Genomic DNA, 57009 nt, shown 5'->3' on the forward strand with positions numbered 1-57009 from the left:
TTTTTTACCCCCCCCCCGGGGCGGGCGCGTCCCCCCCCGGGGGCGCCCCCGGGGCGGCCCCCCCCCCCCGGGGGCCCCCCCCTCTCGGCTGTTCGGCCTGCGGCCGGACCGGGAGTGGTCCGGTCAGTTGTGGCCGAAGCGCCGCTGGTGCTTACGGGCAACATCTGCGGGGCTGCCCTGAGGCTGCGACTGGGGGGCGCTCTGTGCCTCGAACGACGAGGACTTCGCGTCCTGCGCACTGCGCTCCGCGGCGGACGCGGAACGATCCTGCTGGCTGCCCTGCTTGCGGTTCTTGTTCTTGGCCATGGTGTTCCTCCTATGGGGACTCTCGGGGCCAGGACCGCTGTCAGATTCACATAGCGCCGCAAACACCGCATTTTGGATCATTACCGTGCGTAGTGAAGGGCTGTGTCACCCCGTTTTCCCGATCCGCCACGCCGATGATCGAGTTCCGGACGTTAACCCCCGCGTGGTCGGGCAGACTCCAAGGAAACCCTGAGTGAGCAGGCCCAACCCCCCACGACCGGGCCCGCCGAAAACCGTTCCCGAATTCTTGGAAGAGGGTGGAACGCGTGGACCGTTGCGTCGTCCTGGTGGACGCCGGATATTTGCTGGGCGCAGCCGCGAGTCTGCTGGCCGGGGAGCCCGCCCGTTCCCGCATCACCGTCGACCACGCGGCCCTGATCCAGGGTCTGCGCGAACGCGCGGAGGCGGACACCCAGCAGCCCCTGCTCCGGATCTACTGGTTCGACGGCGCCCCTGACCGCGTACCGCAGCCGGAACACCGCAGACTCCGGGTGATGTCCCGCGTGACCGTTCGGCTGGGGGCCCTCACCCGCAGTGACGGACGCTGGGCGCAGAAGGGGGTCGACGCGGCGATGCACGCCGAGCTCACCGAGCTTGCCAGGAACCGCGCCTGCTCCGACGTGGTGCTCGTGACCGGCGACGGCGACCTGCTGCCGGGGCTGATGTCGGCGAAGGAGCACGGGGTGGCGGTCCACCTCTGGGCCGTCCAGGCCGCCGACGGCGACTACAACCAGTCCGAGGACCTGGTCGCGGAGGCCGACGAACGGCGGGTGCTGGACCGGGTCTGGATCACCAAGGCCGTACGGGCCAAGGAGATCGGCGGGATCTGCGCGCCGCCCCCCGTCCCGCGCCCGGAGATCGCCGCGATCCTCTCCGCGCCCCTCCCGGAGGCCGCGCTGGCAGCCTCCGCGGAACGGGCATCCGAGGCCCAGGCCGCCGCCGCGCGCGACGGCGCCGCCGCACCGGCCGACCAGGACACCGGTGCCCCGTCCGGCCCCGGCCACCGCGGCGTCCCCACGCCCAAGGACCTGGCGAGCCTGCGGGGCCCCGGCAGCCAGGCCGCGCAGCACCCCGCGCCGCCCCCTCCCGCCAACGCCACCCTCCGCTGGTCGTCCGACAAGGGCTGGGTCGAGCGCGGCGGGCCGCTCGGCGAACCGGCCGAGACGGCCTCGCTGCCGACGCTCGCCCAGCTCACCAGCGCGGAGCAGCGCTGGGCGGACCGGGAGGAGGACATCACGACCGTCGGCGGCGATCCGTTCGAGGTCGGCCAGGTCTTCGCCCGCCGGTGGATGGAGCGGCTGCCGGAGACCGTCCACCTCCAGAAGCTGTCGACCATGTACCCGCGCATCCCGCACCGGATCGACGGCGAGCTCCTGCGGTACGCGGCGCGGTTCGGTCTGCTCGCCCACAAGGACGACCAGATCGACGAACACGACCGCTACGCGATCCGGGCGGGCTTCTGGCGCGAGATCGACGTACGGGCCGCCGCGGAGCACGCGCCCGTCGCGGAATAGCGGCCGGTGGGGGACCGGGGCGGGGGCCCCGTGCCGCCCGAGTGCCCGGTCCGTACGGGCCGCCCGGCGTGCCGGCCGTGTCCGCGCCGGTGTGACCCCGGGCGCAATCCGGGGCATCCGACCCCGTACCCTCGTACCTCGTGAGTACGGGCACAGCACAGGCGCAGACCGGGACCGGGACCGTGTGCGCGGTGCGTGATCTGGTCAAGACCTATCCCGCCGTCCGTGGCCGCCGCGGCGCGGCAGCCACCCCCGAGGTGCGCGCCACCGACGGGATCAGCCTCGATGTCCGGCAGGGCGAGATCTTCGGCCTGCTCGGCCCCAACGGCGCGGGCAAATCCACGCTGGTGCGCCAGCTCACCGGACTGATGCGGCCCGACTCCGGCAGCGTGCAGGTGCTGGGCCACGACCTCGTGCGCCATCCCGAACGTGCCTCCCGGCTGATCGGCTACCTCGGGCAGGAATCCACCGCCCTCGACGAGCTGACCGTCTCGCTGGCCGCCGAGACGACCGGGCGGCTGCGCGGCCTGCCGGTCCGCGAGGCGCGTGCCGCGCGGGACGACGTTCTCGAGGAGCTGGGGCTCACCGAACTCGCCGGGCGCCCGCTGAAGAAGCTGTCCGGCGGTCAGCGGCGGCTCGCCTGTTTCGCCGCGACGCTGGTCGGGGAACGTCCCGTCCTCGTGCTGGACGAACCCACGACCGGTATGGACCCCGTCGCCCGGCGCGCCGTCTGGGCCGCCGTCGACCGGCGCAGGGCCGAGCGGGGCGCCACGGTGCTGCTCGTCACCCACAACGTGATCGAGGCCGAGACGGTGCTCGACCGGGTCGCCGTACTGGAACGGGGCAAGGTCATCGCCTGCGACACCCCCCACGGGCTCAAGGAGCAGGTGGCGGGAGAGGTCCGCGTCGAGCTGGTCTGGCGCGAGCGTGCCCCCCTGGACGTCCCCGAGGTGGCGGCGCTGCGCGCCTCCGCGCAGGAGTCCGGGCGGCGCTGGGTGCTGCGGCTGGCACCCGACGAGGCACGGGCGGCCGTGGCCGCCGTTACCGGTGGCGCGGCGTTCGCCGCACTAGACGACTTCACGCTGGCCACGCCCAGCCTGGAGGACGTCTACCTGGCACTCGGCGGGGACGCGGTCAGGGCGACCGAGGGACTGGTGAAGGCGTGAACGTGCACGTGTCGAAGGGGAGCTGCGCCAGGTGACGAGCATTGTTCGCGCGGAGGCGGCGACGGAGAAGGGGGCGGAAGCGGGGGCGGTGTCCGGACCGTCCCGGACCGCGGCGGGTCCGCCCGGCGCCTGGGCCGCGGCGCCCGCGCCGCTGGCCCCGCGGGCCGGGCTGCTGCCCGCGCTCGCCGCCGTGTACCGGGCCCAGTTGTCGCGGGCGCGGGTCGCACGGATTCCGCTGCTGTTCGTGGCGACCTTCCAGTCCATCGGGATCATGGTCCTGATGCGCGGGGTCGTGGACGGCGGGGCAGAGGCGAGGGCCGTCGTCGCCGGGTCCAGCGTGCTGGTCGTGGCGTTCGTCGCGCTGAACCTGCTCGCCCAGTATTTCGGCCAGCTCCGAGCCGGCGGCGGACTCGACCACTACGCCACGTTGCCCGTGCCGCCGGCCTCGGTGGTGCTGGGGGCGGCGGGGGCGTACGCGTCCTTCACCGTGCCCGGCACGATCGTCACGGCCGTGACCGGCAGCGTGCTCTTCCAGCTGCCGATGGCCCATCTGTGGGTGCTCGTCGCCGTGGTGCCGCTCTCCGGGGCGGCGCTGGCCGGTCTGGGGGCGGCGCTGGGGCTGCTGGCGCCGCGCCCGGAACTCGCGACGCTGCTCGGGCAGCTGGGCATGTCCGCGGCGCTGCTGCTGGGCGTGCTGCCGGCCGACCGGCTGCCGCAGCCGGTCGGGTGGGCGCGCGACCTGCTGCCCTCGACGTACGGGGTGGAGGCGCTCGCGCGGTCCTTCGACGCGCACCCGGACTGGCCGGTCATCGCTCTGGATCTCGCGGTGTGCGCGGCGGTGGGGGTGCTGTCGCTGGCGCTGGCGACGTGGGCGTACCGGCGGGCGGCCGTCCGCTAGCGGGTGGCGGGCAGCGGGAGATCGGTCCGGTGAGGCGCGGCACGGGGCCACCTGGCACGATGGCACGGTGACCGCACCTCTGACGCCGCCGCACCAGCCCTCGTCCAACGATCCGTGGCAGACGCCGCCGTCGGGTGCCTCTCCCGTGCCCGGCCACGAGCCGTCGCACGGCAAGGAAGCGGCGACGGAGCTGAGGCAGGCGGCGGTGATCACCGCCCTGCTGACGGCCGCGGGTGTGCTGCTCGGGCTGCTGTGGCTGTGGCTGGCGCCCCGTGTCCCGCTGATCTCCGACGACACGGCGGTCTTCCTCAAGGACAGTGAGGGCGAGGAGGCCGTGGCGGCGGACGGCACGTTCGTGCTGCTGGCGCTCGCATTCGGGGTCGTGGCCGCCTTCGCGGTGTTCTTCTACCGGCGCCGCGGGGGCATTCTGCTGGTGGCCGGGCTGGCGCTCGGCGGTCTGCTCGGGTCGCTGCTGGCCTGGGGGATCGGTGTCTGGTTCGGACCTTCGTCGGATGTGGTCGCGCGGGCGCGGGAGGCCGGCAAGGGTGTCACCTTCGACGCGCCGCTGGAGCTGCACGCTGCGGGGGTGGTGCTGGCGTGGCCGATCGCGGCGATGCTGGTGCACTTGGGGCTGACGGCGTTGTTCACTCCGCGGGACCCTGAGCCGGAGTGGGCGCCGGAGGCGTCCTGGGGGGCCGGGGGGCCGGGCTCTGGGGCTCCAGGGGCTCCGGAGGCTCCTGGCGATTCCGGGGCGGGGGCCGGGGAGTCGGTGCGGCCCTAGCCGTGCGGGTGTCCTGGCCGTGAGGGCGGGCGGGGCCGGGGCTTACTCGCGGGCGATCGGGGCGAACACCGCGCTCGTCAGCGTCGCCAGGTCCGCGGCCGTCAGTTCCACTTCCAGTCCCCGGCGGCCGGCCGAGACGCAGATCGTGGGGTGGGACCGGGCCGAGGCGTCCAGGACCGTGCGCAGGCGCTTGCGTTGGCCCAGGGGGGAGATGCCGCCTCGTACGTAGCCCGTCGTGCGTTCCGCCGCCGTCGGGTCCGCCATCGTGGCCCGTTTGCCGCCCACCGCCGATGCCAGGGCCTTCAGGTCCAGGGAGCCGGCCACCGGGACGACCGCCACGGTCAGCTCGCCGTCCACGTCGGCCACCAGGGTCTTGAACACCCGGTCCGGGGAGACGCCGAGGGCCTCTGCCGCCTCTTCGCCGTAGGACGGGGACGACGGGTCGTGCTCGTAGGAGTGGACGGTGAAGGCGGCGCCCGCCGCGGTCAGGGCGACCGTGGCCGGGGTGCCGCCCTGCTGCTTCTTCGGCTTCTTCGCCACGGGGCAGGGTCCTCGGGGTCAGTTGGGGTGCGTGGGAGCCCGGGTCAGTTCCACCGCGGGCAGCGACGGCAGATGCCGGATGACCGCGGTCTCCCGGCGCAGGAGGGTCAGTTCCTCACGCAGCCGGGTCGCCGTGTCGGGGGCCTGGAGCAGACGCTGCTTCGACGGGATGTCGAGTACGGCCGCGGCGGCCACCAGGTACGAGATCACCGACGGGTCGTCGGGGAGGTCCGCTCCCGTGGTCAGGGAGCGTTCGCTGGCCCCGGCGAGCCGCTTCTGGTAGCTGCGGAAGGCCCGCAGGACGCCCTCGGCGAGTGCGGCGGCCTCCTCGGCCCCGTTCGTCCCGCCGGTCTCCTCGTCGCCCGGCTCCTCGGTCAGCTCTTCGACCTCGGCCGTCAGGTAGGGGCCGCTCGCGTCGACGGAGAGCAGCTTGACCCTGACCGTGCCGGTGGCCAGGATCTCGAAGCTCCCGTCCGCGCGCTCACGGATCTTCGCGGCGTCCGCGACGCAGCCGACCCGGTGGAAGGACTGGATCGGGTCGGGTCCGAAGCCGTCGGCCGGTGCGCGGTCGACGGGGACGGCGGCGAGGCTGTCCGGCATCCCGGTGGCCGTCGGAGCGGCTTCGCGGCCGTCACGGATCGCGACCACGACGAAGCGGCGCGCATCGTCCTCGTCGGTCTGCAGCAGCGCGCGCATCATGGCGCGATAACGCTCCTCGAAGACGTTGAGCGGCAGCACGAGGCCGGGAAACAGCACCGCGTTGAGCGGGAAGAGGGGGAGGCGAGCGGTGGTCACAACGGTCAAGCGTAATGGCCACGCGCCCGACTGCGGCCGTCCCGGTTGCGTAAGGGGGTCAGGGAGGCCACCTGGAGCCGCGCGCCGTCCCTCGCGTCGAGGAACTGGCCCAGCGGATCGTCGGACACCGAGGACCACGGGAACGAGGTCGCCTGCGGTCCGATCAGCCGGAATTGTTCAAGAGCCTCGTCCCAGCGTCCGCGCACCACGAGCACGTACGCCAGGAGGTTGCGCGTCTCGGCCGGCCAGAGATCTCCGGGCCGGTACGCGGCGGAGAGCCTGATCGCGATATCGGCGGCGGCATCGATCCGTTCCACCTGCACCGGGCTGGTCCGCGAGGCGGGCTTCGTGTCGAGCAGCAGGGCGAAGGCCGCCCGCACCGGCAACGCCTGCACCAGCGAGTCGGGCAGCGCGTCCTCGGCCGCCTGCTCGGCGAAGTCGAAGCACTCGCGGTGCGAGCCGTACCAGGCGGCGGAGAGGTACTGCAGGGCCGCGACATGGCAGCCGTAGTGGTGCGGGGAGCGCCGTATGGCCTGCTCCCACAGGGCCTCGAACGAGGTGTGGGTGGCGTGCGTACCGCGCGCGTGGTCCAGGGCCAGCCGCCAGGGCACCGGGTCGCCCGGCTGGGCCTCGGCCGCAGCCGAGATGAGCGGGCCCACTTCGCGCAGCCGCTCGGCGCGGGCGGGCGAGTCCCAGGCGCGGCGGACGGCCAGCCCTGCCTTGACCAGGAGTGCGTCCGGGTTGCGGGGGTCGGCGGTCAGCCAGTCGGCGAGCCAGCCGTCGCGGCTGTGCGCGAAGGTGACCAGGCGGGTGAGGCAGCGGTCGCGGGTCTCCCACTCGGCGCCCTCCCGGGTGGCGGCGAGCAGTTCGGCGGCGGGTTCGTACGTGCCGAGGGCGGCTGCCACCAGCGCGGGGGACAGCCGCTCGTCGGGGGCGTCGAGCAGCACAGCGTCGTCCACGGGCAGTCCGGCGGACAGCTCGGGGCTATGCCGGATCATGCGCGTGGTGCTGAGCAGAGCGCGAAGGAATGACATGGTGCAGACCATTGAAAAGCGCTGGTGAGGGGCGCGCCAGAGGGGCGAGGTGAAGCTTCTGTGCCGAGTGGGAGGGTTGCCCTGGAGCGGGTCAAGAAAGGGCAAAGGAAATGCCGGATTCTGGCTCGGACACGCCCCGTCGGTCACATGTTCCCGACCTGGCGCCACACGCGTACGGCCGTGCCCCCACCGGCCGTTGGGGCATCCGGTGGGTAGCCGGATCAGCCTCGGCGCAGCAGTCGCGAGGCCCCCGCGGCGACCGTCGTGGCCAGTATCCAGCCCAGCAGGATGAGAGCCGCTCCCACCCACTGCCAGCCGCCCTCCAGCCGCCAGTAACCGTCCTGCCCGAGGTTGATCACCGGCACCAGCAGATCGAGCGCGTACAGCGCGGCGTTCCACTGCGGATGCTCGTCCTTCTTGATCGCCGCCGGGTCGTAGTGCGAGAACGCCACCGTGCCCGCCGCCCACAGCACCGCCATCCACACCGCCGCCCGCCCCGGCCGGTAGCCGTACGCCACCGTCCAGTCCTGGAGATGACCCCACAGCCTGGCCGCGGGCGGCAGCGTCTCACGGCGCCGCCGCTGCTTGGCGAGCAGTACCTCCCGGGCGTCGGCGTCCTCGCCGCAGCTGCGCAGGACGGTGGCGAGCCGCTCGTACGGCTCCGGGACGTACTCCGGGGTCGCCGCCAGCACCCACTCCAGCCGCCGGGAGAGCGGGAAGTGCCCGTACGGGACGAGGTTCTCGTAGAAGAAACCGCCCATCGCCAGCCCGCCGGGGCCCGGCCAGCTGGTCGACACGTCGATCAGGGTGACGACCCTCGCGCCGTTCAGGACGACCCGGCCCTCCTCCGGACGTTCCGCGTTGAAGCGCAGCTCGGGCGTGACGATCCTGCGCAGCGACAGTTCCTCGTGCCGGGCCAGCACGAACCGCGCCTTGTGCAGATCCACCGCGTCCCCGAACCTGCCGTCGTCCAGCCGCACCCCGCCCCGGCACTCGAAGACCTGGGAGCGGGTGCCGCGCGCGGGGGTCCCCGTCGACCGGGTGATGCCGTACGGGGGAGTCGTGCCCTGGTTCCCCGTGTCGACGCTCACCCACGCCTCGGTCATGTACAGCGTGCGTTCGACGGTCAGCTGCGGGGCGTTCAGTGCCCGCCGCCCCTCCGTGCCCCGCAGTCTGCTGCCGCGCAGGCTCAGCGAACCGCCGACCTTCGCGCCGCGCAGGCTCAGCTCCCCGCGCGTCTCGACCATCTCGGCCTGCAGATCCTGCGCCACCGCGAGACCGTCGGCGGTGAGGGCGCGGCCGCGCCGGTCGGGGCCGACGCTGATCTGGTTGATCAGCAGGTCCGTACCGATCTGGGCGTCCGTGAGCCGGATACCGCCCTCGATCCGGCAGCGCGGCAGATGCAGATCGCCCTCCGTGTGCAGCCGGGCCGCCTCAAGACGCGGAATGGCGCAGCCGACCATCCGCAGGGTCGTGAAGTGGCACTCGGGCAGCACCACCTCCTGTTCGAACCGGCAGCCCGTCAGCTCGACGTACGGCGAGACGCGCCCGCCCGCCAGATCCAGCCTCCCCGTGATCCGTACGCCCCTGAGCTTCAGCGCGGCCACCCGGCCGTGCCGTGCCACGGGCCCGCTCAGCAGCAGCCTGGCCACTGTCCGGGCGCCGACACTCCGCTCGGGTCCCCAGATGTGCGCCGCGAACGGATCGTCGCGCACCGGGTCATGGGTGCGCAGGTCGTAGGTGGTGCCGTTCCGGAAGGACTGCCACATACCCAGCTCCGCTGCGCTGAGGCCGTCCGGGATATCGCCATCGTGCGGCTCGGTCACTGCCGTCCCCTCTGTGCAGATGCCGTACGTCTGTTCTTCCCCCTGCGTGACGGCATGACGCGAGGCCCTGCCGTCCGGGTCGGACCCCGCTCCCTGATCCGTCCTGATCCAAACGGCAGACCCTAGTAGTCAGCGGTGGCAGCCGGGGCATGTATCAGCCAGTGATACGGAGGTCCGGGCGCCGGAAGCGGTCTGCGAGAATTGGGGTGTGATCTCTCGAATCGATCTGCGCGGCAATGCCCTCCCCGAGGGCGGCGACCTGCGCGACCTGCTGCCCCGTGCCGAGTTCGACGTGGAAGCCGCCCTGGAAACGGTGCGGCCCATCTGCGAGGACGTACGCCATCGTGGCTCCGCGGCAGTGATCGAGTGGGGGGAGAAACTCGACGGCGTACGGATCGAATCGATCCGGGTCCCGGCCGCGGCCCTCGCCGAGGCGCTGGAGCGGCTCGACCCCGCTGTACGCGCCGCGCTGGAGGAGTCGATCCGCCGCGCCCGGCTCGTCCACCGCGAGCAGCGCCGCACCACGCACACCACCCAGGTCGTCCCCGGCGGCACGGTCACCGAGAAGTGGGTGCCCGTCGAGCGCGTCGGGCTCTACGTACCGGGTGGGCGCTCCGTCTACCCCTCGTCCGTCGTCATGAACGTCGTACCGGCCCAGGAGGCGGGCGTCGAAGGCATCGCCGTCTCCTCGCCGCCGCAGAAGGAGTTCGACGGACTCCCGCACCCCACCATCCTGGCCGCCTGCGCCCTGCTCGGCGTCGACGAGGTGTACGCGGCGGGCGGCTCCCAGGCCATCGCGATGTTCGCTTACGGCACCGAGGACTGCCTGCCCGTGAACCTGGTCACCGGCCCCGGCAACATCTACGTAGCCGCGGCCAAGCGCCTCCTCAAGGGCCGCATCGGCATCGACGCCGAAGCCGGCCCGACCGAGATCGCGATCCTCGCCGACGCGACCGCCGACCCGGTCCACGTCGCCGCCGACCTGATCAGCCAGGCCGAGCACGACCCCATGGCCGCCGCCGTCCTCGTCACCGACTCGGAGGAGCTCGCCGCGGCCACCGAGGCCGAGCTGGCACCGCAGATCGCGGCCACCAAGCACGTCACGGACCGCATCGAGCCCGCCCTGGCCGGCCGCCAGTCCGCGATCGTCCTGGTCAACGACCTGGAGGACGGCCTCAAGGTCGTCGACGCGTACGCCGCCGAGCACCTGGAGATCCAGACCGCGGACGCCGCCGCCGTGGCGGACCGCGTCCGCAACGCCGGAGCGGTCTTCGTCGGCCCGTGGTCGCCGGTCTCCCTCGGGGACTACTGCGCGGGCTCCAACCACGTGCTGCCCACCGGCGGCTGCGCCTGCCACTCCTCGGGCCTGTCCGTGCAGTCCTTCCTGCGCGGCATCCACATCGTCGACTACACGCGCGACGCCCTCGCCGAGGTCACGCACCACGTCGTGACCCTCGCCGAGGCCGAGGACCTCCCGGCGCACGGCGCCGCGCTCAAGGCACGGTTCGGCTGGAAGGTTCCGCAGGCGTGACGAACAGCAGCACCACCCGCAACCCCTGGGACGCGCTCCCCATCCGCGAGGAGCTCCGCGGCCAGTCCCCCTACGGCGCGCCGCAGCTCGACGTACCCGTACGCCTGAACACCAACGAGAATCCGTACCCGCTCCCCGAGGCGCTGGTCGACCGGATCGCCGAGCGGGTCCGCGAGGCCGCCCGCGACCTCAACCGCTACCCCGACCGGGACGCCGTCGAGCTCCGTACCGAACTCGCCCGCTACCTCACCCGCACCGCCGGGCACGAGGTCGGCCTCGCCAACGTCTGGGCGGCCAACGGCTCCAACGAGGTGCTCCAGCAGCTGCTCCAGACCTTCGGCGGCCCGGGGCGCACGGCGATCGGTTTCGAACCCTCGTACTCGATGCACGCGCTCATCTCGCGCGGCACCGGCACGGGATGGATCTCCGGACCGCGCAACGAGGACTTCACCATCGACGTGGAGGCCGCCCGCGCGGCCATCGCCGAGCACCGGCCGGACGTCGTGTTCATCACCTCGCCCAACAACCCCACCGGCACCGCCGTCGAGGCGAAGACCGTCCTCGACCTGTACGAGGCGGCGCAGGCGGCCAAGCCGTCGATGGTCGTCGTCGACGAGGCGTACGGCGAGTTCAGCCACCACCCCTCGCTGCTCCCGCTCATCGAGCGCCGCCCGCACCTGGTGCTCTCCCGCACCATGTCCAAGGCGTTCGGCGCCGCCGGACTGCGCCTCGGCTACCTCGCCGCGGACCCGGCCGTGGTCGACGCCGTACAGCTGGTGCGGCTGCCGTACCACCTGTCCTCCATCACCCAGGCCACCGCGCTCGCCGCCCTGGAACACACCGATACGCTGCTGGGGTACGTCGCGCAGCTCAAGAGCGAGCGCGACCGGATCGTCGACGAGCTGCGCGCCCTCGGCTTCGACGTGACCGACTCGGACGCCAACTTCGTCCAGTTCGGCCGCTTCGCCGACAGCCGCACCGCCTGGCAGCACCTCCTCGACCGGGGCGTCCTGGTCCGGGACAACGGCGTACCGGGATGGCTGCGGGTCTCCGCGGGCACCCCGGCCGAGAACGACGCGTTCCTCGATGCGGCGCGCACGCTTATCACTGAGAACGCCAAGAAGGAGCACGAGGCATGAACCCCCGCGTAGGCCGCGTGGAACGCACCACGAAGGAAACGTCCGTGCTCGTCGAGATCAACCTCGACGGCACCGGCAAAGTCGATGTGTCGACGGGGGTCGGCTTCTACGACCACATGCTCGACCAGCTCGGCCGTCACGGGCTCTTCGACCTCACGGTCAAGACCGACGGCGACCTGCACATCGACTCGCACCACACCATCGAGGACACCGCCCTCGCGCTCGGCGCCGCCTTCAAGCAGGCGCTCGGCGACAAGGTCGGCATCTACCGCTTCGGCAACTGCACCGTCCCGCTCGACGAGTCGCTCGCCCAGGTCACCGTCGACCTCTCGGGCCGCCCGTACCTGGTGCACACCGAGCCCGAGAAGATGGCGCCGATGATCGGCGAGTACGACACGACGATGACCCGGCACATCCTGGAGTCCTTCGTCGCCCAGGCGCAGATCGCCCTGCACGTCCACGTGCCGTACGGGCGCAACGCCCACCACATCGTGGAGTGCCAGTTCAAGGCGCTCGCCCGTGCCCTGCGGTACGCCTCCGAGCGCGACCCGCGCGCAGCCGGAATCCTTCCGTCCACGAAGGGCGCGCTGTGACCGGGCTCAACACGATTCTGATCGTCGTCGGCCTCTTCCTGGCCGGCGGCGTCTACTCCTTCGCGAAGCAGGACATGCCCAAGGGCCTCGTCGTCCTGCTCGGGATCGGCTCCGTGATGTGCCTGCTGGCAGGCATTCTGCGGATTCAGGGACTCTGGGACTGAGGGACGTCTGTGAGTGACAAGAAGAAGGTCGTCGTCTTCGACTACGGCTTCGGCAACGTACGTTCCGCCGAGCGGGCCCTCGCCCACGTCGGCGCGGACGTCGAGATCACCCGCGACTTCGACACGGCGATGAACGCCGACGGGCTGCTGGTGCCCGGCGTCGGAGCGTTCTCCGCCTGCATGGAGGGCCTGAAGAAGGCCCGCGGCGAATGGGTCATCGGCCGCAGGCTGGCCGGCGGACGCCCCGTCATGGGCATCTGCGTCGGCATGCAGATCCTGTTCGAGCGCGGCATCGAGCACGGTGTGGAGACGGAGGGGCTGGACGAGTGGCCCGGCACCGTCGGCCCGCTGAAGGCCGACGTCGTCCCGCACATGGGCTGGAACACCGTCCAGGCCCCCGAGGACTCCCAGCTCTTCGCCGGTCTTGACGCCGAGGCACGGTACTACTTCGTGCACTCCTACGCGGCGCACGACTGGTCCCTCGAAGTCACCAACGCCAAGATCCGTGCCCCCAGGGTCACCTGGTCCACGCACGGTGAGCGCTTCGTGGCGGCCGTCGAGAACGGCGCGCTGTGGGCCACCCAGTTCCACCCCGAGAAGTCCGGCGATGCCGGCGCCCAGCTGCTGACCAACTGGATCGAGACGCTGTAATGCCGAAGCTTGAACTGCTCCCCGCCGTCGATGTCCGCGATGGCCAGGCCGTCCGCCTCGTCCACGGCGAGTCCGGCTCCGAGACCTCGTACGGCGACCCCCTGCAGGCCGCCCTCACGTGGCAGCGGGCGGGCGCCGAGTGGCTGCACCTCGTCGACCTGGACGCCGCCTTCGGCACCGGAGACAACCGGGCGCAGATCGCCGAGGTCGCCCGCTCCATGGACATCAAGGTGGAGCTCTCCGGCGGCATCCGCGACGACGCCTCGCTCGCCGCGGCCCTCGCCACCGGCTGCACCCGCGTCAACCTCGGCACCGCCGCCCTGGAGACCCCGGAGTGGGTCGCCAAGGTGATCGCCGAGCACGGCGACAAGATCGCCGTGGGCCTCGACGTCCGCGGCACCACCCTGCGCGGCCGCGGCTGGACCCGCGACGGCGGAGACCTCTACGAGACGCTGGCCCGCCTCGACTCCGAGGGCTGCGCCCGCTACGTCGTCACCGACATCGCCAAGGACGGCACGCTCCAGGGCCCCAACCTGGAGCTGCTCAAGAACGTCTGCGCCGCCACGGACAAGCCCGTCGTCGCCTCCGGCGGCGTCTCCTCGCTGGACGACCTGCGGGCGATCTCCTCGCTCGTCGCGGAGGGCGTCGAGGGCGCGATCGTCGGCAAGGCGCTGTACGCGAAGGCGTTCACCCTGGAAGAGGCACTGAAGGCGGTCTCCGCATGACGGACTCCGTACGCCGCGTCTCCACCGGTGCCCCCTGGGAGGAGAGGTTCGGCTACTCCCGCGCCGTGGAGCTGCCCGGCGGGCTCGTCCTGGTCTCCGGCTGCACGTCGGTGGTCAAGGGCGAGATCTCGGCGGGCAGTCCGTACGAGCAGACCAGGACCTCCTTCGACGTCGCCTTCGAGGCACTGAAGGAGCTCGGCCTCGGCCGCGAGGACGTCGTCCGTACCCGGATGTACATCACGCACGCCCGGGACGTCGACGAGGTGGGCCGCGCCCACAGGGAACTGTTCGACGACGTCCGGCCCGCCGCGTCGATGATCATCGTGTCCGGATTCGTCGAGCCGAGCCTGGTCGTCGAGGTCGAGGTCGAAGCATTCAGGGCAGGTACGAAGTGAGCCTCGCGGTACGAGTCATTCCCTGCCTGGACGTGGACAACGGCCGGGTCGTCAAGGGCGTCAACTTCCAGAACCTGCGCGACGCCGGTGACCCCGTCGAGATGGCGAAGCTGTACGACGCCGAGGGCGCCGACGAGCTGACCTTCCTCGACATCACCGCGTCCAGCGGCGACCGGGAGACCACGTACGACGTGGTGCGCCGCACCGCCGAGCAGGTCTTCATCCCGCTCACGGTCGGCGGCGGCGTCCGCACCACCGACGACGTCGACAAGCTGCTGCGCGCCGGGGCCGACAAGGTCGGCGTCAACACCGCGGCCATCGCCCGCCCCGAGCTGATCCGCGAGATCGCCGAACGCTTCGGGCGCCAGGTGCTCGTGCTCTCGGTCGACGCCCGGCGCACCCCGGCGGGAACGTTCGAGGTGACGACGCACGGTGGCCGCAAGGGCACCGGCATCGACGCCGTCGAGTGGGCGCACCGGGCCGCCGAGCTCGGCGCGGGCGAGATCCTGCTCAACTCGATGGACGCCGACGGCACGAAGGACGGCTACGACACCGAGATGATCGCGGCCGTGCGCAAGCACGTCACGGTTCCCGTCATCGCCTCCGGCGGTGCGGGCAGGCTCGGGGACTTCGCGCCGGCGATCGAGGCGGGCGCCGACGCGGTGCTCGCCGCGTCGGTCTTCCACTTCGGTGACCTGCGGATCTCCGAGGTCAAGGGCGCTCTGCGGGAAGCCGGCCACCCGGTCCGCTGAGGGCCGCTCCACGGCATGAGGCCCCGAGGGGCAGGCGGGCCCGGTCGCGAAGACCGGTGATCTCGCCGATGTGCGCACCCGGGGTGCACCGCGAAAGTGGCGACCGCCAACGAACAACGGCGGCAGCCACGCGGTGCACCCCGAAGCCTTGGGCGAGGTTCTCGGGTCCCCGAGCACGGTGTGGCTGCGCCACAACCGTTCTCGGGTCCCCGAGCACGGTGTGGCTGCGCCACAACCGAGAGGACCCCCCTCGTGCACCAGCTCCTCCCCTCCGGCGGCACCTCCCCGCGCCGTCACCGGACGTCCTCGGGCCGCACCCGCACGTATCGGAACCTGCTGGTCACCGCCGCGGCCACCGCCGCCCTTTTCACGGCGCTGATCCCCGCCGGCGCCCAGGCCGCCGACAACCCCTACCAGCGCGGTCCCGCGCCGACCGTGTCGAGCATCGAGGCGAGCCGCGGCTCGTACGCCGTCTCGGAGACCTCGGTCTCCTCACTGGTGAGCGGCTTCGGCGGCGGCACCATCTACTACCCGACGTCCACCGCCGACGGCACCTTCGGCGCGGTCGCCATCGCGCCCGGCTTCACCGCCTACCAGTCCAGCATGGCCTGGCTCGGACCGCGGCTCGCCTCCCAGGGCTTCGTCGTCTTCACCATCGACACCAACTCCACGGCGGACCAGCCCGCCAGCCGTGGCGACCAACTCCTGGCCGCACTGGACTACCTGACGCAGCAGAGCTCGGTCCGCACCCGGATCGACAGCTCCCGGCTCGGGGTGATGGGCCACTCCATGGGCGGTGGCGGCACCCTGGAGGCCGCCAAGGACCGGCCCTCCCTTCAGGCGGCGATCCCGCTGACCGGCTGGAACACCGACAAGACGTGGCCGGAGGTGCGGACGCCCACCCTGGTCGTCGGCGCGGACGGTGACACCGTGGCATCGGTCGGCTCGCACTCCGAGCCGTTCTACAACTCCCTGCCCAGCACGCTCGACAAGGCGTACCTGGAGCTGCGCGGCGCCTCGCACTTCACGCCGAACTCCTCCAACACCACGATCGCGAAGTACAGCATTTCGTGGCTGAAGCGGTTCATCGACAACGACACCCGGTACGAGCAGTTCCTCTGCCCGCTGCCGCAGGCGAGCCTGACGATCGCCGAGTACCGGGGCACGTGCCCGCACACCTCCTAGCGCATGAGGGAGGGCCGGACCGGTGCACCCCGGTCCGGCCCTTTCGTGTGCCGCCACCCGATCGGTGCTGCGCCGCCACCCTGCCGGTGCTGTGCCGCCGCACAGCGTCCGGCGCCTTCCGTTGGGAGACTGCCCCGCACCGGGCCGTCCCCGCGGAACATCCGGACCGGCACCTTCCGAGGTTGTTTACGCAGAAGTAACGTGACGGTCGTGACCTCATCCACGACCGTGCACAGTCCGCTCCGGCTGTACGGCCGCAGCGGTGAACTCGCCATTCTGGACAGCCTGTTGGGGCGCCTACGGGCGGGTGACGGCGGTGCGCTCGTACTGACATCGCCGCCCGGCCTCGGCCGTACCGCACTCCTGGGACGGACCGCCGCCGCCCATCGCGCGCGCGGCGAGGGGCCGGTGCTGTACGCGACGGGGGCGCCCGCCGAGCAACGGCTGCCCTACAGCGGACTGCACGCCCTGCTCTGCTCGGCGCCCGGCGTCCTGCCCGCCGAGGCCGACCGGGTACTCCGCTCCGGCATCACCCCGGGCGGCCTGCTCGACCTGCTGAGAGGACTCGGCGCCGAACGGCCGCTCCTGGTCTGCGTCGACGACGCCCATGCCTGGGACCCCGACTCGCGGGCCGCGCTCGGCTTCGCGGCCCGCAGGCTCGGTGCGGGCAGCAGGGTCGCCGTGGTCCTCGGCGCCGAGGACGAGACCAGTTTCGCCGGGCTGCCCGCGCTCCGGCTCGGCCCGCTCGACGACGACGCGACCGCCGCGCTGCTGGACCGGCTCACCGAGGAGTCCGGAGGTGTCGACCCGGTCGTACGGAGCGAGCTGCTGCGGGAGGCCACCGGGAACCCGCGCCTGCTCGCCGGACTCGTCGGCCGCCTCACGCCCGACCAGCTCGCCGGGCGCACCGCCCTGCCGTACCCGCTGCCCGGCGGCGAGGGAGTCCTCGACGCGCACGCCGCCCACCTCGACGCCCTCGCGCCGGACGCCCGAACCCTCCTCCTGCTGGCCGCCGCGGCGGAGGAACACGAACCGGACGGCGCGGGGACCGACGCCGCGCTGCTCATGCGGGCGGGTGCGGGGGCCGGGCTCGCCCCCGGTTTTCTCGACCACGTACTCCTCGGCTCCGCCGGAATCACGGGCATTCTCCAACGGACGGGCAGCCGACTGCACTTCAGTCATCCGCTGCTGCGCCGGGCCGTCCTGCACCGTGCGCCGCCGGCCAGACGACGGGCCGTGCACGAACTGCTCGCCACCCTGCTGGCCGGGCCCGGCGCACCGCCCCTGCCCTCCCTCGTCCAGCGGGCCTGCGCCGCGCCCGGCCCCGACGCGGCGCTCGCCGGACAGCTGGCGGCCGCGGCCGTCGCCCCCCGCCCGCACGCCGAACGGTCCGCCGCACTCGCCCGGTCCGCCACGCTCTCCACCGACGACGCGCTGCGCGCCGCACGGTTCGCCGCCGCGGCCGAACACGCCAGGCTCGCGGGCGACGCGGCCCGCTCCCGCGCCCTGCTGGCCCGCACCGGCGCGCCACCCGCGGCCCGCGGCCCCTCCTCGTACGGCACGGCCCGCGCCGGCGGCACCCTCACCGCCGGTGGTCTCGCCGCCTACGTACGCGGCATGCTCGCCCTGCGCGACGGACCGGCAGCCGATGCCAGGGAGGCCCTCATCGCCGCGGCGGCGCTGCTCGCCGCGCACGATCCGCGCCGCACCCTCGACGCCCTGCTCGGCGCGGCCGAGGCCGCCTGGGCGATGGGGGACGCCCTCGCCTACCTCGACGCGATGAACCGGATTCCCGGCTCCCCGCCGGACCGGGCCCTGGCGCACTACCGCGCAGGGATGTGCGCCATGCTCGGCGGGCGTACCGGCGAGGGCCACGCCCTGCTGCGAGGCTGCCTCGACTCCGCCGACGCCGCCGAGGACCCGGTCGCGCTGCTGCGGGCCGGGGCATCGGCGCTGGTACTGGGCGAGGTCGAGGACGCGTGCCGGGCCGGTGCCCGGGCCCTCGCCGCCGTCCGTACGCGCGGGCCCGAAGCGCTGCTGCCGCAGGCGCTGGAACACCTCGCCTACGCGGAACTGCGCGCCGGCCGCCACGCCAGGGCCCGCGCGCACGCCCTGGAGGGGCTGCACGCGGCCCGCCGTACCGGCCAGCCCAACTCCTCCGCCCATCTGCACGCCGTGCTGGCGCTCGCCGCTTCGGTGGAGGGCCCTGCCGAGGCGTGCGCCGCCCACTGCGACGCCGCCCTGGCCGGTGCGGGGCCCCACGGCCTCGTCCAGGCGGCGACCCTCGCGACCTGGGCCGTGGCCCGCGCCGACCTGGCGGCCGGACGGCCGGGCGAGGCGGCGGCCAGGCTGGCGCCGCTGGTCGGCCCTGGCCCCAGGCGCGGCCACTTCGCCACCCGGCTGCTCGCCATACCGTGCTACATCGAGGCCGCGGTGCTCTCGGGCCGCGCGGACGAGTCGCCGGACGGCCTGGCGGCGGCCGTCGAGGAGTTCGCCGCATGGTCCGAGCGCACCACCGACCCGCAGGTCCCCGCCCAACTGGCCCGCTGCCGGGCCCTGCTGGCGCCCCCGGAGGAGGCCGCCGTCCGGTACGGGGAGGCCATGGCCCACCACGACCGGGCGGGCGGCGACTTCGAGCGCGCCCGCACCCAGCTCCTCCACGGGCAGTGGCTGCGGCGCCGCCGGCAGACCCGCGCGGCCCGGGGCCCCCTGCGTGACGCCCTGGTCGCCTTCGAACGCTGCTCGGCCCGCGCCTGGGCCGACCGCGCCGCCGGAGAGCTCCGCGCGGCCGGGGAGGCGGTGGACGTGCCGGAGGCCACCGGACCGGCGCCGCTCGCCGGGCTCACGCCGCAGCAGCAGCGGATCGCCCGGTACGTCGCCGAGGGCGCCACCAACCGGGAAGTGGCGGTACGTCTTTCCGTCAGCCCCCGGACGGTCGATCACCATCTGCGCAACGTCTTCGCCACCCTGGGCATCAGGTCCCGGACCGAGCTCGCCAGGGTGCTGGGCCGCCCGTAGGGCGCGACGTTCCGGGGCCCGGGGACGCGCATGTGTCCAGGAGGTTGCAGGACCGTGATGATAAGAACGCCGCAGACCCCTAGGTACCGACTGGGCGGTATGCCATTCTGCGGGCGTCAGGATCATTCGGTGTGCTCGTGCCCAAGGCCGGTCCGGGTGCACCGGAGCCGGTCTGCCCACGAGCCGGCCGATTCCCGGTGGAGGCCGCCATGCCACAGGTCGTACGTTCACGGATCAGGGCGCTGCACGGACCGCCCCCCGTAGCGCCGTTGCCGCACCGCTTCCGGTCGCTGGCCGACCGCGAGGCCATCGCCGTACTGCACCGGGCCGCCCGGGTGCTGATCGCGGGCCTCCCCGAGCTCACGGACCGGCTCGTCGAGGCGCTGCGGGAGCAGGAACCGGGGTACCGCACCGCCATCGAGAACGAACCGGCCGAGGTGTGGCAGGAGGTGCACCACTCCCTGCGGCACAACGTCGGTTCCCTCATCCAGCCCCGCGAGTTCCGGGAGGCCGCCCACCGGACCTCCCGGTGGATCGGCGAGGCCCGCGCCAAGCAGGGTGTGCCCCTCGACGCGGTGCTGCACGCCTTCCGGATGGGCGGCGCGATGGTCTGGCAGGACCTGGTCGACGAGACCGCGCGCCGCCATCCCGAGGACGTCCGGCTCCTCGTCCATGTCGCCGCCGACGTCTGGAACTTCGTCGACGAGCACTGCGCCGTGGTGGCGGACGCCTACCGGCAGGCCGAACGCCGGCTGGTCTGGCGGCGCGAGAACCAGCAGCGTCTGATGACGGCGGCCCTGCTCGACGGCACGGCCCGGATCGCGGACCTGCCGGATGCCGCGGCGATGCTGGGGCTTCCGGTGGACGGCCGGTACGCGGTGCTCGCGGTCGCCGCCGCGCGCCGCGCCCCGCACGGCGCGGGTGAGCAGCCGCTGACGCTGCCCGCCGGCACGGACGCCCTCTGGCACCCGGGCCAGGAAGCGGAGTTCGCGATCCTGGCACTGGCGCCCGAGGTTGTCGCTCCCGAGGCCGGGGCGCACGGCCGGTCGGAGGGGGAGGGCGCCGCCCCGCCCGGCCAAGAGGAACTCGCCTCGGTCGCCGCGGAGCTGACCGCGGCGCCGGGGACCCGGGTCGGCATCAGCTCCGTGGTCAGCGGGCTCGCCGCACTCGGTGACGCCCGCCGACTCGCCGAGACCGCACTGCGGTCCTGCCCCTCGTCGGGCGGTGTCGTCCTGCTCGACGAGCACCTGCCGACCGCGCTCGTCGTCTCGTCCCCGGGCCTCGGCAAGGCGCTGGCCGCCCGGGTACTGGGGCCGCTCGACCGCCTCGATCCAGCGGACCGCGACGTCCTCATCGAGACGCTCACCGCGTGGCTCGACTCCGACGGTTCGGCGCAGCGGGCGGGGGCCCGGCTGTACTGCCACCGCAACACGGTGCTCAACCGTCTGCGGCGCTTCGAGCAGCTGACGGGCCGGTGCCTGACCCGTCCGTCCGACGCGGTGGAGGTGTCGCTGGCGCTGGCGGCCCGCCGCCTGCTCGGCGCCTAGGGCCCCATCGGGCGTCGCCCCGGCCCGGGTCCGCCGACGGGGGCACAGGCGGGCGCGCACCCGCGCCGCGCGCCCGCCTGTGCCCCCGCACAGACCTCCTCCCGGCACCCTGTCCCCACGCCCCCACCCGGCTCCGGCCGCTGTACCCCGTCCCGGCCGGCTGGTGCCGTGACCGGCATGTCTTCCTCCACACCATCCACGCCTCCGGCACCGGAGCCCCACCGATGAGCGGCGCGTTCGACGCGCGGTCCCTCGCGGTCGTCATCTTCCTGGGGTTCGTCGCCGTGTCCCTGCTCCTGTGCGGTCTGGCCGCCGCCGACCAGGACGACCCCGAGCACTTCTACGCGGGCGGCGGTGCGGCCCTGGGCCCCGTGGGCGGGGGGCTCGCCATCGCCGGGGACTACATCTCCGCCGCCACCCTGCTCTCCACCACCGGCTCGGTCGCGCTGGCCGGATTCGACGGAGTGCTGTTCGCCCTCGCGACGGTCGCCTCGCTGGTCCTCGTGATGCGCGTACTCGCCGAACGGATGCGCAGCAAGGGCGTGTTCACCCTCGGCGACTTCCTGGCCGACCGGCTCGGCGACCGCTCCGTGCGCCGGGCGCTCGGCGTCACCACCCTCGTCGTCCTCGTGCCCCTCCTGCTGGTGCAGCTCACCACCGCGGGACACGTCATGACCGCGATGTTCGGGCTGCCGGACGGTGCGCTCACCGGCTGCACCGTCGCCAGCGGCGCCCTGATGATCTGCTACTCGGCGTTCGGCGGCATGCGCGGGACCGGCTACATCCAGATCCTCAAGGTCGGCGTCGTCCTGGCCGCCGTCACCCTGCTCGCGGGGCTCGTACTCGCCCGGTACGGCTGGTCCCCGTTCGCCCTCTTCGAGGCCGCGCGGAACGGCAGCGGCCAGGGCGGGGCCTACGCGCTCCCCGGGCTCCAGTTCGGCCACGGGTTCGCCGGCGGCCTCGACCTCGTCGGCTTCCAGTGCACGCTCGTCCTCGGCGCCGCCTGCATGCCGCACATCATGATGCGGCTGTATCCGCTGCGGGACGCCTACACCGCGCGCCGCGCCGCCGTCTGGTCCGTGGGCCCGGTCGCCCTCCTGTGCGCCGGGATCGTCGTCGTCGGACTCGGCGCATCGGCCCTGCTCGGCCACGGCGTCCTGCGCGCCGCCGACCCGGCGGGCAACACCGCCCTGCTCCTGGTCACCGGCGCCCTCGACCCGGGCGCCGACGGACCCAGGCACAGCCCGCTCTTCGCCCTCGTCGCCTGTGCCGCCTTCGCCACCACCCTGGCCGCCGTCGCGGGCATCACCCTGGCAGCCGCCTCGTCGCTCGCCCGCGACTTCGCGGTGCGGTCCGGCGCCCAGGGCGCCGGAAAGGCGTCCCGCAGGGAGATCCGCCGGGCCCGCTGGACCGTCGTCGCGATCGGCGCACTCGGCGTCCTGGCATCGACGTACACCCAGGACCGCAACCCCCAGGTGCTGCTCTCCCTCTCCTTCGCAGCGGCGGCCTCGATCCTGCCGCCCGTGCTGCTGTACGCCCTCTTCCGGCCGGACTTCACCGCCCGGGGGGTGCGCTGGATCGTGTACGGGACTCTGCCGCTGATCCTCGTCCTGATGACGCTGTCGCCCGCCGTCTCGGGTACGCCCGTCGCGCTCTTCCCGGAGTGGGACTTCCGCTTGTTCCCGCTCCAGACCCCGGGCCTGGTGACGATCCCCGTCGGCTTCGTGCTGGGACTGCTGGGCTCGCGCCGGCAGGAACCGGTCGCCCGCCGGAACCGCACAGCGTTCTTCGCGCGGTAAAGCGTGCGCGATACGGACAGGCACGTCTTCCGGCTGCCCGTCACGAGGGCGGCCGGCGCCGCCCGGGCACCGGCCCCGTCCTCGTGGCCTCAGCGGTTCCCGGCGCGGCGGGAGGCGCCGCCGGCCTGGCCGTCGCCGCCCTCCGCCGCGCCGAGAACCCGCACCGGGACGGGCGGCCCCGCGCCCTACATGCCGAGCTGCGACAGCTGCAGCCTGGCCACGGTGTCCTCGTCGCCCTCCAGGCCCACCTTCGCCGTGTCCTGGCGCCCGAACACGTACATCAGCAGCTCCCCCGGCTCGCCAGTGACCGTCACCACCGGGGAGCCCTTGTGGGCGACCGCGGTCTGGCCGTCCGGGCGGCGCAGCACAAGGCCGACCGGGGACCGGCGGCCCACCAGACGGGCCGTCCGTTCCAGGCGCGACCACAGCACATCGGCGAAGACCGGGTCCACCTCGCGCGGCGACCAGTCCGGCTGGGCCCGGCGGACATCCTCCGCGTGGACGTAGAACTCGACGGTGTTGGCCGCCTCGTCCACCTGCTTGAGGGCGAACGGGGACATGCGCGGGGGACCCGTACGGATGAGCTGGATCAGCTCCTCGTACGGCTTCGCGGCGAATTCGGCCTGCACCCGCTCCAGCCGGTTCTTGAGTGCTCCCAGCACAACCCCGCCCGCCGCGTCCGGACGGCGCTCGCGCACCACCACATGAGCGGCCAGGTCACGGGTACGCCAGCCGTCGCAGAGAGTAGGCGCATCGGGGCCCGCCGCCTCCAACAGGTCGGCGAACAGAAGACGTTCACGTTTCGCATGGGTCGACATATTCGCCAGCGTACGACCGTGCCCCGCGGTCCGCCCAGTGGACGCCCGCCCGGACGGCCCTCCCCGTCACGGCACAATGGCCACATGACCAGCACGCCCACCCCCGGCACGCCGTCGCCCGGCACGCCCGCCAGCAACCTCGACCCCGCCATCGCCGCCCGCCTCAAGCGTGGCGCCGACGGACTGGTCCCGGCCATCGCCCAGCAGTACGACACGGGCGAGGTACTGATGCTCGGCTGGATGGACGACGAGGCGCTGCACCGCACCCTCACCACGGGCCGCTGCACCTACTGGTCCCGCAGCCGCCAGGAGTACTGGGTGAAGGGCGACACCTCCGGCCACATCCAGCAGGTCAGGTCCGTCGCCCTCGACTGCGACGCCGACACCGTCCTCGTCCGCGTGGACCAGACGGGCGCCGCCTGCCACACGGGCGACCGCACCTGTTTCGACGCCGACGTCCTCCCCCTCGCGCAGTAAGGTCACCGGCCATGGATCTTGAGACCTTCCGCAAGCTGGCCGTCGACCGGCGCGTCATCCCCGTCAGCCGCCGGCTCCTCGCGGACGGCGACACCCCGGTCGGGCTCTACCGCAAGCTCGCGGCCGAACGCACCGGCACCTTCCTCCTCGAATCCGCGGAGAACGGCCGGACCTGGTCCCGCTACTCCTTCATCGGCGTCCGCAGCGCCGCCACCCTGACCGCCCGCGACGGAGAGGCCCACTGGCTCGGCACGCCGCCCGTCGGAGTCCCCGCCGACGGCGACCCGCTGCACGCCCTGCGCGCCACCATCGAGACGCTCCACACCCCGCGCGACCTGGCCGCCGACGAGAAGCTGCCCCCGTTCACCGGCGGCATGGTCGGCTACCTGGGCTACGACGTCGTGCGCCGCCTCGAGCGGATCGAGGAGCACGGCGGCGACGATCTCGGGCTTCCCGAGCTCACCATGCTGCTCACCTCGGACCTCGCCGTTCTCGACCACTGGGACGGCACGGTCCTCCTGATCGCCAACGCGATCAACCACAACGACCTGCAGACCGGTGTCGACGAGGCGTACACGGACGCCGTGGCCAGGCTCGACGCCATGGAACAGGACCTCCGCCGCCCCGTCGAGAACGCCCCCGCCGCACTGCCGCCCTCCGAGCTCCCGCCGTACACCGCCCTCTGGGGCGGCCCGGCCTACCAGGACGCGGTCGAGGACATCAAGGAGCGCATCAGGGCCGGCGAAGCCTTCCAGGTGGTGCCCTCCCAGCGCTTCGAGACCCCGTGCACGGCGAGCGCCCTGGACGTCTACCGGGTGCTCCGCGCCACCAATCCCTCGCCCTACATGTACCTCTTCCGCTTCGACGGCTTCGACGTCGTCGGCTCCAGCCCCGAAGCCCTGGTCAAGGTCGAGGACGGGCGGGCCATGGTCCACCCCATCGCGGGCACCCGGCACCGCGGCGCCACCCCGCAGGAGGACCAGGCGCTCGCGGACGAACTCCTCGCCGACCCCAAGGAGCGCGCCGAGCACCTGATGCTCGTCGACCTCGGCCGCAACGACCTGGGGCGGGTCTGCGAACCCGGCAGCGTCGAGGTCGTCGACTTCATGTCCGTCGAGCGGTACTCGCACGTGATGCACATCGTCTCCACCGTCACCGGCCGCGTCGCCGAGGACCGCACCGCGTTCGACGTCCTCACCGCCTGCTTCCCGGCGGGCACCCTCTCAGGAGCGCCCAAGCCGCGCGCGATGCAGATCATCGAGGAGCTCGAACCGACCCGGCGCGGTCTGTACGGAGGCTGCGTCGGCTATCTCGACTTCGCGGGCGACTCCGACACCGCGATCGCCATCCGCACCGCCCTGCTCCGCGACGGCACCGCGTACGTCCAGGCCGGAGCGGGCGTCGTCGCCGACTCCGACCCGGTCGCCGAGGACACCGAATGCCGCAACAAGGCCGCCGCGGTCCTCCGCGCCGTCCACACGGCCAACCGCCTCCACGCCCTCTGAGGACGTAAGGGATAGTGGGGTACGTGAGTGCTGTGCCCGTACCCCAGACCCGTGCCCGAGCCGCCACCGCGCCCGACAGCGCGGGGAGCCGCCGAAGCCTGGCCGCCGCCCTGCTGCTCGGGGCGGCAGGCGCGACCGTCGTACTGCTCGCGTCCGGACAGACGTGGGCCGAGGGCGAGGCCGCCGTCGGCGGCGGGACCCTGCCCCTGACGGCCGACGGCCAGGACGTCACGGGGCTCCCCGCGGCCCTCGCCATCGTCGCGCTGGCCGCCCTGGTCGCCGTGTTCGCCGTCCGGAGCGGCAGCCGAGTGCTCGTCGCCGGACTCCTGGCCCTCAGCGGCCTGGGCGCCGGTCTGAGCGCCGGGTTCGGCGCGTCGGACAGCGCGGCACTCGACGAGAAGGCCGCGCAGACCACCGGCAACACCTCGGCCACCATCGACGCCCTGACCCACACCGCCTGGCCGTACGTCACGGCCGTCGGCGGGCTGCTGATCCTCCTCGCGGGGCTGCTCGCCCTGCGCTACGGAAGCCGCTGGCCCACCATGTCGGGACGGTACGAGCGCGACGGCACCCCCCGCCCCCGCAAGGCGGCAGCCGCCGCCCCGGACCCCGACCGGCCCGAGGACCTGTGGAAGGCCCTGGACCGCGGCGAGGACCCGACGCGCGAGGCATGACCCCCAGCTCACGTCCTACCGGCACGTACGGGACAATGGGACCGAGCTTTCCGTACAGCGATACCTTCAGCGCAACACCAACGAGGAGCAACTCATGGCGGGCACCAGCCACGGACACACCCCGGCCGCCTGGACCGGTGTCATCATCGCGTTCATCGGCTTCTGTGTCGCAGGCGTCTTCATGGTCGCGGCCAACCCGCTCGGCTTCTGGGCCGGCATCGCCGTCGTCTTCATCGGCGGGATCGTCGGTCTCGCCATGAGGGCCGCCGGTCTCGGTATGCCGAAGGAGTCGACGGAAATGGCGCAGGCCAGGGCGCAGGCGGGACAGGCCCAGACCTCCTGACCTCCGGCCACCGGAAACACCACGCGAGGCGCAGCCCGGCCCGGGCTGCGCCTTTCCGCATGAACGGGGACAATCACCGGGTGGACGCCTCGCCAGCACAAGACGCCGCCCCGCCCCCGGCCGGGCCACCGCCGTACGCACCCGCCCCTGTGCCCGCCTCCCGGCTCAGGCGGCTCGCCACGCCCGTCGGCGTGCTGGCCCTCGTCGTCGGAGCCTTCGGTTACGTGGGCACGGTCGACCCGAACGAGCCGGGCCACTACCCGGTCTGCCCGCTGCTCCAGCTCACCGGAGTGCTCTGCCCCGGCTGCGGCGGACTTCGCAGCGCCCACGCCGTCGCGCACGGCGACCTCGCGACCGCGCTCGGCGCGAACGCGGTGGCCGTCGTCGGTTACGCCGCCTTCGCCGTCGTCTGGGTGCTGTGCACGGTCCGCGCGAGCCGGGGAGAGCCCCTGCGCATCGCGCTCGCCCCGGCGTACTGGTGGGGTGTCGGCGCGCTGCTGCTGATCTTCGCGGTCGTCCGGAACCTGCCGTTCGGATCAGCCCTGGCGCCATGAATGCCCAGGTAGTGGGACGCGTGCCGGCACGATGAGGACCCAACGGCCTCCTGCGGATACCATCGGTATGGCTGATCCTGTTCTCTCATCACCGTCATCACCGTTCCGGAAGGGGGCCGCTCGCGTGAGTGTGCTCGACGAGATCATCGAAGGCGTTCGCGCCGACCTCGCGGAGCGGCAGACGCGCGTCAGCCTCGACGAGCTCAAGGAGCGCGCGGCCCGCGCTCCCGCGGCGAAGGACGGGGTCGCCGCACTGCGCGGCGAGGGCGTGACCGTCATCTGCGAGGTCAAGCGTTCCAGCCCCTCCAAGGGGGCCCTGGCCGCGATCGCCGACCCCGCCGCGCTCGCCGCGGACTACGAGGCCGGCGGCGCGTCCGTCATCTCCGTCCTCACCGAGGAGCGCCGCTTCGGCGGCTCGCTCGCGGACCTGGAGGCCGTCCGCGCGAAGGTCGACATCCCGATCCTCCGCAAGGACTTCATCGTCACCTCGTACCAGCTGTGGGAGGCCCGCGCCTACGGCGCCGACCTCGCCCTGCTGATCGTCGCCGCCCTCGACCAGGAGGCCCTGGTCTCGCTGATCGAGCGCGCCGAGTCGATCGGACTGACGCCGCTCGTCGAGGCGCACGACGAGGAGGAGGCGGAGCGTGCAGTCGACGCCGGCGCGAAGATCATCGGTGTCAACGCGCGCAACCTGAAGGACCTCAAGGTCGACCGCTCCACCTTCGAGCGCGTCGCCCCCGAGATCCCCGACCACATCGTCAAGGTCGCCGAGTCCGGAGTCCGCGGCCCGCACGACCTGATCGCCTACGCCAACGCGGGCGCCGACGCGGTGCTCGTCGGTGAGTCCCTGGTCACCGGCCGCGACCCGCGGGCCGCCGTCGCCGACCTGGTCGCCGCGGGGGCCCACCCGGCACTCCGGCACGGACGGGGCTGACCCTCCCGGTGTCCGCCGACCGTTCCGTCCGCCGCGTCCGGCCGGGCCTGCGCCCCGCCGGGGCGACGGCCCGGGTCCCGCACGCGCCGCTGGCGCGCGGCTGCCGCCCCCGCGGCTGCCGCGCCCCCGCCAGGCGCGTGCACGGCCGGCGTGTGCGGTACGTGATCGGCGACGAGCCCGGACAGGTCAACGGCATGCGATGGCGCACGGGGTCCGCGTCGTAGCGAGCCCCGGCCGTCACCCCTCGTCGCAGACGGGGGACCCGCACGACCGCACCACCCCGACCGCACCCCGGTGGGCGTGGCGCTCCGCTCACGGCGCATACGGTGAAACCACCCGTCGCAATGTCGAGGAGCATGTCGCATGTCGTCCGACTTCTTCATTCCGGACCCCGAGGGTCTGATCCCCAGCGCAGAGGGCTATTTCGGCGCGTTCGGTGGCACGTTCATCCCGGAGGCGCTCGTCGCCGCGGTGGACGAGGTCGCCGTCGAGTACGACAAGGCGAAGAGCGATCCGAACTTCGCCGCCGAGCTCAACGAGCTCATGGTCAACTACACCGGACGGCCCAGCGCGCTGACCGAGGTTCCGCGCTTCGCCGAGCACGCGGGCGGCGCACGGGTCTTCCTCAAGCGCGAGGACCTGAACCACACCGGCTCGCACAAGATCAACAACGTGCTGGGCCAGGCGCTGCTCACCAAGCGCATGGGCAAGACCCGGGTCATCGCCGAGACGGGCGCGGGCCAGCACGGCGTCGCCACGGCGACCGCCTGCGCGCTCTTCGGGCTCGACTGCACCATCTACATGGGCGAGATCGACACCGAGCGCCAGGCGCTGAACGTGGCGCGGATGCGGATGCTCGGCGCCGAGGTCATCGCGGTGAAGTCCGGTTCCAGGACGCTCAAGGACGCCATCAACGAGGCGTTCCGTGACTGGGTCGCCAATGTGGACCGTACGCACTACCTCTTCGGCACCGTCGCGGGCCCGCACCCGTTCCCGGCGATGGTCCGCGACTTCCACCGGGTGATCGGCGTCGAGGCCAGGCGGCAGCTCCTGGAGCGGGCCGGCCGGCTGCCGGACGCGGCGGTCGCCTGTGTCGGCGGCGGCTCCAACGCCATCGGCCTCTTCCACGCCTTCATCCCCGACGCCGGGGTCCGTCTGGTCGGCTGCGAGCCGGCCGGACACGGTGTGGAGACCGGTGAGCACGCGGCGACGCTGACCGCGGGCGAGCCCGGCATCCTGCACGGGTCGCGGTCCTACGTCCTCCAGGACGACGAGGGCCAGATCACCGAGCCGTACTCGATCTCGGCCGGACTCGACTACCCGGGCATCGGCCCGGAGCACGCCTACCTGAAGGACCTCGGCCGCGCCGAGTACCGCGCCGTCACCGACGACGCCGCCATGCGGGCGCTGCGCCTGCTCTCCCGCACCGAGGGCATCATCCCGGCCATCGAGAGCGCACATGCGCTGGCGGGGGCCCTGGACCTCGGACAGGAGCTCGGCAAGGACGGGCTGATCCTCATCAACCTGTCCGGCCGCGGCGACAAGGACATGGACACGGCGGCGCGGTACTTCGGGCTGTACGACGCGGAGGGGGACAAGTGAGCGACCACGGCGGGAACACGGAACTGCTCAGCACGACACTGGCGAAGGCCAGGTCGGAGGACAGAGCGGCGCTCATCGCGTACCTGCCCGCCGGATTCCCGACCGTGGACGGTGGCATCGCCGCGGTCAAGGCGGTCGTCGCCGGAGGCGCGGACATCGTCGAGATCGGCCTCCCGCACAGCGACCCGGTGCTCGACGGACCGGTCATCCAGACCGCCGACGACATCGCGCTGCGCGGCGGCGTCAGGATCGCCGACGTGATGCGCACGGTCCGCGAGGCGTACGAGGCGACCGGCATCCCGGTCCTCGTCATGACGTACTGGAACCCGATCGACCGATACGGCATCGAACGCTTCACCGCCGAGCTCGCCGCGGCGGGCGGCGCCGGGTGCATCCTGCCCGACCTGCCGGTCCAGGAGTCCGCGGTATGGCGTGAGCACGCGGCCAAGCACGGCCTCGCGACGGTGTTCGTCGTCGCGCCGAGCAGTCAGGACAAGCGCCTCGCCACCATCACGGCGGCGGGCTCCGGCTTCGTCTACGCGGCCTCGCTCATGGGGGTCACCGGCACCCGCGTGTCGGTCGGCGAGCAGGCCCAGGACCTGGTGCGGCGTACCCGCGCCACCACGGACCTGCCGGTCTGTGTGGGGCTCGGCGTCTCCAACGCCGAGCAGGCCCGCGAGGTCGCAGGCTTCGCGGACGGCGTGATCGTCGGCTCGGCCTTCGTCAAGCGGATGCTGGACGCCCCCGACGAGGCAGCCGGTCTGGAAGCGGTCCGCGCGCTGGCGGGCGAACTGGCCGAAGGCGTTCGAAAGCGCTGACACCGGGAGTAACCCGTACGGGTGGACCTGGACCGGGGAGGCACGCCCGTGCCTCCCCGGTTCGTTGCTGCGGGTGTGAGCGAGAACCGTGAGGGAAACAGGGCCGCGCGCGACCGGCTCGGCCAGCAGCGTGAGCGGGAGAGGGCGCGCGAGCGCCGTCGGCGCACGCTGATCGTCGCGAGCGCGGTGGTGGGAGTGCTGGGCCTGGCGGCCGTGGTGGGCCTGATCGCCGCCAACGCGGGCAAGGACGACGAGGACAGTGGGGCGGGGCCCGCGGTGGCGCCCTCGGGCGCGACCGGCAAGGACAGCCTCTCGCTCCAGGTCGGGGCGGACGACGCGCCGTCCACGCTCACGATCTGGGAGGACTTCCGCTGCCCGGTCTGCGCCCAGTTCGAGACCGCCTTCCGCGAGACGATCCACGAGCTGCAGAGCAGCGGCCAGATCAAGGTCGAGTACCACCTCGCCACGATCATCGACGGGAACCTCGGCGGCAGCGGATCGCTGCGGGCCGCCAACGCGGCGGGCTGCGCGCAGGACGCCGGCAAGTTCCCCGAGTACCACGACGTGCTCTTCGCCAATCAGCCCGCCGAGTCCGACGACGCCTTCGGCAAGAACAGCAAGCTGATCGAGCTGGCGGGCAAGGTCGAGGGCCTCGACACCCCGGCCTTCCGCAGCTGTGTGGAGGGCGGCACGCACGACACCTGGGTCCAGAAGTCCAACACGGCCTTCCAGAACGGCGGATTCCAGGGCACGCCGACCGCCCTGCTCAACGGCGAGTCGATCTTTCCCAGCAAGGACGGACAGCAGATCTCGGAGGCGAATCTCAAGAAGTGGGTCGCCGAGGCCAACAAGGGCAAGAAGCCGGCGAAGGTCACTCCGACGCCTTCGGCCTCCTGACGAGGGAGGAAGGCGGGGCCGTACGGGGTGCCCCGTTACCCAGAAGTTGCCGGACGGCTTGCCGTACGTCCCGCTCGGCAAGGTAGCGTCGACCCCGTCATGAACCTTGCCTTCATTCCCAGTCCGTCGACCGGTGTGATCGATCTCGGCCCGATCCCCCTTCGCGGCTACGCGTTCTGCATCATCATCGGTGTCTTCGTCGCCGTCTGGTTCGGCAACAAGCGCTGGGTCGCCCGGGGCGGTAAAGCCGGCACAGTTGCCGACATCGCCGTCTGGGCCGTGCCCTTCGGACTTGTCGGCGGCAGGCTCTACCACGTCATCACCGATTACCAGCTGTACTTCAGTGACGGTGAGAACTGGGTCGACGCCTTCAAGATCTGGGAAGGCGGCCTCGGTATCTGGGGCGCGATCGCGCTCGGCGCGGTCGGTGCCTGGATCGGCTGCCGTCGCCGCGGAATCCCGCTGCCCGCCTGGGCCGACGCGCTCGCACCCGGTATCGCTCTCGCCCAGGCCATCGGCCGCTGGGGCAACTGGTTCAACCAGGAGCTCTACGGCAAGCCGACCGAGGTGCCCTGGGCGCTGAAGATCAGCGAGGGCCCGAACCGGGTCGAGGGCACCTACCACCCGACCTTCCTGTACGAGTCGCTGTGGTGCATCGGCGTCGCGCTGCTGGTCATCTGGGCGGACCGCCGGTTCAAGCTCGGACACGGGCGGGCGTTCGCGCTGTACGTCGCGGCGTACTGCACGGGCCGTGCCTGGATCGAGTACATGCGGGTCGACGAGGCCCACCACGTGCTGGGGCTCCGCCTCAACGTGTGGACCTCGATCATCGTCTTCGTGCTCGCCGTGACGTACATCGTGATCTCGGCGAAGGTACGGCCGGGCCGCGAGGAGATCGTCGAGCCCGAGGACCGGGGCCGGGTCGAGCTGTCCAAGGACGGCGACGCCGGCAGTGACGCCGGCGCCGGCACGGACGCCGCTGATGCCGCTGATGCCGACAAGGTCACCGACCCGACCGACCCGACCGACTCCACCGACTCGACGGATGCCACGGACGACTCCGGCGAGCCCCGGACGAACGGTGCTCCGGAGACCGCCAGCAAGGGCTGACCGCTCACGGGCGCACCCGCCTTCCGCAACGCCGTACGGGCTTGGTCCTCAAGCCCGTACGGCGTTTTCTCATGCCCGTCCGGCCAGCGTCAGGGTCCGCCGCGCGGAGGCGACCACCGCCGCGTCCACGAATCTGCCGTCCGGCAGCGCCTGCGCGCCCGCGTCCAGCAGGGCCGCCGCCACGACCTCCTCGGCGGCCTCGACCTCCTGCGCCGTGGGCCGAAACGCCCGCTCGATGACCGGCAGTTGGCGGGGGTGGATCGCCGCCCGGCCCCACAGCCCCAGGGACCGGCCGCGGGCGCACGACGACCACAGGCCGTCCAGGTCCCGGACGTCCGGGAACACCGACTGGACGGGCGGGACGAGCCCGGCCGCACGCGCCGCGACCACGATCCGGCTGCGCGACCAGTCGAGCCCGGCGTCGTCCCGTACCCCCAGGTCCGCCCGGAGGTCCGCCTCACCCAGTGCGATGCCCCGCACCGCGTGATGGGCGGAGGCGATGGTGTACGCGTGCTCGACGGCGAGCGCCGACTCCAGGAGCGGGTAGAGCGGGACGCCCGGTGCCAGCGCCGCCAGGTGATGGACGCTCGCGGCATGCGTGATCTTGGGGAGCCGGAGCCCGGAGAGGCCCGGCAGTCCCGCGAGGGCCCGTACGTCGTCCTCGCCGTGGACCCGGACGTGCACCGGTGCCGCGTCCGCCGCCGCCGGTTCGGTGAGGAGTTCGGCGACGGCCGTCCGCGCGTACTCCTTCCGCTCGGGAGCGACCGCGTCCTCCAGGTCGACGATGACCACGTCCGCGCCCGAACCGAGGGCCTTGTTCACCACCTCCGGCCGGTCACCGGGGACGTACAGCCAGGTCAGGGGTACCGCGGTGGTCACAGGGCGCCCTCCGAGCGCAGGGCCGCGATCTGTGGTGCCGAGAGGCCGAGTTCATCGAGGATCTCCTCGGTGTCCGCTCCGTGCGGGCGGCCGGCCCAGCGGATCGAACCGGGCGTCTCCGAGAGGCGGAACAGGACGTTCTGCATGCGCAGCGGGCCCAGCTCGGGGTCGTCGACCTCGGTGATCGAGTCGAGGGCCCGGTACTGCGGGTCCTCCATCACATCCCGTACGTCATGGATGGGGGCGATGGCCGCCTCCGCCTTCTCGAACGCGGAGACCGCGTCCTCGCGGGTGTGCCGGGCGATCCAGTTGCCGACCGCCTCGTCCAGTTCCTCGGTGTGCTCGGCGCGGGTCGTCCCGGCGGCGAACCACGGCTCGTCGATCAGTTCGGGGCGGCCCACCAGGCGCATCACGCGCTCGGCGATCGACTGGGCCGAGGTGGAGACCGCGACCCAGTGGCCATCGGACGTGCGGTAGGTGTTGCGCGGGGCGTTGTTGCGGGAGCGGTTGCCGGTGCGCTCCTGTACGTAGCCGAGCTGGTCGTACCAGAGCGGCTGAGGGCCCAGGACCGTCAGGATCGGCTCGATGATCGCCATGTCGACGATCTGGCCCTGTCCGGTCCGGTCCCGTCCGGCGAGCGCCGTCATCACGGCGTACGCGGTGGCGAGCGCGGCGATCGAGTCGGCGAGGCCGAACGGCGGCAGGGTCGGCGGGCCGTCCGGTTCGCCGGTGATCGCCGCGAAGCCGCTCATCGCCTCCGCGAGCGTGCCGAAGCCGGGACGGTGGGAGTACGGACCGAACTGGCCGAAGCCGGTGACTCTCGCCAGGACCAGGCGCGGGTTCACCGCGTGCAGTTCCGCCGGGCCGACGCCCCAGCGTTCCAGGGTGCCGGGCCGGAAGTTCTCGATGACGACGTCGCTCTCCGCGGCCAGCTTCAGCAGGACGTCACGGCCGCCCGGGCTGGACAGGTCGAGGGTGAGATTGCGCTTGTTGCGGCCGAGGAGCTTCCACCACAGGCCGATGCCGTCCTTCGCCGGGCCGTGCCCGCGCGAGGGGTCGGGCCTGAGCGGATGTTCGACCTTGATCACCTCGGCGCCGAAGTCACCGAGCATGGTGGCCGCGAGAGGGCCTGCGAAGAGCGTCGCGAGGTCCAGGACGCGCAGGCCGGCGAGGGGTGTGGTCGCAGGAGTGCTCATGCGGCATCGATCTCGCTGCGGTACGGCATGGAGGTCGATGCGCCCGGCTTCTGCACGCAGAGGGCCGCGGCCGACGAGGCCCGGACCAGCGCCTCCGGTACGGGCCTGCCCTCGCCGAGCGCCACGGCCAGGGTGCCGACGAAGGTGTCCCCGGCGCCGGTGGTGTCGACGGCCGTGACACCCGGGGCGGGGAGGTGCAGGGGCTCGCTGCCCCGGGCCGCGTACAGGCAGCCCTTCGCACCGAGGGTGATGACGACCTCCGGGACGTGGCGGAGCAGCACCTCGGCCGCGGACTGCGGCTCGGAGACACCGGCGAGTGCGGCGGCCTCGTGCTCGTTGGGGATCAACAGGTCTACGCAGTCGAGGAGTTCGTCCGGGAGAAGTTGCACGGGGGAGGGCGTGAGGATCGTCCGTACGCCCTGGGCACGGGCCGCCCTGGCGCCCTCGACCACTGCGGACAGCGGGAGTTCGAGCTGGAGGAGCAGCAGGTCGGCGGCGGCGATGGCGGCCCTCTCGCCGGGGCCGAGCGCGGTCATGGTGCCGTTGGCGCCGGGGATCACCACGATCGCGTTGCCGCCCTCGTCGTCCACGACGATGTGGGCGGTGCCGCTGGGTCCCTCCGCGGTGTGCAGGAGATCGGTGCAGACCCCCGAGTGCTCCAGGCCGGCGCGGAGCGCGGCCCCGTACGCGTCGTCGCCGACCGCGCCGATCATCACCACCTCACCGCCCGCCCGCGCGGCGGCGACGGCCTGGTTGGCGCCCTTGCCGCCGGGAATCGTCCGGAACTCCCTTCCGGTCACGGTCTCACCGCGCCCGGGAGCCCGTGCGACGTAGGCCACTAGGTCCATATTGGTGCTGCCGAGCACCGCGATACCGGTCATGGGCGCAGTACCTCCTGGTAGGTCAGATCAGCGAGCGTGTCGAAGCCGATGGAGTCGAAACCCGGGACGGACGTGGCGAGGCGGTTCTTGAGCGGGGCGGTCCAGTCGGCGGGGAGCGCGGTGGGCCGCCCGGCCAGGAGTCCCGCGAGCGAACCGGCGGTGGCGCCGTTCGAGTCGGTGTCCCAGCCGCCGGACACCGCACACCCGATGGAACGGCCGAAGTCCCCGTCGGCGTGGGTGAGGGCCGCGGCCAGCAGCGCGGCGTTGGGCAGCACGTGCACCCAGTGGTGGGTGTCCGCGTAGGTGGCGTGGAGCCGGTCGACGACCTGGTCGAAGTCCGGTTCGGCGCGGGCCGCTTCGATGCCGAGGCGCACCGCGCGCGCGTACCGGGAGCGGGGCGGCACCACCCGTAGTCCCACCGCCAGGCAGCCGTGCACGTCGGTCTCGCCCCCGGCCGCCTCGGCGAGGGCGGCGGCCGTGAACATGGCCCCGTACACCCCGTTGGCGGTGTGGGTGAGCGCGGCGTCCCGGTGCGCCTGTGCGGCGGCGGCGGCCGGGTCGCCGGGGTGGGTCCAGCCGTGCACGTCGGCGCGGATCTGGGCACCGATCCACTCCCGGAACGGGTTGCGGTACCGGGCGGTGACCGGCGGTTCCACGCCGTCGAGCAGATTGCGGTACGCGACCCGCTCGGCGGTGAAGACGCGGCCCGCCGGGACTTCGTCGAGCCACAGCCGGCCGAGGTCGGCCGTGGTGAAGGAGCGCCCGTGACGTTGCAGCAACAGCAGGGTGAGCAGGGGGTGGTTGAGGTCGTCGTCCTCGGGCATGCCGTCGATGTTCTCGGCGAGGGAGGTGGGAGCGGACCGGCGGTTCCACGGGTACGCGGACAGCAGCTCGGGCGGCAGACCCTTCGCGGTGAACCAGGTGGTGAGCGGCCAGTTCCCGGCTGCGCCGGCCAGGGCGCGGATACCGGCGAGCGGCAGTTTCTCGACGGGCTTGCCGAGCAGGCAGCCCGCGGCCCGGCCCAGCCAGGCGGCGTGCAGCCGGTCGGGCTCGACGAGGGCACGCTCCGCGCGGGGGGCGGGCCAGCGCGGGCAGGACGCCCGGATCGCCGACAGCCCGGTCGGTTCGTCATCGGCCCATGGTGAGGTGAGCTCGGCCAGTTCGTCGAGCAGCCGCTCGGCGAGTGCGCGCAGGCGGGGCGGCGCGGGGGGTTCCGACGCACCGGCGCGTTCGGGGGCGGGGGCGCCGCCCGCCTCGTACCAGCGGCGCTCGATGTCCCGCGCGTCCCGGCCGTCCTGGGCCGCCTGGCGCAGTTCGTGTCCGACCAGGTCCTCGGGCTGCACCCAGGTCACGCGTACGTTCACCGGGAGCCGGCCAGGGTCGCGAAGGCCGACTCGTGTGCGCGGCGCCGGGCGGTGTCCCGTACGAAGATCTCCCGGGCGACTCCGGTCAGGGTCCTGGCGGGGGTGTGCAGATCGAGGCGGCTGGCCTCGGCGACCGTCTTCACCCAGGCGGCGGGGATGGGCCGTTCGCCGTGGAGCGCGCCCGCCAGCGCGCCGCTCATGGTGGCGATGGAATCGCAGTCGCGACCGTAGTTGACCGAGCCGAGGACCGCGTGCCGGTAGTCGCCGTCGGCCACGAGCAGCATGCCGAGCGCGATCGGCAGCTCCTCGATGGCGTGCAGCCGGGAGGGGCGGCGGGCGCCGAGGGAGGGGGCGCGGTAGTCCGGGCCCACCGTGTCGAAGGGGGCGACCGCGGTCCGCAGGGGGACCAGCGCGGACTCGAAGTCGCTGTGTCCGGCGGCGGCTTCGCACACCGCCTCGATCGCCGCGCGTGTCCCGTCCTTGGCGAGCGCCAGGCAGGCGTCGACGACGGTGGACGGGGTGGCGCCCGGCGCGCACGCGGCGGCGACGGCCGCCGCGAAGACTCCGGCCGCCTCCCGACCGTACGAGGACTGGTGCGCGCCCGCGATGTCCAGCGCCTCGGCGTACGCGGCCTCGGGGTGGGCGGCGTTGACCAGCCCGGCGGGCGCCATGTACATCGCGGCCCCGCAGTTGACGATGTTTCCGGAGCCCGCCTCGCGCGGGTCGACGTGCCCGTAGTGCAGCCGCGCCACGATCCACTTCTCGGCGAGGAAGATCCGCTGGAGGGGGAGCGCCTCGGCCTCCAGCTCCGGAATCCAGCGGGGGTTGGAGATCAGGTCCGGTACGAGGTGGTCCGCGACGGAGTACGCGTCGAGGTGGTCGCGCACGGTGTCGTAGACCCGTACCAGAGCGTGGGTCATCAAGGTGTCGTCGGTGATGTGCCCGTCGCCCTTGTGGTACGGAGCGATGGGGCGGGCGGTGCGCCAGTCCTCGCCGTACCAGGGGCCCACGATGCCGTTGATCCGGCCACCGTGGCGTTCGGCGATCTGTTCCGGGGTCCAGCCCTCGACCGGGCCGCCGAGCGCGTCGCCGACGGCGGCGCCGACGAGCGCGCCGGTGATCCGTTCATCGAGGGTCAGGGTGGTGGGTGCGGTGGATGTCGTGGATGTTGTGGGCGTCATGTCGGAATTGTCCACCCGGGGTGGCCGGTTCCGTGTCTGCCAGGAGTCCGGCGAGTTCGATGAGATCGGTGCCCGCGAAACGGGGGAGCGCACACCCCGCGAGCGTGCGGCACGCCTCGCGCCAGCCCGCGGGCACGGTGGCGCTTCCACCGAGTGCGCCGGTCAGTGCCCCGGCGAGAGCGGGAGCGGAGTCCGCGACCCGCGAGAGGCAGGCTGCCGAGGGGACCGCCTGCGCCAGCTCGCCCCGAGCAGCGGTGGTCAGGGCGAGGGCGACCGGCACGGTCTCGGCCGCGGCGATCCCGTAGCTGTAGACGTGGTCGACGATCTGGTGCTCCAGCACGGGGACCAGGGCGAACGCGCCCGCCGGCTCGCCGGCGAACTCCCGGGCGATCCGGACGGCGTGCGCGGCGTTGCGGGCGATCTCGGTGCCCTCGGGGAGCTCGGCGAGCGCCGCGTCCACCACGGTGTCGACGTCGGACCCCCCGAGGGCCTCGGCGATCGCGGCGGCGATGGCACGGGCGCCGTGCACCCCGTCACCGTCCTGGGTGTACCGGGCGTCGAACTCGGCGAGCGCGGCAGCGGCGGCCGGGTCGCCGGGATGGACGACCGCGAGGACGGCGGCGCGTACGCAGGCGGCGTCGTCGAAGTAGTGCGGGTTGTCGTGCCCGGTGGCGGGGGGACGCAGCCCGGCGGCCAGATTGCCGAGCCCGGCCCGTACGGAGATCCGGGCCCGGAGGGGGAGTACGGCGGCCTCGACCTCGGGCGCACGGGCGCCCGCCTCGGCGACCTTCGCGGCCAGGGCGTTCCAGGCGCGGTCGATGGCATCGCGCATCCGGCGCTCGCCGGAGAGCCCGAGCCCGCGGTCGGCCGCGGCGGCCAGCACGGTACGGGCCGCGAAGGCGGCCCACTCGGCATCGTCGGACGGCCCGAGCCGGAGCGGTTCGGGCGGCTGGTTCAGGGCGATCGGGACAGGCAGCGTGGTCGTGGCGTTCTGCTCGGCGAAGGTGTCGAGCTCGCGGGTCAGCCGGCGCGTCCACTCCGGCATCCGGGCCGCCCGGTGCCGCGCCGCGGGCCAGCCCGCCGCGTCCCCCGCCGCCAGGCCGAGCAGCAGCCCTTCGATCCGGGCCCGCCGCCCGGGCGCGCCCTTCGTCCGGGGTACGTCCACGGGCACCGGCCGGGGAGATGCCGAGGGCTGGGCTGTCGTCATCGTCGTGTTCCCTGTTCGCCGGTGGGCCGGGTCGTGCCGAAGGGGTGCGTCTGGGGCGCCTCGTCCGCCTCGTCCGCCTCGTCCGGGGTCAGGAGTCCGGCGATGTCCAGTACGTGGTAGCCCCGCATCGACGGCAGACAACTGCCGCGTACCGGGCCGATCGCCGCGCCCCAGTCCTGCGGGATCGCCGACGCCCCGTTCAGCGCCCCGGCCAGGGCCCCCGCCACCGCGGCCGTGGTGTCCGCGTCGCGGCCCATGTTGACGGCCGTCAGCACCGCCGTACGGAAGTCGCCGCGCGCCGCGGTGAACGCGCCGAAGGCCAGGCCCACCGCCTCGGGCGCCAGATCCGTCCACGGATACCCGCCGATCACCACCGCGGAACGCACCGCACGCTCCATCGTCAGCCGGTCGGGATACGACCGCTGCGCGGCGGACACCGCGCGCCGCAGCGACCGCGCCGTCCAGGAGTCCATCGGCACGACGGACAGCGCGGCGGCGATCACGGACGCGAGCCCGGACCCCACCATCGCGGCGGCCACCCCGGCCGCGACCGCCTGTCCGCCGTAGATGCCCTCCCCGTCGTGGCTCACCCCGCCGTCCACCGCCACCAGCCGGGCCGCCTCCGACGGCCTGCCCGCTGCGAACACCCCGAACGGCGCCGCCCGCATGGCGAGACCGTCGCTCCAGGCGTGCCGGTGCTGCGCCGAGATCGGTGCGGCCAGGCCCCTGCGCAGATTCTCCAGGGTGCCGCGCTCACTGAATCCGGCCCCGCGGAACGGCCCCTCGTCCAGATCGGCGATCCAGTGGTGCCAGGCCCGCTCCACGTGGGAGACGGTCAGCGCCGAACCGTGCCGGGCGAGCAGGAGCCCCGAGAAGATCGCGTACTCGGTGTCGTCCGTGCCCGCCGGGTCCTCACTCACGAAGCCCTCGATGCGGCCCCAGCGCCGGCGGATCTCGGAGGGGCGGAGATTCTCCGCCGGTGCGCCCAGCGCGTCGCCCACGGCGAGACCGAGCAGCGCGCCACGGGCCCGGTCGCCCCGTACCGACTCGGGTCGGGCGGTAGCGCTGCCGTCCGTTCGCGCACGCACCCGCGTGTCCTCGGCGCCCACACCCCCCTGCGGCTCGGCCGGATTGCCTGCAATCAGCTCCATCGCCTCGACCCTTCGCTCGTACCCGGCCGTCCGCCGCCGGTGCGGCCACCGGCGGGACCACCTGAGCGATCTGTCCCACGCCAGGGCCCCGGCGAGGCCGCCCGGGGCAACAAAAGGGCCACACGGATGACGGCGCGGACCCCTCGCGCACAGCCGGTCCGAACCGCCTCCCGGGGCAGGTAAGTACGGCCTTCCTTGCTGGCGGGAGACGTTTTTCGTGCGTACTTTCGAGGGTGTTGGCGGGGCCGGAACGTGGAACCCCGCTTTCGGAGAAGGGGAGAGCTGTGTCCATCATCGAGACCGATGCCGTCCTGCACGAGGCGCACCGCGACAACCACACCCACCGGGATGTGAACGGTGGCTGGCTGCGTCCCGCGGTGTTCGGCGCGATGGACGGACTGGTATCCAACCTCGCGCTGATGACAGGTGTCGCTGGCGGTGCCGTCTCGCAGCAGACCATCGTGATCACCGGTCTGGCGGGCCTGGCCGCGGGCGCGTTCTCCATGGCGGCAGGCGAATACACCTCCGTCGCCTCGCAGCGAGAGCTCGTCGAGGCCGAACTCGACGTCGAGCGGCGGGAGTTGCGCAAGCACCCCAAGGACGAGATGGCGGAACTCGCGGCGCTCTACACCTCCCGCGGGGTCGAGCCCCAGCTGGCCCACGAGGTCGCCCGGCAGCTGTCCCGGGACCCGGAGCAGGCGCTGGAGATCCATGCCCGCGAGGAGCTCGGAATCGACCCCGGCGACCTGCCCTCGCCGCTCGTCGCGGCCGTCTCGTCCTTCGGCGCCTTCGCACTCGGCGCGCTGCTGCCCGTACTGCCCTACCTGCTCGGCGCCACCGCGCTGTGGCCCGCCGTGCTGCTCGCCCTGATCGGCCTCTTCGGCTGCGGAGCCGTGGTGGCCAGGGTCACCGCCCGCAGCTGGTGGTTCAGCGGTCTGCGCCAGCTCGTCCTCGGTGGCACCGCCGCCGCGCTCACGTACGGACTGGGCATGGTCTTCGGCGTGGCCGTCGGCGGCTGACCGGCGCCGGCCCGGCCGGTGGCGTCCGGCCGGGCCGCCCTTTACCCGGTGTCGCGGGCGTCGCCCATGCGCCGACGGTGTGACATACGTCTTGATGAACCTCACTGGGCGGAACGGCTCCACACGACGTAAAATGAGTCTCTATACAGGACTACACATAAGTAGTCGTTACCTCGCGGTTTCGTTTAGCTGACCGCTGGGCAAGAGGCGTAGACACGCGGGCAACGACGCCCACTCTCTGCGGTCTCCCCGGGTACTGACCATTCCGGTCCGCCCCGATCTGCGACCCACCTCCGCCACGCCCTGTGGCGTCCGCATGCTGGAACGGACTATCCGCTTTTTGAGAAGCGTTCCATCATGTAACCTGCACGAAATTTCGCAGAGGGCCAACGTCGTCCCTCGGCACTGCATATGCCACGACGACGACGGGAGAGCCGATGCGTTCCGACGCCTGGTCGCCCATGGACGGTCGCCCCGCCCAGCAGGGGATGTACGACCCCCGTAACGAGCACGACGCCTGTGGCGTCGGGTTCGTGGCCACTCTTACCGGTGTGGCCAGCCATGAGCTGGTCGAGCAGGCGCTGACCGTACTGCGCAACCTCGAACACCGCGGCGCCACAGGATCCGAGCCCGACTCGGGCGACGGCGCCGGCATTCTGCTCCAGGTTCCGGACGCCTTCCTGCGGGAAGAGGTCGCCTTCGACCTCCCCGAGGCCGGCTCCTACGCCGTCGGAATCGCCTTCCTGCCCGCGGACGACTCCACCGAGTCCGTCCGGAAGATCGAGAAGATCGCAGCCGAAGAGGGCCTCAAGGTCCTCGGCTGGCGCCAGGTCCCGGTCACCCCCGAGCTCCTGGGCAACGGGGCCCGCATCACCATGCCCGAGTTCCGCCAGCTCGTCGTCGCCGACGGCACGAGCAGCGGCGTCGTGCTCGACCGCAAGGCGTTCGTGCTGCGCAAGCGCGCCGAGCGCGAGGCCGGGGTGTACTTCCCCTCCCTCTCCGCGCGCACGATCGTCTACAAGGGCATGCTCACGACCGGGCAGCTGGAGCCGTTCTTCCCGGACCTCTCCGACCGCCGCTTCGCCACCGCGGTCGCGCTGGTCCACTCGCGCTTCTCCACCAACACCTTCCCGAGCTGGCCGCTCGCCCACCCGTACCGTTTCGTCGCGCACAACGGCGAGATCAACACGGTCAAGGGCAACCGCAACTGGATGAAGGCCCGCGAGTCCCAGCTCGCCTCCAGCCTCTTCGGCAGCGAGCAGCTGGACCGGATCTTCCCCGTCTGCACCCCGGACGCCTCCGACTCGGCCTCCTTCGACGAGGTCCTGGAGCTGCTCCACCTCGGCGGCCGTTCGCTGCCGCACTCGGTGCTGATGATGGTCCCCGAGGCATGGGAGAACCACGCCTCGATGGAGCCCGCCCGCCGCGCCTTCTACCAGTACCACTCCACGATGATGGAGCCCTGGGACGGCCCGGCCTGCGTCACCTTCACCGACGGCACCCAGGTCGGCGCGGTCCTCGACCGCAACGGTCTGCGCCCCGGCCGCTACTGGGTCACCGACGACGGCCTCGTCGTCCTCTCCTCCGAGGTCGGCGTCCTGGACATCGACCCCGCCAAGGTCGTCCGCAAGGGCCGCCTCCAGCCCGGCAAGATGTTCCTCGTCGACACCGCCGAGCACCGCATCGTCGAGGACGACGAGATCAAGGCGTCCCTCGCCGCCGAGCAGCCGTACCAGGAATGGCTGGAGACCGGCGAGATCGAGCTCTCCGACCTCCCCGAGCGCGAGCACATCGTGCACACCCACGCCTCGGTCACCCGCCGCCAGCAGACCTTCGGCTACACCGAGGAAGAGCTCCGCGTCATCCTCGCGCCGATGGCCCGCACCGCGGGCGAGCCGCTCGGCTCCATGGGCACGGACTCGCCGATCGCCGCCCTGTCCGAGCGCCCCCGGCTGCTCTTCGACTACTTCACCCAGCTCTTCGCCCAGGTCACCAACCCGCCGCTGGACGCCATCCGCGAGGAGCTCGTCACCTCGCTGCGCTCCACGCTCGGCCCGCAGGGCAACCTCCTGGAGCCGACCGCCGCCGCATGCCGCAGCGTCACGCTGCCCTTCCCGGTGATCGACAACGACGAGCTGGCCAAGCTCATACACATCAACGCCGACGGCGACATGCCGGGCATGAAGGCGGCCACGCTCTCCGGTCTCTACCGGGTCAGCGGCGGCGGCGACGCCCTCGCCGCCCGGATCGAGGCGATCTGCACCGAGGTCGACGCCGCCATAGAGGACGGCGCCCGCCTGATCGTCCTCTCCGACCGGCACTCCGACGCCGAGCACGCGCCGATCCCCTCGCTGCTCCTCACCTCGGCCGTTCACCACCACCTCATCCGTACCAAGCAGCGCACCCAGGTGGGGCTGCTGGTCGAGGCCGGTGACGTCCGCGAGGTCCACCACGTCGCGCTGCTGATCGGCTACGGCGCCGCCGCGGTCAACCCGTACCTGGCGATGGAGTCCGTCGAGGACCTGGTCCGCGCCAACACGTTCATCGAGGGCATCGAGGTCGAGCAGGCCATCCGGAACCTGATCTACGCGCTCGGCAAGGGCGTCCTGAAGGTCATGTCCAAGATGGGCATCTCGACCGTCGCCTCCTACCGCGGCGCCCAGGTCTTCGAGGCCGTCGGCCTGGACGAGGCGTTCGTCGGGAAGTACTTCAACGGCACCGCGACCAAGATCGGCGGCGCCGGTCTCGAGGTCGTCGCCAGGGAAGTCGCCGCCCGGCACACCAAGGCGTACCCCTCCTCCGGCATCGCGGCCTCGCACCGCGCGCTGGAGATCGGCGGCGAGTACCAGTGGCGCCGCGAGGGCGAGCCGCACCTGTTCGACCCGGAGACGGTCTTCCGCCTCCAGCACGCCACCCGCAACCGCCGGTACGACATCTTCAAGAAGTACACGGGCCGGGTGAACGAGCAGTCCGAGCGCCTCATGACGCTCCGCGGCCTCTTCGCCCTCCCCAACGAGAACGGCACCTCGGACCGCGAGCCGATCCCGATCGACGAGGTCGAGCCCGTCTCCGAGATCGTCAAGCGCTTCTCCACCGGCGCCATGTCGTACGGCTCGATCTCCGGCGAGGCGCACGAGACCCTCGCCATCGCCATGAACCAGCTGGGCGGCAAGTCCAACACCGGTGAGGGCGGCGAGGACGCGGACCGCCTGTACGACCCGGCGCGCCGCTCGTCCATCAAGCAGGTCGCCTCCGGCCGCTTCGGTGTGACCAGCGAATACCTGGTCAACGCGGACGACATCCAGATCAAGATGGCGCAGGGCGCCAAGCCCGGCGAGGGTGGCCAGCTGCCCGGCCACAAGGTCTATCCGTGGGTCGCCAAGACCCGGCACTCCACCCCGGGTGTCGGCCTGATCTCCCCGCCGCCGCACCACGACATCTACTCCATCGAGGACCTGGCTCAGCTGATCCACGACCTCAAGAACGCCAACCCGGCGGCCCGCATCCACGTGAAGCTGGTCTCCGAGGTCGGTGTCGGCACGGTCGCCGCAGGTGTCTCCAAGGCCCACGCGGACGTCGTCCTCATCTCCGGCCACGACGGCGGCACGGGCGCCTCCCCGCTCACCTCGCTCAAGCACGCGGGCGGCCCCTGGGAGCTCGGCCTCGCCGAGACCCAGCAGACCCTGCTCCTCAACGGTCTGCGCGACCGCATCGTCGTCCAGACCGACGGTCAGCTGAAGACCGGCCGCGACGTCGTCATCGCCGCGCTGCTCGGCGCCGAGGAGTTCGGTTTCGCGACCGCGCCGCTCGTCGTGTCCGGCTGCGTCATGATGCGCGTCTGCCACCTGGACACCTGTCCGGTCGGCATCGCCACCCAGAACCCCGTCCTGCGCGACCGGTTCTCCGGCAAGGCCGAGTACATCGTCAACTTCTTCGAGTTCATCGCCGAGGAGGTCCGCGAGATCCTCGCCGGGCTCGGCTTCCGTACGATCGAGGAGGCCGTCGGCCACGCCGAACTCCTCGACACCGACCGGGCCGTCACGCACTGGAAGGCACAGGGCCTCGACCTGCAGCCCCTCTTCCACGTGCCGGAGCTGCCCGAGGGCGCGGTCCGCCACCAGGTCATCGAGCAGGACCACGGGCTCACCAAGGCGCTCGACAACGAGCTGATCAAGCTCGCCGCCGACGCGCTCGGCGCGGAGAGCGCCGAGGCCGCCCAGCCGGTCCGGGCGCAGATCGCGATCCGCAACATCAACCGGACGGTCGGCACCATGCTCGGCCACGAGGTCACCAAGAAGTTCGGCGGTGCGGGCCTGCCCGAGGACACCATCGACGTGACCTTCACAGGTTCCGCCGGCCAGTCCTTCGGCGCCTTCGTCCCGCGCGGTGTGACGCTGCGCCTGGAGGGCGACGCCAACGACTACGTCGGCAAGGGCCTCTCCGGCGGGCGCATCGTCGTCCGCCCGGACCGCGGCGCCGACCACCTGGCCGAGTACTCCACCATCGCGGGCAACACCATCGCCTACGGTGCGACCGGCGGCGAGCTGTTCCTGCGCGGCCGGACCGGAGAGCGGTTCTGCGTCCGCAACTCGGGCGCCACGGTCGTCTCGGAAGGCGTGGGCGACCACGGCTGCGAGTACATGACCGGTGGCCACGCCGTCGTACTCGGCGAGACCGGACGCAACTTCGCCGCGGGCATGTCCGGCGGTGTCGCGTACGTCATCGACCTGGACCGCGACAACGTCAACATCGGCAACCTCGGTGCGGTCGAGACGCTCGACGACACCGACAAGCAGTGGCTGCACGACGTGGTGCGCCGCCACCAGGAGGAGACCGGTTCCACGGTCGCCGAGAAGCTGCTGGCCGACTGGGACACCTCGGTCACCCGTTTCAGCAAGATCATCCCGTCCGCCTACAAGGCAGTGCTCGCCGCCAAGGACGCCGCTGAGCTCGCCGGTCTCTCCGAGCAGGAGACCACCGAGAAGATGATGGAGGCGGCGACCAATGGCTGACCCCAAGGGCTTCCTGACCACCGGCCGCGAGGTCGCCAAGACCCGCCCCGTCGGCGAGCGCGTCAAGGACTGGAACGAGGTCTACGTTCCGGGCTCGCTGCTGCCGATCATCAGCAAGCAGGCCGGCCGCTGCATGGACTGCGGCATCCCGTTCTGCCACAACGGCTGTCCGCTCGGAAACCTCATCCCCGAGTGGAACGACTACGCCTACCGCCAGGACTGGACGGCGGCGTCCGAGCGCCTGCACGCCACGAACAACTTCCCGGAGTTCACGGGCCGTCTGTGCCCCGCTCCGTGCGAGTCGGCGTGCGTGCTCGGCATCAACCAGCCGGCCGTCACCATCAAGAACGTCGAAGTCTCCATCATCGACAAGGCGTGGGACAGCGGCGACGTCACCCCGCAGCCGCCCGAGCGCCTCTCCGGCAAGACCGTGGCCGTCATCGGCTCCGGCCCGGCCGGTCTGGCCGCCGCCCAGCAGCTGACCCGGGCAGGCCACACGGTCGTCGTCTACGAGCGCGCCGACCGCATCGGCGGCCTGCTCCGCTACGGCATCCCCGAGTTCAAGATGGAGAAGTCGCACATCAACCGCCGCATCGAGCAGATGCGCGCGGAAGGCACCAAGTTCCGTACGGAGGTGGAGATCGGCAAGGACATCGACGCCGCCAAGCTCCGCCGCCGCTACGACTCGGTCGTCATCGCCGCGGGTGCCACCGTCTCGCGCGATCTGCCCGTCCCGGGCCGTGAGCTGAACGGCGTGCACTTCGCGATGGAGTACCTGCCGCTCGCCAACAAGGTGCAGGAGGGCGACCTGACGGTCTCCCCGATCACCGCCGAGGGCAAGCACGTCGTCGTCATCGGCGGCGGCGACACCGGCGCCGACTGCGTCGGCACCGCCCACCGGCAGGGCGCGGCCTCCGTCACCCAGCTGGAGATCATGCCGAGGCCGGGCGAGGACCGGAACGCCAACCAGCCGTGGCCGACCTTCCCGATGCTCTACAAGGTGACCTCCGCGCACGAGGAGGGCGGCGAGCGGGTCTACTCCGTCTCGACCACCCACTTCGAGGGCGACGAAGACGGCAACGTCCAGGCCCTCCACCTGGTCGAGGTGGAGTTCAAGGGCGGTAAGCTGGAGCAGAAGCCCGGGACCGAGCGGCGGATTCCCGCTCAGCTCGTGACCCTGGCCATGGGCTTCACCGGTACCGACCAGGCCAACGGCCTCGTCCAGCAGTTCGGCCTCGCCCTCGACGAGCGGGGTAACGTGGCCCGGGACGAGGACTACGCGACCAACGTCGACGGCGTGTACGTCGCCGGTGACGCGGGCCGAGGCCAGTCACTGATCGTCTGGGCCATTGCCGAGGGCCGCTCCGCGGCACGCGGCGTGGACCGATACCTGACCGGGACCAGCGCACTGCCGGCCCCGATCCGCCCGACGGACCGTTCACTGACGGTCTGATCGCGGCACACAAAGACGTCCCGTACAACGGCGTGCGGAACTGAACGCGGCGCCTGCCTTGTCCCCGACCGGACTCTGGTGGGCGCCGTGGCGCGTCCGGGGGCAGATGCTCCGCGGCCCCGCCCCGGCCTGGGCGGGGCCGTACGTGGCGTCAGGCGCCGGCCGTCAGCGAGGCGGTCTTCGCGGCCACGACCACCGCGAGCAGGCAGAGCAGGATCAGGCCCCCGCCGATCTGCGCCGGGGTGGTCTTGAACCTGGCGGGTGCGTACGCCAGGGCCCAGGTGACCAGGGCGCCGGTCAGCAGCCCGCCGAGGTGACCCTGCCACGAGGTGAACGCGGCCGAGATGACCAGCCAGAGCAGCAGGCCGGTCAGCATACGGTTCACGGCTCGCATGTCCCGGCCGAGCCGCCGGCTGATGATGTAGTACGCCGCCGCGAGACCGAAGATCGCACCCGAGGCGCCCACCGTCACCGTCTCCGGCGCGATGACGTGGACGAGCACCGAACCGCCCACGGCGGAGAGCAGATAGAGCGCCAGATACCGCGCCCGCCCCAGCTGCCCCTCGACGCCCCGGCCCAGATTCCACAGCGCGAGCATGTTGAAGACCAGGTGCATCACACCGAACGAGGCATCCGGCGGCAGATGCAGGAAGGCACCGGTCAGCAGCCGGTACCACTCGCCGTCCGCGATCCCGCTCAGCTCGTACCCGGCGTAGACCTCGCCCTCGTAGTAGTAGTGCTCGCCCTGAGCGTCGACCAGGACGGCACCGAGCACGGCGAACCGGTCCACCAGCGAGGGCACGGCCACCTCCGCCACGTACGCGAGGACGTTCAGTGCCATCAGGACGTACGTCACGACGGGCGTCGTCGCCATGGACGCCGTGCCACCGAAGATCCTGCGGGCCCGCCGGACGGAGCGCTGCCCCTCCTTCACGCAGTCCACGCAGTGATGGCCGACCGCGGCCTCACGCATACAGTCGGGGCAGATGTAGCGGTCGCAGCGGGTGCAGCTCACATACGTCTCGTACGACGGGTGGCGGTAGCACCTGGTGGCGGCGGCCTCCATGGCCGGCTCCTTCATGGGTCGCCTGACAGGAAAGGGGCCGGTGGGGACGGCGGCGATCAAGATAGCGAACGCTGCCGGCAGCCGGGCGGGCCGGGTCCCCGCGTGACCTACCCTCAGAAGTCGGCAGACCGCAGAACGGAGACCGTCATGACCGGCTCGCCCCCAGCCCCCGGCCCGGCCATCAGCCTCCGCAAGGTGGAGGAGACGGCGCCCGCGCTCGTCAGCCTGTACAAGAGCGCCGGAGCCTCGCTGGAGAAGCACGGGATGACGGGCCACCGCGCGGCGGTCTATCTGGTCCTCGACTACTCCGGTTCGATGAAGGACTACTACAAGGACGGCAGCGTCCAGGCGCTGGCCGACCGGGTGCTGGGTCTGTCGGCCCAGCTCGACGACGACGGCCGCGTCCCCGTCGTGTTCTTCTCCACGGACATCGACGCGGTCACCGACATCGGACTGGACGACCACCACGGACGCGTCGAGCGAATCGTGGCGGGTCTCGGGCACATGGGAAAGACCAGCTATCACCTGGCCATGGACGCCGTCATCGACCACTACCTCGACAGCGGCTCCACGGCACCCGCCCTCGTCGTCTTCCAGACGGACGGCGGCCCGATCAGCAAGCACGCGGCGGAACGCTATCTGTGCAAGGCGGCGAAGCTGCCGCTGTTCTGGCAGTTCATCGGCTTCGGCAACAAGCGGAGTTCGCAGTTCGACTTCCTGCACAGGCTCGACGACCTGGCCGTACCCGCCAAGCGCCCCATAGACAACGCGGGCTTCTTCCACGCCGGCGCCGATCCCCGGCAGGTCCCCGACGCGGAGCTGTACGACCGGCTGGTCGCCGAGTTCCCGGTATGGCTGGCGGCAGCCACGGCGCAGGGGATCGTCCGATGACGCTCCGCGTGCTGAGGGCGGCCGGGCGTGCGCCGGTGCCGTGGAGGAACGGCGGGGGAGTCACCCGGGAGATCGCCGTGTGGCCCGAGGGCGCGGGGTCGTACGCCTTCGACTGGCGGATCAGCCTGGCGGACGTGGCCGCGGACGGGCCGTTCTCCGTGTTCCCGGGAGTCGACCGCACCCTGACCGTGGTCGAGGGCGAGGGGATGGACCTGATGGTGGGCGGTGAGCACCACATCGTGGACGAGCCCTACTGGCCGTACGACTTCCCCGGGGACCGGGAGACCGTCGGCCACCTCCTCGGCGGCCCGGTCGTGAACTTCAACGTGATGTACCGCAGATGCCGTACGGAGGCCGCGACCGCCGTCGTCCGCGGCACCGTCCGCCTGACGCCGCCGGACGGTGGCGCGGTACTCGCCCTCGCGCTCGAGGACGGCGCCGCCCTCGACGGCACCGACATCGATCTGGGCCGCTACGACGCAGTCCTGGCCACCGGCGGGTCCCCGGGCGTGTTCCGGACGATGGGCTCCGCGGTGGTGGTGACACTGGGGCCGGTGAGCCGCTACGCCCCCGGTACCCTTTTTTTGTGCCCGGGTGCGGAAGCGGGGGCACAACACCACGTCTGCCGCAGGGAGGCATCCGACCGGGTGACCTCCCGGAAATCCGGACAGAAGATGTCGGGTATCCCGTGTTTCCTGGTCTCATGACATCGAGTTCGTGGGCAGATTTCAGAACGGCGGAACCGGCGTTCGCCGAGACCGTGCAGAAGCGCTTCCAGCTGTACAAGCACCATGTCCTCGCGACCATCCGCAAGGACGGCTCGCCCCGGGTCACCGGGCTCGAAGTGGACTTCCGCTTCGATGAGCTGCTGCTCGGCATGATGCCGAACTCACGCAAGGCGCTGGACCTGCGGCGCGACCCGAGGTTCGCGGTGCAGGCCAATCCGGGGGCCGGAGCGGAGATGGCGGACGGTGACGTCCGGATCTCCGGCCGCGCGGTGGAGGTGACCGATCCGCAGGTGCTGGCGCGCTTCATCGAGGACGCGAAGCCGCCGGAGCCGTTCCACCTCTTCCGGACGGACCTGACGGAGGTGGTGCACACGGGCCTGGAGGGCGGCGACACCCTGGTCGTCCAGGTATGGCGCCCTGGCCACCCCCTGCGCACGGTCCGCCGGACCAACGACGAGTACCCGGCCACATGATGCCGCCGCCCCCGTTCCCGCCGCCGGCCGCCGGACGGCCCTGAACCGGCCGGCTCACCCGGCGAGCACCCGGGCCCGGCACACCCCCGGCGTCCCCCACGCGTCCCGCAACGGCCGCGCCTTCCGCAGCCACAGCGCGAGGTCCAGCTCCTCCGTATATCCCACCGCACCGTGCAGCTGGAGCGCGGTGCGGGCCGAGGCGTACGCGGCCCCGCCCGCCGCCAGCTTGGCGGCCGCCACGTCCGCCCCGGCCCGCGCCGCCCCCTCCGCCAGCGACACCGCCGCGCCGTAGACCAGCGGCCGGGCGAACTCCAGACCGGTCAAGGTGTCGGCCAGCCGGTGCTTGACGGCCTGGAAGGACCCGATGGCCGCCCCGAACTGGGTCCGCTGCTTCACGTACTCCACCGTGAACCGCAGCAACGCCTCCCCGACACCCACCGCCTGGGCTGCCGTCGCGAACGCCGCCCAGTCGGCCGCGATCCGGGCCCCTTCCGCCACGTGCGCCCCACGGGCGAGCAGCGTCCCCCCGTGGTCCGGCGAGAACAGCCGCCGTGCCGGGTCGGTCGACGCACGGAACGCCCCCGGCCCGGCCGCGAGCCACAGCTCCTCCCCGCGCACCGTGAACACGGCGTCCGCCACATCCGCGTCCAGCGCGTACGGCCCGTCCAGGCGCAGGGTCGCCGACGCCGTGCCGCAGGCCAGCCGGGGCAGCCACTCCTTCGCCGGGGAACCGCCCACCACGCTCAGCAGCGCCGAGGCGGCGACCGTCTCCACCAGCGGACCCGGTGCCGCGTGCCGCCCCAACTCCATGAAGGTCAGGGCCAGTTCCACCGGAAGCGGCCCCACCCCCTCGTACGCCTCCGGAACCGCCAGGGCGAACACCCCCGCCTTGGCGAGCCGCGCCCACAGGGCGCGACCGGGCCCGTGGTCGCCGGCGCCCCAGGCCCGTACCACCGAAGGCGTGCCCGCGGCGGTGAGCATCGCGTCCAGGGAGCGGGCGAACTCCCGCTGCTCGTCGTCGAGAAGGAATCGCATCAGCGCCGCCCCTTCGGCAGGCCGAGCAGCCGCTCGGCGATGATGTCCCGCTGGATCTCGTTCGTCCCCGCGTAGACGGGTCCGGCGAGAGCGAAGACGTACCCCTGCGCCCACTCGCCGTCCACGAGTTCCGCTTGCGGGCCCAGCAGGTCCAGTGCGGTCTCGTGGAGCGCGATGTCGTACTCCGACCAGAACACCTTGTTCAGGCTCGACTCCGCGCCGATCGTGTCGCCCGCCGCGAAGCGCGAGGCGTACGCGCAGGTGAACAGCTGGTACGCCCGCGCCCCCACGACCGCGTCCGCGACCCGGTCCCGCAGCCCGCTGTCCGACGGGTCGCCGTGCGTACGCCACAGCTCCGCCAGCCGGTCCGCGGCGGCCAGGAACCGGCCGGGGGAGCGCAGGGTGAGCCCCCGCTCGCTGCCCGTCGCCGACATGGCGATCCGCCAGCCCTGGCCCGGCTCCCCGATGATGTCCTCGTCCGGTACGAACACCTCGTCCAGGAAGAGCTCGGCGAACGCCGGCTTGCCGTCCAGCCGCCCCACCGGCCGGACCGTGACGCCGGGCGCCGACAGGTCGAACATCAGATACGTCAGCCCGTGATGCGGCTTGGCGGCCTCCGGGTCCGTACGGAAGATCCCGAAGGCCCGGTCGGCGAACGCGGCACGTGAGGACCAGGTCTTCTGGCCCGACAGCAGCCAGCCACCGTCCGTGCGCACCGCACGCGAACGCAGCGACGCGAGGTCCGACCCGGATTCCGGTTCGGACCACGCCTGCGCCCAGATCACCTCCCCGCTCGCCATCGGCGGCAGGATCCGCGCCCGCTGCCCGGCCGTGGCGTGGTCGAAGAGCGTGGGGGCGAGGAGGCTGATGCCGTTCTGCGAGACCCGGCCGGGTGCGCCCGCCGCGTAGTACTCCTCCTCGAAGGCCAGCCACATGAAGATGTCGGCGCCCCGTCCGCCGTACTCGGACGGCCAGGAGACGGCCGACCAGCGGTCCGCGTACAGCCGCGCTTCCCACTCCCGGTGGGCGGCGAACCCCTCGGCGGTCTCCAGCGAGGGCAGGGGGCGGGCCGGGACCCGGTCCCGCAGCCACGCACGGGCCTCGGCCCGGAAGGCGTTCTCCGTGGCGGTGTGCGACAGATCCATCGGCCATCCTTCCCTAACAAGTGTTTGGTAGATTAACGTACGGACATGAGCACCGTCGAGGACGCGGAAACCGGGGACGCAGCGGACGGCCCCCACCGGCACGGGCCCGGTGCGGGCCCGCCGCCACCCGTGCCGGGACACCGGTTGCTGGCAGGCCGCACGGCCGTCGTCACCGCGGCGGCGGGGGCGGGCATCGGCGGCGCCACCGCCCGCAGATTCCTGGAGGAGGGCGCACGGATCGTCATCGGCGACGCCCACGCCAGGCGCCTCAAGGAGACCGAGCGGGCCCTCGCCGAGGAGTTCGGCCCCGGCCGGGTCACCTCGCTGCCCTGCGACGTCACCGACGAGGCCCAGGTCCAGGCCCTCTTCGCGCTGGCCGAACAGACCCACGGCGGCCTCGACATCGTCGTCAACAACGCGGGACTCGGCGGCACCGCCGAACTCACCGAGATGACCGACGACCAGTGGTCCACCGTCCTCGACGTCACCCTGAACGGCACCTTCCGCTGCACCCGCGCCGCCCTGCGCTCCCTCAGGGCGACGGGCCGCGGCGGCGTCCTCGTCAACAACGCCTCCGTGATCGGCTGGCGCGCCCAGACCGGCCAGGCCCACTACGCCGCCGCCAAGGCCGGCGTCATGGCGCTCACCCGCTGTGCCGCCGTCGAGGCCGCCGCCTACGGCGTCCGCGTCAACGCCGTCGCCCCCAGCCTCGCCATGCACCCGCACCTGGCGAAGGTCACCTCGGCGGAGCTCCTGGCGGAGCTGACCACGAAGGAGGCGTTCGGCCGGTACGCCGAACCCTGGGAGATCGCCAACGTCATCGTCTTCCTGGCGAGCGGCTACTCCTCGTACATGACGGGCGAAGTCGTCTCCGTCAGCAGCCAACATGCCTGACACGGCGCGCGCCGGGCGGACAATGGGCGGGTGCCTACCAAGAAGAAGCCCCAGGTGACCCCCTCGCCCGCGCGGCGCCGAGAACTGCTCGCCACCGCCGCCGAGGTCTTCGCCGCCCAGGGGTACAACGCCACCACCGTCCGCAGGATCGCGGACGAGGCGGGGATGCTCGCGGGCAGCCTCTACTACCACTTCGATTCCAAGGAATCGATGGTCGACGAAATCCTCTCCACCTTCCTCGACGAACTCTGGGAGGGGTACGACGCCGTGCTCGGCGCCGGACTCGGGCCCAGGGAGACCATCGAGGCCCTCGTCACCGAGTCCTTCCGGGAGATCGACCGGCACCGTGCCGCCGTCGCCATCTACCAGAAGGAGTCCAGGCACCTCTCCACCCAGCCGCGCTTCGGCTACCTCGCCGACTCGCAGCAGAAGTTCGAGAAGGCATGGCTCGGCACGCTGGAGCGCGGCGTCGCCGACCGCGTCTTCCGCGCCGACCTGGACATCCGGCTCACGTACCGCTTCGTCCGCGACACCGTCTGGGTCGCGGCCTCCTGGTACCGGCCGGGCGGACACCACAGCCCCGAGGAGATCGCCCGCCAGTACCTCTCGATGGTGCTGGACGGCATCGCCCTGCGCACCTGACCCACCCGAGACCCGAGGAGCGGCAGTCATGGCCGAGGCATACATCGTCGAAGCGGTACGCACCCCCGTCGGCAGGCGCGGCGGAGGGCTCGGCGCCGTCCATCCCGCCGACCTCGGCGCACACGTCCTCAAGGCGCTCGTCGCCCGCAGCGGCATCGACCCGGCCGCCGTCGAGGACGTCGTCTTCGGCTGCCTCGACACGGTCGGACCCCAGGCCGGGGACATCGCCCGCACCGCCTGGCTGGCGGCGGGCCTCCCCGAGGAGGTCCCGGGCGTCACCATCGACCGCCAGTGCGGCTCCTCCCAGCAAGCCATCCACTTCGCCGCCCAGGGAGTCCTCTCCGGCACCCAGGACCTGGTCGTCGCCGGCGGTACGCAGAACATGACGCAGATCCCCATCGCCTACGCCTCGCGCCAGGCCGCCGAACCGCTCGGCCTGACCCAAGGCCCGTACGCGGGCAGCGAGGGCTGGCGTGCCCGGTACGGCGACCAGCCGGTCAACCAGTTCCACGGCGCCCAGCTGATCGCCGGGAAGTGGGGCATCAGCCGCCGCGACATGGAGGAGTTCGCGCTCACCTCCCACCGGCGGGCGGTCCGCGCCATCGACGAGGGCCGCTTCGCACGCGAGACGGTGGCGTACCGAGACGTCACCACCGACGAGGGGCCGCGCCGCGACACCACCCCGGAGAAGATGGCCGGACTGAAACCGGTCGTCGATGGCGGCACGATCACCGCGGCCTGCTCCTCCCAGGTCTCCGACGGCGCCGCCGCCCTGCTCATCGCATCCGAGCGCGCCGTCGCGGACCACGGCCTCACCCCACGCGCCCGCGTCCACCACCTCTCGGTGCGCGGGGAGGACCCGATCCGGATGCTCTCGGCGCCCATCCCGGCCACCGCGTACGCGCTGAAGAAGGCCGGGATGACGATCGACGACCTCGACCTCATCGAGATCAACGAGGCGTTCGCACCCGTCGTGCTGGCCTGGCTCAAGGAGACCGGCGCGGACCCGGAGCGGGTCAACGTCAACGGCGGCGCGATCGCGCTCGGCCATCCCCTCGGCGCGACCGGCGCCAGACTGATGACGACCCTCCTGCACGAACTGGAGCGCACGGGCGGCCGTTACGGGCTCCAGACCATGTGCGAGGGGGGCGGCCAGGCCAACGTCACCATCGTCGAACGGCTCTGAGCGCGAAGTTTTCCGTCCGGCGCGAGGCGTGATCCACCGCCGGACGAGAGGACGTGCTACGGTGGTCCAGTTGCAGTTTTGGTACCCATGAACTTTATGTGCGCCTGACGGGAATGCTTCCTCAGGCGCTTTATTGTTTTCCGGCTTTCTCCGGGTGGGGCTCAATGCGGCGACTTGGAATTCGTAAAGTGCGGATTTCCGGCACTGCACCTCTTTTAGGAGATCGACATGGCTACTGGAACCGTGAAGTGGTTCAACTCGGAAAAGGGCTTCGGCTTCATCGAGCAGGACGGCGGCGGCGCTGACGTCTTCGCCCACTACTCCAACATCGCCACCCAGGGCTTCCGTGAGCTCCAGGAGGGCCAGAAGGTCTCCTTCGACGTCACGCAGGGCCAGAAGGGCCCGCAGGCGGAGAACATCGTCCCGGCCTAATTGCCGGACGCGTACCTCGCAGCCGGGGCCCGCACCGTGAAGGTGCGGGCCCCGGTTTGTGCTGTCTCCGGGACATCCCGCTTTGTGCTGCATCCTGGGGCGCACATCAAGCAGTCCACCAGCATTCCGCAGTAACCCAGGAATCCCCCAGGAGGGCAATTCCGTATGACCCGCTCCGAACGCCAGGACCGACCGGCCACCCGCACCACCCGTCCGACCAGGGGGCGTGGCCCGGCCCAGGCACAGGCATCCGGCCGGGGAGCCGGCAAGGCACCTGCCAGGCGCCGCGCCGCCTCTCCCCAGGGTGAGTTCGCCCTGCCGGAATCCATGACCCCCGCCCTGCCCGCCGTCGAGGCGTTCGCCGAGCTGGACATGCCCGCAGCACTGCTCAAGACGCTCACCGCACAGGGCGTCACCGAGCCCTTCCCCATCCAGGGCGCCACCCTGCCGAACTCGCTGGCAGGCCGGGACATCCTCGGCCGCGGCCGCACCGGTTCCGGCAAGACGCTGGCCTTCGGCCTGGCCCTGCTGGCCCGCACCGCAGGCCGCCGCTCCGAGCCGCGCGCCCCGCTGGCCCTCGTCCTCGTCCCGACCCGTGAGCTCGCGCAGCAGGTCACCGACGCCCTCACGCCCTACGCGACGTCCGTGAACCTCCGGCTCGCCACCGTCGTCGGCGGCATGTCGATCAGCAAGCAGTCCGGCACCCTGCGCCGCGGCGCCGAGGTGCTCGTCGCCACGCCGGGCCGGCTCAAGGACCTCATCGAGCGCGGCGACTGCCGGCTCGACGAGGTCGCGATCACCGTCCTCGACGAGGCCGACCAGATGGCCGACATGGGCTTCATGCCGCAGGTCGTCGCGCTGCTCAAGCAGGTCGAGCCGGACGGACAGCGGATGCTGTTCTCCGCCACCCTGGACAAGAACATCGACCGCCTGGTCAAGATGTTCCTGACCGACCCGGTCGTGCACTCCGTCGACCCGTCCGCCGGTGCGGTCACCACCATGGAGCACCACGTGCTCCATGTCATGGACGAGACCGACAAGAAGGCCGTCGCCCTCAAGATCGCCGCCCGCGAGGGCCGCGTG

The 57009-nt window shown here is 72.4% G+C and carries 53 protein-coding genes and 1 pseudogene (1 of these 54 cut by a window edge); 38 read left to right on the forward strand and 16 right to left on the reverse strand.

Features of this window, described 5'->3' with window-relative positions; all coding sequences use genetic code 11:
• Nucleotides 1-123: 123 nt before the first annotated feature.
• Entirely contained in the window at nucleotides 124-306 is a 183-nt protein-coding gene (locus tag ACFWSK_RS21045; protein ID WP_383788310.1) for a hypothetical protein, read from the reverse strand.
• A 257-nt stretch (nucleotides 307-563) separates the two neighbouring features.
• Between ACFWSK_RS21045 and ACFWSK_RS21050 the strand changes: the two genes are divergently transcribed.
• The 4 genes from ACFWSK_RS21050 (at nucleotide 564) to ACFWSK_RS21065 (ending at nucleotide 4665) form a co-directional block, all read left to right on the forward strand.
• Nucleotides 564-1820 carry an NYN domain-containing protein gene (locus ACFWSK_RS21050; protein WP_383788313.1) on the forward strand — a complete coding sequence of 419 codons (1257 nt, stop codon included), beginning with the start codon at nucleotides 564-566 and terminating at the stop codon, nucleotides 1818-1820.
• A 182-nt stretch (nucleotides 1821-2002) separates the two neighbouring features.
• Nucleotides 2003-2986 (forward strand): ABC transporter ATP-binding protein, encoded by a 984-nt coding sequence (locus tag ACFWSK_RS21055; RefSeq protein ID WP_383788446.1) that lies wholly within the window; start codon nucleotides 2003-2005, stop codon nucleotides 2984-2986.
• A 31-nt stretch (nucleotides 2987-3017) separates the two neighbouring features.
• Nucleotides 3018-3884, forward strand: a complete 867-nt coding sequence (locus ACFWSK_RS21060; protein WP_383788316.1) for an ABC transporter permease — start codon at nucleotides 3018-3020, stop codon at nucleotides 3882-3884.
• A gap of 67 nt (nucleotides 3885-3951) precedes the next feature.
• Complete coding sequence (locus ACFWSK_RS21065; protein WP_383788319.1) at nucleotides 3952-4665, forward strand: ABC transporter permease; 714 nt, start codon at nucleotides 3952-3954, stop codon at nucleotides 4663-4665.
• 42 nt (nucleotides 4666-4707) lie between these two features.
• Here ACFWSK_RS21065 and ybaK read toward each other — a convergent pair whose 3' ends face one another.
• The 4 genes from ybaK to ACFWSK_RS21085 all read right to left on the reverse strand — a co-directional run bounded on the left by ybaK (nucleotide 4708) and on the right by ACFWSK_RS21085 (nucleotide 8860).
• On the reverse strand, nucleotides 4708-5205 hold the full coding sequence (gene ybaK, locus ACFWSK_RS21070; protein WP_383788322.1) for a Cys-tRNA(Pro) deacylase: 498 nt from the start codon (nucleotides 5203-5205) through the stop codon (nucleotides 4708-4710).
• A gap of 18 nt (nucleotides 5206-5223) precedes the next feature.
• Nucleotides 5224-6000: an LON peptidase substrate-binding domain-containing protein gene (locus tag ACFWSK_RS21075; protein ID WP_383788324.1), complete on the reverse strand. Its 777-nt coding sequence runs from the start codon at nucleotides 5998-6000 to the stop codon at nucleotides 5224-5226.
• A 5-nt stretch (nucleotides 6001-6005) separates the two neighbouring features.
• Entirely contained in the window at nucleotides 6006-7046 is a 1041-nt protein-coding gene (locus ACFWSK_RS21080) for a hypothetical protein (protein ID WP_383788327.1), read from the reverse strand.
• A 209-nt stretch (nucleotides 7047-7255) separates the two neighbouring features.
• Nucleotides 7256-8860 (reverse strand): oxidoreductase, encoded by a 1605-nt coding sequence (locus ACFWSK_RS21085; protein WP_383788330.1) that lies wholly within the window; start codon nucleotides 8858-8860, stop codon nucleotides 7256-7258.
• Nucleotides 8861-9068: 208 nt separating this feature from the next.
• On the opposite strand from ACFWSK_RS21085, the gene hisD reads away from it, so the two are divergent.
• The 12 genes from hisD (at nucleotide 9069) to ACFWSK_RS21145 (ending at nucleotide 22359) form a co-directional block, all read left to right on the forward strand.
• Entirely contained in the window at nucleotides 9069-10391 is a 1323-nt protein-coding gene (hisD, locus tag ACFWSK_RS21090; protein WP_383788333.1) for a histidinol dehydrogenase, read from the forward strand.
• A complete protein-coding gene (locus tag ACFWSK_RS21095; protein WP_383788336.1) occupies nucleotides 10388-11530 on the forward strand; it encodes a histidinol-phosphate transaminase in 1143 nt (380 codons plus the stop codon). Before hisD ends, ACFWSK_RS21095 begins: the two co-directional genes overlap by 4 nt.
• On the forward strand, nucleotides 11527-12123 hold the full coding sequence (gene hisB, locus ACFWSK_RS21100) for an imidazoleglycerol-phosphate dehydratase HisB (RefSeq protein WP_383788338.1): 597 nt from the start codon (nucleotides 11527-11529) through the stop codon (nucleotides 12121-12123). The genes ACFWSK_RS21095 and hisB overlap by 4 nt, the downstream gene beginning before the upstream one ends.
• Entirely contained in the window at nucleotides 12120-12287 is a 168-nt protein-coding gene (locus ACFWSK_RS21105) for a hypothetical protein (protein ID WP_383788341.1), read from the forward strand. Before hisB ends, ACFWSK_RS21105 begins: the two co-directional genes overlap by 4 nt.
• Before the next feature lie 9 nt (nucleotides 12288-12296).
• On the forward strand, nucleotides 12297-12938 hold the full coding sequence (gene hisH / locus ACFWSK_RS21110; RefSeq protein ID WP_383788344.1) for an imidazole glycerol phosphate synthase subunit HisH: 642 nt from the start codon (nucleotides 12297-12299) through the stop codon (nucleotides 12936-12938).
• A complete protein-coding gene (gene priA, locus ACFWSK_RS21115; protein ID WP_383788347.1) occupies nucleotides 12938-13663 on the forward strand; it encodes a bifunctional 1-(5-phosphoribosyl)-5-((5-phosphoribosylamino)methylideneamino)imidazole-4-carboxamide isomerase/phosphoribosylanthranilate isomerase PriA in 726 nt (241 codons plus the stop codon). Before hisH ends, priA begins: the two co-directional genes overlap by 1 nt.
• Entirely contained in the window at nucleotides 13660-14058 is a 399-nt protein-coding gene (locus tag ACFWSK_RS21120; RefSeq protein ID WP_383788350.1) for a RidA family protein, read from the forward strand. The genes priA and ACFWSK_RS21120 overlap by 4 nt, the downstream gene beginning before the upstream one ends.
• Nucleotides 14055-14810 carry an imidazole glycerol phosphate synthase subunit HisF gene (gene hisF, locus ACFWSK_RS21125; RefSeq protein ID WP_383788352.1) on the forward strand — a complete coding sequence of 252 codons (756 nt, stop codon included), beginning with the start codon at nucleotides 14055-14057 and terminating at the stop codon, nucleotides 14808-14810. The genes ACFWSK_RS21120 and hisF overlap by 4 nt, the downstream gene beginning before the upstream one ends.
• A 252-nt stretch (nucleotides 14811-15062) precedes the next feature.
• Complete coding sequence (locus ACFWSK_RS21130) at nucleotides 15063-15995, forward strand: alpha/beta hydrolase family protein (RefSeq protein WP_383788355.1); 933 nt, start codon at nucleotides 15063-15065, stop codon at nucleotides 15993-15995.
• A gap of 210 nt (nucleotides 15996-16205) precedes the next feature.
• A complete protein-coding gene (locus tag ACFWSK_RS21135; protein WP_383788358.1) occupies nucleotides 16206-19013 on the forward strand; it encodes an AAA family ATPase in 2808 nt (935 codons plus the stop codon).
• A gap of 209 nt (nucleotides 19014-19222) precedes the next feature.
• Complete coding sequence (locus tag ACFWSK_RS21140; RefSeq protein WP_383788359.1) at nucleotides 19223-20560, forward strand: PucR family transcriptional regulator; 1338 nt, start codon at nucleotides 19223-19225, stop codon at nucleotides 20558-20560.
• Nucleotides 20561-20784: 224 nt separating this feature from the next.
• Nucleotides 20785-22359, forward strand: a complete 1575-nt coding sequence (locus tag ACFWSK_RS21145; protein WP_383788362.1) for a cation acetate symporter — start codon at nucleotides 20785-20787, stop codon at nucleotides 22357-22359.
• 185 nt (nucleotides 22360-22544) lie between these two features.
• On the opposite strand, the gene ACFWSK_RS21150 is transcribed toward ACFWSK_RS21145, so the two are convergent.
• Nucleotides 22545-23177 (reverse strand): TIGR03085 family metal-binding protein, encoded by a 633-nt coding sequence (locus ACFWSK_RS21150; protein WP_383788365.1) that lies wholly within the window; start codon nucleotides 23175-23177, stop codon nucleotides 22545-22547.
• 84 nt (nucleotides 23178-23261) lie between these two features.
• Here ACFWSK_RS21150 and hisI point away from each other — a divergent pair, with 84 nt between their 5' ends.
• The 11 genes from hisI (at nucleotide 23262) to lgt (ending at nucleotide 32091) form a co-directional block, all read left to right on the forward strand.
• A complete protein-coding gene (gene hisI / locus ACFWSK_RS21155) occupies nucleotides 23262-23654 on the forward strand; it encodes a phosphoribosyl-AMP cyclohydrolase (RefSeq protein ID WP_383788367.1) in 393 nt (130 codons plus the stop codon).
• A gap of 11 nt (nucleotides 23655-23665) precedes the next feature.
• Nucleotides 23666-25159, forward strand: a complete 1494-nt coding sequence (locus ACFWSK_RS21160) for an anthranilate synthase component I (protein WP_383788370.1) — start codon at nucleotides 23666-23668, stop codon at nucleotides 25157-25159.
• Nucleotides 25160-25173: 14 nt separating this feature from the next.
• Entirely contained in the window at nucleotides 25174-25833 is a 660-nt protein-coding gene (locus ACFWSK_RS21165) for a TIGR02234 family membrane protein (RefSeq protein ID WP_383788373.1), read from the forward strand.
• A 94-nt stretch (nucleotides 25834-25927) separates the two neighbouring features.
• Nucleotides 25928-26176, forward strand: a complete 249-nt coding sequence (locus ACFWSK_RS21170) for an HGxxPAAW family protein (RefSeq protein WP_383788376.1) — start codon at nucleotides 25928-25930, stop codon at nucleotides 26174-26176.
• A gap of 80 nt (nucleotides 26177-26256) precedes the next feature.
• Entirely contained in the window at nucleotides 26257-26730 is a 474-nt protein-coding gene (locus ACFWSK_RS21175; RefSeq protein WP_383788377.1) for a DUF2752 domain-containing protein, read from the forward strand.
• A gap of 124 nt (nucleotides 26731-26854) precedes the next feature.
• Nucleotides 26855-27664 (forward strand): indole-3-glycerol phosphate synthase TrpC, encoded by an 810-nt coding sequence (trpC, locus tag ACFWSK_RS21180; RefSeq protein ID WP_383788380.1) that lies wholly within the window; start codon nucleotides 26855-26857, stop codon nucleotides 27662-27664.
• Between the two features lie 8 nt (nucleotides 27665-27672).
• A complete protein-coding gene (trpM, locus tag ACFWSK_RS21185; RefSeq protein WP_383788383.1) occupies nucleotides 27673-27888 on the forward strand; it encodes a tryptophan biosynthesis modulator TrpM in 216 nt (71 codons plus the stop codon).
• A gap of 139 nt (nucleotides 27889-28027) precedes the next feature.
• The gene (gene trpB / locus ACFWSK_RS21190) at nucleotides 28028-29266 is read left to right on the forward strand and encodes a tryptophan synthase subunit beta (RefSeq protein WP_383788386.1); all 1239 of its coding nucleotides are present in this window, start codon (nucleotides 28028-28030) and stop codon (nucleotides 29264-29266) included.
• Nucleotides 29263-30084: a tryptophan synthase subunit alpha gene (gene trpA, locus ACFWSK_RS21195; protein ID WP_383788388.1), complete on the forward strand. Its 822-nt coding sequence runs from the start codon at nucleotides 29263-29265 to the stop codon at nucleotides 30082-30084. The genes trpB and trpA overlap by 4 nt, the downstream gene beginning before the upstream one ends.
• Nucleotides 30085-30159: 75 nt before the next feature.
• On the forward strand, nucleotides 30160-30981 hold the full coding sequence (locus tag ACFWSK_RS21200) for a DsbA family protein (protein ID WP_383788391.1): 822 nt from the start codon (nucleotides 30160-30162) through the stop codon (nucleotides 30979-30981).
• A gap of 99 nt (nucleotides 30982-31080) precedes the next feature.
• Nucleotides 31081-32091 carry a prolipoprotein diacylglyceryl transferase gene (gene lgt, locus ACFWSK_RS21205; RefSeq protein WP_383788393.1) on the forward strand — a complete coding sequence of 337 codons (1011 nt, stop codon included), beginning with the start codon at nucleotides 31081-31083 and terminating at the stop codon, nucleotides 32089-32091.
• A 69-nt stretch (nucleotides 32092-32160) separates the two neighbouring features.
• Here lgt and ACFWSK_RS21210 read toward each other — a convergent pair whose 3' ends face one another.
• The 7 genes from ACFWSK_RS21210 to ACFWSK_RS21240 are packed head-to-tail and all read right to left on the reverse strand — an operon-like array spanning nucleotide 32161 to nucleotide 39950.
• Nucleotides 32161-32970: an HpcH/HpaI aldolase/citrate lyase family protein gene (locus tag ACFWSK_RS21210; RefSeq protein WP_383788395.1), complete on the reverse strand. Its 810-nt coding sequence runs from the start codon at nucleotides 32968-32970 to the stop codon at nucleotides 32161-32163.
• On the reverse strand, nucleotides 32967-34166 hold the full coding sequence (locus ACFWSK_RS21215) for a CaiB/BaiF CoA transferase family protein (protein ID WP_383788397.1): 1200 nt from the start codon (nucleotides 34164-34166) through the stop codon (nucleotides 32967-32969). Before ACFWSK_RS21215 ends, ACFWSK_RS21210 begins: the two co-directional genes overlap by 4 nt.
• Nucleotides 34163-35047 carry a ribokinase gene (gene rbsK, locus ACFWSK_RS21220; RefSeq protein WP_383788400.1) on the reverse strand — a complete coding sequence of 295 codons (885 nt, stop codon included), beginning with the start codon at nucleotides 35045-35047 and terminating at the stop codon, nucleotides 34163-34165. The genes ACFWSK_RS21215 and rbsK overlap by 4 nt, the downstream gene beginning before the upstream one ends.
• Entirely contained in the window at nucleotides 35044-36411 is a 1368-nt protein-coding gene (locus tag ACFWSK_RS21225) for an ADP-ribosylglycohydrolase family protein (RefSeq protein ID WP_383788403.1), read from the reverse strand. The genes rbsK and ACFWSK_RS21225 overlap by 4 nt, the downstream gene beginning before the upstream one ends.
• Complete coding sequence (locus ACFWSK_RS21230) at nucleotides 36408-37592, reverse strand: ADP-ribosylglycohydrolase family protein (RefSeq protein ID WP_383788406.1); 1185 nt, start codon at nucleotides 37590-37592, stop codon at nucleotides 36408-36410. The genes ACFWSK_RS21225 and ACFWSK_RS21230 overlap by 4 nt, the downstream gene beginning before the upstream one ends.
• Nucleotides 37537-38799 carry an ADP-ribosylglycohydrolase family protein gene (locus tag ACFWSK_RS21235; protein ID WP_383788409.1) on the reverse strand — a complete coding sequence of 421 codons (1263 nt, stop codon included), beginning with the start codon at nucleotides 38797-38799 and terminating at the stop codon, nucleotides 37537-37539. Before ACFWSK_RS21235 ends, ACFWSK_RS21230 begins: the two co-directional genes overlap by 56 nt.
• Nucleotides 38796-39950, reverse strand: coding sequence for an ADP-ribosylglycohydrolase family protein (locus ACFWSK_RS21240; protein WP_383788412.1), 1155 nt, complete (start codon nucleotides 39948-39950; stop codon nucleotides 38796-38798). Before ACFWSK_RS21240 ends, ACFWSK_RS21235 begins: the two co-directional genes overlap by 4 nt.
• Before the next feature lie 284 nt (nucleotides 39951-40234).
• On the opposite strand from ACFWSK_RS21240, the gene ACFWSK_RS21245 reads away from it, so the two are divergent.
• From ACFWSK_RS21245 to ACFWSK_RS21255, 3 genes are all read left to right on the forward strand, one after another.
• Nucleotides 40235-40969, forward strand: a complete 735-nt coding sequence (locus ACFWSK_RS21245) for a VIT1/CCC1 transporter family protein (RefSeq protein WP_383788415.1) — start codon at nucleotides 40235-40237, stop codon at nucleotides 40967-40969.
• A 437-nt stretch (nucleotides 40970-41406) separates the two neighbouring features.
• The gene (gene gltB, locus ACFWSK_RS21250; RefSeq protein WP_383788417.1) at nucleotides 41407-45981 is read left to right on the forward strand and encodes a glutamate synthase large subunit; all 4575 of its coding nucleotides are present in this window, start codon (nucleotides 41407-41409) and stop codon (nucleotides 45979-45981) included.
• Nucleotides 45974-47434: a glutamate synthase subunit beta gene (locus tag ACFWSK_RS21255; RefSeq protein ID WP_383788420.1), complete on the forward strand. Its 1461-nt coding sequence runs from the start codon at nucleotides 45974-45976 to the stop codon at nucleotides 47432-47434. The genes gltB and ACFWSK_RS21255 overlap by 8 nt, the downstream gene beginning before the upstream one ends.
• Nucleotides 47435-47585: 151 nt before the next feature.
• Here ACFWSK_RS21255 and ACFWSK_RS21260 read toward each other — a convergent pair whose 3' ends face one another.
• Nucleotides 47586-48500, reverse strand: a complete 915-nt coding sequence (locus ACFWSK_RS21260) for a rhomboid family intramembrane serine protease (RefSeq protein WP_383788423.1) — start codon at nucleotides 48498-48500, stop codon at nucleotides 47586-47588.
• A gap of 147 nt (nucleotides 48501-48647) precedes the next feature.
• On the opposite strand from ACFWSK_RS21260, the gene ACFWSK_RS21265 reads away from it, so the two are divergent.
• The 3 genes and pseudogenes from ACFWSK_RS21265 to ACFWSK_RS21275 all read left to right on the forward strand — a co-directional run bounded on the left by ACFWSK_RS21265 (nucleotide 48648) and on the right by ACFWSK_RS21275 (nucleotide 50592).
• Nucleotides 48648-49391: a vWA domain-containing protein gene (locus ACFWSK_RS21265; protein ID WP_383788426.1), complete on the forward strand. Its 744-nt coding sequence runs from the start codon at nucleotides 48648-48650 to the stop codon at nucleotides 49389-49391.
• Nucleotides 49388-49948 (forward strand): annotated as a pseudogene (locus ACFWSK_RS21270) (HutD family protein); the annotation flags it as partial. The gene ACFWSK_RS21265 and the pseudogene ACFWSK_RS21270, both read left to right, overlap by 4 nt.
• Before the next feature lie 146 nt (nucleotides 49949-50094).
• Nucleotides 50095-50592 (forward strand): pyridoxamine 5'-phosphate oxidase family protein, encoded by a 498-nt coding sequence (locus tag ACFWSK_RS21275; protein ID WP_383788428.1) that lies wholly within the window; start codon nucleotides 50095-50097, stop codon nucleotides 50590-50592.
• Nucleotides 50593-50646: 54 nt separating this feature from the next.
• Here ACFWSK_RS21275 and ACFWSK_RS21280 read toward each other — a convergent pair whose 3' ends face one another.
• Both ACFWSK_RS21280 and ACFWSK_RS21285 read right to left on the reverse strand, forming a co-directional pair.
• Nucleotides 50647-51627, reverse strand: coding sequence for an acyl-CoA dehydrogenase family protein (locus ACFWSK_RS21280; RefSeq protein WP_383788431.1), 981 nt, complete (start codon nucleotides 51625-51627; stop codon nucleotides 50647-50649).
• A complete protein-coding gene (locus ACFWSK_RS21285; RefSeq protein ID WP_383788433.1) occupies nucleotides 51627-52772 on the reverse strand; it encodes an acyl-CoA dehydrogenase family protein in 1146 nt (381 codons plus the stop codon). Before ACFWSK_RS21285 ends, ACFWSK_RS21280 begins: the two co-directional genes overlap by 1 nt.
• Nucleotides 52773-52817: 45 nt before the next feature.
• Here ACFWSK_RS21285 and ACFWSK_RS21290 point away from each other — a divergent pair, with 45 nt between their 5' ends.
• From ACFWSK_RS21290 to ACFWSK_RS21310, 5 genes are all read left to right on the forward strand, one after another.
• Nucleotides 52818-53666: an SDR family oxidoreductase gene (locus tag ACFWSK_RS21290; protein ID WP_383788436.1), complete on the forward strand. Its 849-nt coding sequence runs from the start codon at nucleotides 52818-52820 to the stop codon at nucleotides 53664-53666.
• A gap of 30 nt (nucleotides 53667-53696) precedes the next feature.
• Nucleotides 53697-54308 carry a TetR/AcrR family transcriptional regulator gene (locus tag ACFWSK_RS21295; protein WP_383788437.1) on the forward strand — a complete coding sequence of 204 codons (612 nt, stop codon included), beginning with the start codon at nucleotides 53697-53699 and terminating at the stop codon, nucleotides 54306-54308.
• Nucleotides 54309-54336: 28 nt separating this feature from the next.
• Nucleotides 54337-55494 (forward strand): acetyl-CoA C-acetyltransferase, encoded by a 1158-nt coding sequence (locus ACFWSK_RS21300; RefSeq protein ID WP_383788439.1) that lies wholly within the window; start codon nucleotides 54337-54339, stop codon nucleotides 55492-55494.
• 228 nt (nucleotides 55495-55722) lie between these two features.
• On the forward strand, nucleotides 55723-55926 hold the full coding sequence (locus ACFWSK_RS21305) for a cold-shock protein (protein WP_015607926.1): 204 nt from the start codon (nucleotides 55723-55725) through the stop codon (nucleotides 55924-55926).
• A gap of 165 nt (nucleotides 55927-56091) precedes the next feature.
• On the forward strand, nucleotides 56092-57009 hold part of the coding region annotated (locus ACFWSK_RS21310) for a DEAD/DEAH box helicase (protein ID WP_383788441.1) (this coding region is incomplete at its 3' end). 627 nt of the annotated region lie beyond the right edge of the window; 918 of 1545 annotated nt are visible.

Source organism: Streptomyces sp. NPDC058620, assembly GCF_042717135.1.
In the GTDB taxonomy this organism is placed as follows: Bacteria; Actinomycetota; Actinomycetes; order Streptomycetales; family Streptomycetaceae; genus Streptomyces.

Excerpts from the sequence above, each read along its gene's own strand:
- ACFWSK_RS21045 (WP_383788310.1), bottom strand. The coding sequence starts at position 306 with ATGGCCAAGAACAAGAACCGCAAGCAGGGCAGCCAGCAGGATCGTTCC.
- ACFWSK_RS21150 (WP_383788365.1), bottom strand. The coding sequence starts at position 23,177 with ATGTCGACCCATGCGAAACGTGAACGTCTTCTGTTCGCCGACCTGTTG.
- priA (WP_383788347.1), top strand. The coding sequence starts at position 12,938 with ATGCCGAAGCTTGAACTGCTCCCCGCCGTCGATGTCCGCGATGGCCAG.
- ACFWSK_RS21230 (WP_383788406.1), bottom strand. The coding sequence starts at position 37,592 with ATGACGCCCACAACATCCACGACATCCACCGCACCCACCACCCTGACC.
- ACFWSK_RS21140 (WP_383788359.1), top strand. The coding sequence starts at position 19,223 with ATGCCACAGGTCGTACGTTCACGGATCAGGGCGCTGCACGGACCGCCC.
- ACFWSK_RS21285 (WP_383788433.1), bottom strand. The coding sequence starts at position 52,772 with ATGGATCTGTCGCACACCGCCACGGAGAACGCCTTCCGGGCCGAGGCC.
- ACFWSK_RS21235 (WP_383788409.1), bottom strand. The coding sequence starts at position 38,799 with ATGACGACAGCCCAGCCCTCGGCATCTCCCCGGCCGGTGCCCGTGGAC.
- ACFWSK_RS21290 (WP_383788436.1), top strand. The coding sequence starts at position 52,818 with ATGAGCACCGTCGAGGACGCGGAAACCGGGGACGCAGCGGACGGCCCC.
- ACFWSK_RS21280 (WP_383788431.1), bottom strand. The coding sequence starts at position 51,627 with ATGCGATTCCTTCTCGACGACGAGCAGCGGGAGTTCGCCCGCTCCCTG.
- ACFWSK_RS21265 (WP_383788426.1), top strand. The coding sequence starts at position 48,648 with ATGACCGGCTCGCCCCCAGCCCCCGGCCCGGCCATCAGCCTCCGCAAG.
- ACFWSK_RS21145 (WP_383788362.1), top strand. The coding sequence starts at position 20,785 with ATGAGCGGCGCGTTCGACGCGCGGTCCCTCGCGGTCGTCATCTTCCTG.
- hisB (WP_383788338.1), top strand. The coding sequence starts at position 11,527 with ATGAACCCCCGCGTAGGCCGCGTGGAACGCACCACGAAGGAAACGTCC.
- rbsK (WP_383788400.1), bottom strand. The coding sequence starts at position 35,047 with ATGACCGGTATCGCGGTGCTCGGCAGCACCAATATGGACCTAGTGGCC.
- lgt (WP_383788393.1), top strand. The coding sequence starts at position 31,081 with ATGAACCTTGCCTTCATTCCCAGTCCGTCGACCGGTGTGATCGATCTC.
- ACFWSK_RS21170 (WP_383788376.1), top strand. The coding sequence starts at position 25,928 with ATGGCGGGCACCAGCCACGGACACACCCCGGCCGCCTGGACCGGTGTC.
- trpB (WP_383788386.1), top strand. The coding sequence starts at position 28,028 with ATGTCGTCCGACTTCTTCATTCCGGACCCCGAGGGTCTGATCCCCAGC.
- ACFWSK_RS21275 (WP_383788428.1), top strand. The coding sequence starts at position 50,095 with ATGACATCGAGTTCGTGGGCAGATTTCAGAACGGCGGAACCGGCGTTC.
- hisI (WP_383788367.1), top strand. The coding sequence starts at position 23,262 with ATGACCAGCACGCCCACCCCCGGCACGCCGTCGCCCGGCACGCCCGCC.
- ACFWSK_RS21240 (WP_383788412.1), bottom strand. The coding sequence starts at position 39,950 with ATGGAGCTGATTGCAGGCAATCCGGCCGAGCCGCAGGGGGGTGTGGGC.
- ACFWSK_RS21215 (WP_383788397.1), bottom strand. The coding sequence starts at position 34,166 with ATGAGCACTCCTGCGACCACACCCCTCGCCGGCCTGCGCGTCCTGGAC.
- ACFWSK_RS21080 (WP_383788327.1), bottom strand. The coding sequence starts at position 7,046 with ATGGTCTGCACCATGTCATTCCTTCGCGCTCTGCTCAGCACCACGCGC.
- ACFWSK_RS21260 (WP_383788423.1), bottom strand. The coding sequence starts at position 48,500 with ATGGAGGCCGCCGCCACCAGGTGCTACCGCCACCCGTCGTACGAGACG.
- ACFWSK_RS21300 (WP_383788439.1), top strand. The coding sequence starts at position 54,337 with ATGGCCGAGGCATACATCGTCGAAGCGGTACGCACCCCCGTCGGCAGG.
- ACFWSK_RS21255 (WP_383788420.1), top strand. The coding sequence starts at position 45,974 with ATGGCTGACCCCAAGGGCTTCCTGACCACCGGCCGCGAGGTCGCCAAG.
- gltB (WP_383788417.1), top strand. The coding sequence starts at position 41,407 with ATGCGTTCCGACGCCTGGTCGCCCATGGACGGTCGCCCCGCCCAGCAG.
- ACFWSK_RS21160 (WP_383788370.1), top strand. The coding sequence starts at position 23,666 with ATGGATCTTGAGACCTTCCGCAAGCTGGCCGTCGACCGGCGCGTCATC.
- ACFWSK_RS21305 (WP_015607926.1), top strand. The coding sequence starts at position 55,723 with ATGGCTACTGGAACCGTGAAGTGGTTCAACTCGGAAAAGGGCTTCGGC.
- ACFWSK_RS21120 (WP_383788350.1), top strand. The coding sequence starts at position 13,660 with ATGACGGACTCCGTACGCCGCGTCTCCACCGGTGCCCCCTGGGAGGAG.